49 protein-coding genes and 1 pseudogene are annotated in these 52,760 nt (G+C 72.0%); 35 read left to right on the forward strand and 15 right to left on the reverse strand.

Annotated features, from left to right (window positions below):
• Together ACWDX9_RS19315 and ACWDX9_RS19320 are read left to right on the forward strand one after the other, a co-directional pair.
• A partial coding sequence (locus tag ACWDX9_RS19315; protein ID WP_449955557.1) for a sensor histidine kinase occupies nt 1-852 on the forward strand: 852 nt, incomplete at its 5' end.
• Entirely contained in the window at nt 792-1,430 is a 639-nt protein-coding gene (locus ACWDX9_RS19320; protein ID WP_350742911.1) for a response regulator transcription factor, read from the forward strand. The genes ACWDX9_RS19315 and ACWDX9_RS19320, both read left to right, overlap by 61 nt.
• Nucleotides 1,431-1,467: 37 nt before the next feature.
• Here the strand turns inward: ACWDX9_RS19320 and ACWDX9_RS19325 are convergent, their stop codons facing one another.
• From ACWDX9_RS19325 to ACWDX9_RS19340, 4 genes are all read right to left on the reverse strand, one after another.
• The gene (locus ACWDX9_RS19325) at nt 1,468-2,451 is read right to left on the reverse strand and encodes an FkbM family methyltransferase (protein ID WP_364249057.1); all 984 of its coding nucleotides are present in this window, start codon (nt 2,449-2,451) and stop codon (nt 1,468-1,470) included.
• 51 nt (nt 2,452-2,502) lie between these two features.
• The gene (locus ACWDX9_RS19330) at nt 2,503-3,273 is read right to left on the reverse strand and encodes a DUF2267 domain-containing protein (protein ID WP_449955561.1); all 771 of its coding nucleotides are present in this window, start codon (nt 3,271-3,273) and stop codon (nt 2,503-2,505) included.
• Nucleotides 3,274-3,356: 83 nt separating this feature from the next.
• Nucleotides 3,357-3,566: a three-helix bundle dimerization domain-containing protein gene (locus ACWDX9_RS19335; RefSeq protein WP_449955564.1), complete on the reverse strand. Its 210-nt coding sequence runs from the start codon at nt 3,564-3,566 to the stop codon at nt 3,357-3,359.
• 89 nt (nt 3,567-3,655) lie between these two features.
• Nucleotides 3,656-4,015 carry a luciferase domain-containing protein gene (locus ACWDX9_RS19340; protein WP_350742907.1) on the reverse strand — a complete coding sequence of 120 codons (360 nt, stop codon included), beginning with the start codon at nt 4,013-4,015 and terminating at the stop codon, nt 3,656-3,658.
• A 224-nt stretch (nt 4,016-4,239) separates the two neighbouring features.
• Between ACWDX9_RS19340 and ACWDX9_RS19345 the strand changes: the two genes are divergently transcribed.
• From ACWDX9_RS19345 to ACWDX9_RS19405, 13 genes and pseudogenes are all read left to right on the forward strand, one after another.
• On the forward strand, nt 4,240-5,658 hold the full coding sequence (locus tag ACWDX9_RS19345) for an alkaline phosphatase PhoX (RefSeq protein WP_449955567.1): 1,419 nt from the start codon (nt 4,240-4,242) through the stop codon (nt 5,656-5,658).
• Between the two features lie 251 nt (nt 5,659-5,909).
• Nucleotides 5,910-6,332: pseudogene (locus ACWDX9_RS19350) on the forward strand (amidase family protein); the annotation flags it as partial.
• A gap of 151 nt (nt 6,333-6,483) precedes the next feature.
• Entirely contained in the window at nt 6,484-6,720 is a 237-nt protein-coding gene (locus ACWDX9_RS19355) for a hypothetical protein (protein ID WP_449955686.1), read from the forward strand.
• A gap of 34 nt (nt 6,721-6,754) precedes the next feature.
• A complete protein-coding gene (locus ACWDX9_RS19360; protein WP_449955569.1) occupies nt 6,755-7,438 on the forward strand; it encodes a hypothetical protein in 684 nt (227 codons plus the stop codon).
• A 373-nt stretch (nt 7,439-7,811) separates the two neighbouring features.
• On the forward strand, nt 7,812-9,743 hold the full coding sequence (locus ACWDX9_RS19365) for a S9 family peptidase (RefSeq protein WP_449955572.1): 1,932 nt from the start codon (nt 7,812-7,814) through the stop codon (nt 9,741-9,743).
• Complete coding sequence (locus tag ACWDX9_RS19370; protein WP_449955574.1) at nt 9,707-11,020, forward strand: serine hydrolase domain-containing protein; 1,314 nt, start codon at nt 9,707-9,709, stop codon at nt 11,018-11,020. The genes ACWDX9_RS19365 and ACWDX9_RS19370 overlap by 37 nt, the downstream gene beginning before the upstream one ends.
• 10 nt (nt 11,021-11,030) lie before the next feature.
• Nucleotides 11,031-12,344, forward strand: coding sequence for a serine hydrolase domain-containing protein (locus tag ACWDX9_RS19375; protein ID WP_449955577.1), 1,314 nt, complete (start codon nt 11,031-11,033; stop codon nt 12,342-12,344).
• Entirely contained in the window at nt 12,337-13,179 is an 843-nt protein-coding gene (locus ACWDX9_RS19380; protein WP_449955580.1) for a serine hydrolase, read from the forward strand. Before ACWDX9_RS19375 ends, ACWDX9_RS19380 begins: the two co-directional genes overlap by 8 nt.
• A gap of 29 nt (nt 13,180-13,208) precedes the next feature.
• Entirely contained in the window at nt 13,209-14,798 is a 1,590-nt protein-coding gene (locus ACWDX9_RS19385) for a PucR family transcriptional regulator (protein WP_449955583.1), read from the forward strand.
• Nucleotides 14,799-14,895: 97 nt separating this feature from the next.
• Nucleotides 14,896-16,479, forward strand: a complete 1,584-nt coding sequence (locus ACWDX9_RS19390) for an ABC transporter substrate-binding protein (protein ID WP_449955586.1) — start codon at nt 14,896-14,898, stop codon at nt 16,477-16,479.
• On the forward strand, nt 16,479-17,486 hold the full coding sequence (locus tag ACWDX9_RS19395) for an ABC transporter permease (RefSeq protein ID WP_449955589.1): 1,008 nt from the start codon (nt 16,479-16,481) through the stop codon (nt 17,484-17,486). Before ACWDX9_RS19390 ends, ACWDX9_RS19395 begins: the two co-directional genes overlap by 1 nt.
• Nucleotides 17,486-19,369 (forward strand): dipeptide/oligopeptide/nickel ABC transporter permease/ATP-binding protein, encoded by a 1,884-nt coding sequence (locus tag ACWDX9_RS19400; RefSeq protein WP_449955592.1) that lies wholly within the window; start codon nt 17,486-17,488, stop codon nt 19,367-19,369. Before ACWDX9_RS19395 ends, ACWDX9_RS19400 begins: the two co-directional genes overlap by 1 nt.
• A complete protein-coding gene (locus tag ACWDX9_RS19405) occupies nt 19,366-20,043 on the forward strand; it encodes an ABC transporter ATP-binding protein (protein WP_449955594.1) in 678 nt (225 codons plus the stop codon). The genes ACWDX9_RS19400 and ACWDX9_RS19405 overlap by 4 nt, the downstream gene beginning before the upstream one ends.
• Before the next feature lie 40 nt (nt 20,044-20,083).
• Here the strand turns inward: ACWDX9_RS19405 and ACWDX9_RS19410 are convergent, their stop codons facing one another.
• On the reverse strand, nt 20,084-20,452 hold the full coding sequence (locus ACWDX9_RS19410; protein WP_449955597.1) for a hypothetical protein: 369 nt from the start codon (nt 20,450-20,452) through the stop codon (nt 20,084-20,086).
• Between the two features lie 35 nt (nt 20,453-20,487).
• On the opposite strand from ACWDX9_RS19410, the gene ACWDX9_RS19415 reads away from it, so the two are divergent.
• A complete protein-coding gene (locus ACWDX9_RS19415) occupies nt 20,488-21,090 on the forward strand; it encodes a TetR/AcrR family transcriptional regulator (RefSeq protein ID WP_449955600.1) in 603 nt (200 codons plus the stop codon).
• Between the two features lie 24 nt (nt 21,091-21,114).
• Here ACWDX9_RS19415 and ACWDX9_RS19420 read toward each other — a convergent pair whose 3' ends face one another.
• The 3 genes from ACWDX9_RS19420 to ACWDX9_RS19430 all read right to left on the reverse strand — a co-directional run bounded on the left by ACWDX9_RS19420 (nt 21,115) and on the right by ACWDX9_RS19430 (nt 22,305).
• Nucleotides 21,115-21,588, reverse strand: coding sequence for an SRPBCC family protein (locus ACWDX9_RS19420; protein ID WP_449955603.1), 474 nt, complete (start codon nt 21,586-21,588; stop codon nt 21,115-21,117).
• Nucleotides 21,585-21,944 carry an ArsR/SmtB family transcription factor gene (locus tag ACWDX9_RS19425; RefSeq protein ID WP_449955605.1) on the reverse strand — a complete coding sequence of 120 codons (360 nt, stop codon included), beginning with the start codon at nt 21,942-21,944 and terminating at the stop codon, nt 21,585-21,587. Before ACWDX9_RS19425 ends, ACWDX9_RS19420 begins: the two co-directional genes overlap by 4 nt.
• Before the next feature lie 70 nt (nt 21,945-22,014).
• The gene (locus tag ACWDX9_RS19430) at nt 22,015-22,305 is read right to left on the reverse strand and encodes a hypothetical protein (protein ID WP_449955608.1); all 291 of its coding nucleotides are present in this window, start codon (nt 22,303-22,305) and stop codon (nt 22,015-22,017) included.
• A 4-nt stretch (nt 22,306-22,309) separates the two neighbouring features.
• On the opposite strand from ACWDX9_RS19430, the gene ACWDX9_RS19435 reads away from it, so the two are divergent.
• Nucleotides 22,310-22,720 (forward strand): CGNR zinc finger domain-containing protein, encoded by a 411-nt coding sequence (locus ACWDX9_RS19435; RefSeq protein WP_449955611.1) that lies wholly within the window; start codon nt 22,310-22,312, stop codon nt 22,718-22,720.
• A gap of 21 nt (nt 22,721-22,741) precedes the next feature.
• On the opposite strand, the gene ACWDX9_RS19440 is transcribed toward ACWDX9_RS19435, so the two are convergent.
• Nucleotides 22,742-25,534 carry an ATP-binding protein gene (locus ACWDX9_RS19440; RefSeq protein ID WP_449955614.1) on the reverse strand — a complete coding sequence of 931 codons (2,793 nt, stop codon included), beginning with the start codon at nt 25,532-25,534 and terminating at the stop codon, nt 22,742-22,744.
• Nucleotides 25,535-25,682: 148 nt separating this feature from the next.
• On the opposite strand from ACWDX9_RS19440, the gene ACWDX9_RS19445 reads away from it, so the two are divergent.
• Nucleotides 25,683-26,798: an MFS transporter gene (locus tag ACWDX9_RS19445; protein WP_449955617.1), complete on the forward strand. Its 1,116-nt coding sequence runs from the start codon at nt 25,683-25,685 to the stop codon at nt 26,796-26,798.
• Complete coding sequence (locus ACWDX9_RS19450) at nt 26,788-28,179, forward strand: M20/M25/M40 family metallo-hydrolase (RefSeq protein WP_449955619.1); 1,392 nt, start codon at nt 26,788-26,790, stop codon at nt 28,177-28,179. Before ACWDX9_RS19445 ends, ACWDX9_RS19450 begins: the two co-directional genes overlap by 11 nt.
• Here ACWDX9_RS19450 and ACWDX9_RS19455 read toward each other — a convergent pair.
• Nucleotides 28,140-31,541 (reverse strand): serine/threonine-protein kinase, encoded by a 3,402-nt coding sequence (locus tag ACWDX9_RS19455; RefSeq protein ID WP_449955622.1) that lies wholly within the window; start codon nt 31,539-31,541, stop codon nt 28,140-28,142. The genes ACWDX9_RS19450 and ACWDX9_RS19455 overlap by 40 nt on opposite strands.
• 302 nt (nt 31,542-31,843) lie before the next feature.
• Here ACWDX9_RS19455 and ACWDX9_RS19460 point away from each other — a divergent pair, with 302 nt between their 5' ends.
• Both ACWDX9_RS19460 and ACWDX9_RS19465 read left to right on the forward strand, forming a co-directional pair.
• Nucleotides 31,844-32,434 (forward strand): Chromate resistance protein ChrB, encoded by a 591-nt coding sequence (locus ACWDX9_RS19460; protein ID WP_449955625.1) that lies wholly within the window; start codon nt 31,844-31,846, stop codon nt 32,432-32,434.
• Nucleotides 32,431-32,871, forward strand: coding sequence for a YkvA family protein (locus tag ACWDX9_RS19465; RefSeq protein WP_449955628.1), 441 nt, complete (start codon nt 32,431-32,433; stop codon nt 32,869-32,871). Before ACWDX9_RS19460 ends, ACWDX9_RS19465 begins: the two co-directional genes overlap by 4 nt.
• 79 nt (nt 32,872-32,950) lie before the next feature.
• Here the strand turns inward: ACWDX9_RS19465 and ACWDX9_RS19470 are convergent, their stop codons facing one another.
• A complete protein-coding gene (locus tag ACWDX9_RS19470) occupies nt 32,951-33,325 on the reverse strand; it encodes a hypothetical protein (RefSeq protein WP_449955631.1) in 375 nt (124 codons plus the stop codon).
• Nucleotides 33,326-33,404: 79 nt separating this feature from the next.
• On the opposite strand from ACWDX9_RS19470, the gene ACWDX9_RS19475 reads away from it, so the two are divergent.
• A complete protein-coding gene (locus tag ACWDX9_RS19475; RefSeq protein ID WP_449955634.1) occupies nt 33,405-33,608 on the forward strand; it encodes a winged helix-turn-helix domain-containing protein in 204 nt (67 codons plus the stop codon).
• Nucleotides 33,609-33,630: 22 nt separating this feature from the next.
• Here ACWDX9_RS19475 and ACWDX9_RS19480 read toward each other — a convergent pair whose 3' ends face one another.
• A complete protein-coding gene (locus ACWDX9_RS19480; RefSeq protein WP_449955637.1) occupies nt 33,631-35,457 on the reverse strand; it encodes a histidine kinase in 1,827 nt (608 codons plus the stop codon).
• Nucleotides 35,458-35,571: 114 nt separating this feature from the next.
• On the opposite strand from ACWDX9_RS19480, the gene ACWDX9_RS19485 reads away from it, so the two are divergent.
• From ACWDX9_RS19485 to ACWDX9_RS19500, 4 genes are all read left to right on the forward strand, one after another.
• Nucleotides 35,572-36,177 (forward strand): response regulator transcription factor, encoded by a 606-nt coding sequence (locus ACWDX9_RS19485; protein ID WP_449955640.1) that lies wholly within the window; start codon nt 35,572-35,574, stop codon nt 36,175-36,177.
• 141 nt (nt 36,178-36,318) lie between these two features.
• Nucleotides 36,319-37,209: an alpha/beta hydrolase gene (locus tag ACWDX9_RS19490; protein WP_449955643.1), complete on the forward strand. Its 891-nt coding sequence runs from the start codon at nt 36,319-36,321 to the stop codon at nt 37,207-37,209.
• Nucleotides 37,209-38,252: an aldo/keto reductase gene (locus tag ACWDX9_RS19495; RefSeq protein ID WP_449955646.1), complete on the forward strand. Its 1,044-nt coding sequence runs from the start codon at nt 37,209-37,211 to the stop codon at nt 38,250-38,252. Before ACWDX9_RS19490 ends, ACWDX9_RS19495 begins: the two co-directional genes overlap by 1 nt.
• A gap of 27 nt (nt 38,253-38,279) precedes the next feature.
• The gene (locus tag ACWDX9_RS19500; RefSeq protein WP_449955649.1) at nt 38,280-39,542 is read left to right on the forward strand and encodes an alpha/beta fold hydrolase; all 1,263 of its coding nucleotides are present in this window, start codon (nt 38,280-38,282) and stop codon (nt 39,540-39,542) included.
• 169 nt (nt 39,543-39,711) lie between these two features.
• On the opposite strand, the gene ACWDX9_RS19505 is transcribed toward ACWDX9_RS19500, so the two are convergent.
• Nucleotides 39,712-40,674 carry an aldo/keto reductase gene (locus tag ACWDX9_RS19505; RefSeq protein WP_449955652.1) on the reverse strand — a complete coding sequence of 321 codons (963 nt, stop codon included), beginning with the start codon at nt 40,672-40,674 and terminating at the stop codon, nt 39,712-39,714.
• A gap of 107 nt (nt 40,675-40,781) precedes the next feature.
• Here ACWDX9_RS19505 and ACWDX9_RS19510 point away from each other — a divergent pair, with 107 nt between their 5' ends.
• Both ACWDX9_RS19510 and ACWDX9_RS19515 read left to right on the forward strand, forming a co-directional pair.
• Entirely contained in the window at nt 40,782-41,408 is a 627-nt protein-coding gene (locus ACWDX9_RS19510; protein WP_449955655.1) for a TetR family transcriptional regulator, read from the forward strand.
• A gap of 317 nt (nt 41,409-41,725) precedes the next feature.
• A complete protein-coding gene (locus tag ACWDX9_RS19515) occupies nt 41,726-43,015 on the forward strand; it encodes a glycoside hydrolase family 30 beta sandwich domain-containing protein (protein ID WP_449955658.1) in 1,290 nt (429 codons plus the stop codon).
• Nucleotides 43,016-43,057: 42 nt separating this feature from the next.
• Here the strand turns inward: ACWDX9_RS19515 and ACWDX9_RS19520 are convergent, their stop codons facing one another.
• Nucleotides 43,058-44,824: a helix-turn-helix domain-containing protein gene (locus ACWDX9_RS19520; protein ID WP_449955661.1), complete on the reverse strand. Its 1,767-nt coding sequence runs from the start codon at nt 44,822-44,824 to the stop codon at nt 43,058-43,060.
• 117 nt (nt 44,825-44,941) lie between these two features.
• Here ACWDX9_RS19520 and ACWDX9_RS19525 point away from each other — a divergent pair, with 117 nt between their 5' ends.
• The 7 genes from ACWDX9_RS19525 to ACWDX9_RS19555 are packed head-to-tail and all read left to right on the forward strand — an operon-like array spanning nt 44,942 to nt 51,801.
• The gene (locus tag ACWDX9_RS19525) at nt 44,942-46,405 is read left to right on the forward strand and encodes an aldehyde dehydrogenase (protein WP_449955664.1); all 1,464 of its coding nucleotides are present in this window, start codon (nt 44,942-44,944) and stop codon (nt 46,403-46,405) included.
• Between the two features lie 31 nt (nt 46,406-46,436).
• The gene (locus ACWDX9_RS19530) at nt 46,437-47,834 is read left to right on the forward strand and encodes an MFS transporter (protein ID WP_449955667.1); all 1,398 of its coding nucleotides are present in this window, start codon (nt 46,437-46,439) and stop codon (nt 47,832-47,834) included.
• Nucleotides 47,831-49,024: an FAD binding domain-containing protein gene (locus tag ACWDX9_RS19535; RefSeq protein ID WP_449955670.1), complete on the forward strand. Its 1,194-nt coding sequence runs from the start codon at nt 47,831-47,833 to the stop codon at nt 49,022-49,024. The genes ACWDX9_RS19530 and ACWDX9_RS19535 overlap by 4 nt, the downstream gene beginning before the upstream one ends.
• Before the next feature lie 24 nt (nt 49,025-49,048).
• Complete coding sequence (locus tag ACWDX9_RS19540; RefSeq protein WP_449955673.1) at nt 49,049-49,495, forward strand: hypothetical protein; 447 nt, start codon at nt 49,049-49,051, stop codon at nt 49,493-49,495.
• Nucleotides 49,492-50,463 carry an amidohydrolase family protein gene (locus tag ACWDX9_RS19545; protein ID WP_449955676.1) on the forward strand — a complete coding sequence of 324 codons (972 nt, stop codon included), beginning with the start codon at nt 49,492-49,494 and terminating at the stop codon, nt 50,461-50,463. The genes ACWDX9_RS19540 and ACWDX9_RS19545 overlap by 4 nt, the downstream gene beginning before the upstream one ends.
• On the forward strand, nt 50,460-51,530 hold the full coding sequence (locus ACWDX9_RS19550) for an NADH:flavin oxidoreductase/NADH oxidase (protein WP_449955678.1): 1,071 nt from the start codon (nt 50,460-50,462) through the stop codon (nt 51,528-51,530). The genes ACWDX9_RS19545 and ACWDX9_RS19550 overlap by 4 nt, the downstream gene beginning before the upstream one ends.
• Nucleotides 51,520-51,801 carry a hypothetical protein gene (locus tag ACWDX9_RS19555; protein WP_449955681.1) on the forward strand — a complete coding sequence of 94 codons (282 nt, stop codon included), beginning with the start codon at nt 51,520-51,522 and terminating at the stop codon, nt 51,799-51,801. The genes ACWDX9_RS19550 and ACWDX9_RS19555 overlap by 11 nt, the downstream gene beginning before the upstream one ends.
• Nucleotides 51,802-51,916: 115 nt before the next feature.
• Here ACWDX9_RS19555 and ACWDX9_RS19560 read toward each other — a convergent pair.
• Nucleotides 51,917-52,760: hypothetical protein (locus ACWDX9_RS19560; RefSeq protein WP_449955684.1), on the reverse strand; the 844-nt coding region annotated here is incomplete at its 5' end.

Here is a 52,760-nt window from a genome sequence, read left to right on the forward strand (position 1 = left end):
CGGCGGGCGGCCCCGGCCGCGTCGGCGGCGGGCCTGGCCGGGGCCGTCTGGCTGCTGCGGTTCTTCTTCCCGGTCTCGTGGCTGGAAGCGGTGGGCGCGTCCGCGTTCTGGGGCCTGGGCGCGCTCCTGGCCGCCGCCGTGGGCGGCTACCTGCGCTTCCTCGACGTACGGCAGGCGCGCGCGGCGGCCGACGCCCGGACCGAGCTGCGGCTGCGGCTGGCCCGGGACCTGCACGACTTCGTCGCCCACGACATCAGCGAGATGGTGGCGCACGCCCAGGCGGGCATGGTGGCGGGCGATCCGCTGGACGCCCTCGAACGCGTGGAGGCGGCCGGCCAGCGCGCCCTGTCGATGCTGGACCGGACCCTGGACACGCTGCACCACGACCGGCCCCTCACCCCAGCGGGAGACCTCGACGGCATCCGCGCCGCCGCCGAGCGCTTCTCCGAGGCGGGACCGGCCGAGGTCCGCCTGCGCATGGACGCGGTGCCGGCGGTGCCCGCGGACACCGGGGCCCTGGCCTACCGGATCGTGATCGAGGGGCTGACCAACGTGCGGCGGCACGCCCCGCGGGCGGCCCGGGTCGACCTCGCCGTGACCGCCGGGTCCGGCGCGCTCCAGATCACCATGACCAACGACGGCGTGGCGGGAACGCGGGGCGGCCGGCGAGGCGGCTCCGGCCTGCCGGCGCTGGCCGCGCTCGTCCGGGAACAGGGCGGTGACCTGGTGGCGCGGGCCGTACCGGACGGGTGGTCGCTGGCCGCCCGCCTGCCGCTGGCACAATCGCCGGGGTGGCCATCCGCATCCTCATCGCCGACGACCAGGAAGGCATCCGCGCCGCCTTCCGGCTGATCCTCGACGCCCAGCCCGACATGACCGTCGTGGCCGAGGCCGCCGACGGCCGGGCCGCGATCGAGACCGCCCGGGCGATCGGGCCCGACGTCGTGCTCGCCGACATCCGGATGCCCGGGGCCGACGGCATCGAGGTGGCCCGCGCGCTGGCCGGCAGCGGCATCCACGTCGTGATCGTCACCACGTTCGGGCTGGACGAGTACGTCGACGCGGCGCTGCGGCACGGCGCCTCCGGGTTCATCCTCAAGCGCTCCGGCCCCGCGCTGCTCGTCGAGGCCGTCCGGGCCGCGATGAACGGCGACATGCTCATCAGCCCCCAGCTCACCGTCCGGCTGCTCCGGCAGCGCGGCCTGCCCGAGACACCACCCGGGGCGCCGCACGTCGTCCTCACCGAGCGCGAGGACGAGATCGTGGCGATGGTGGCGCACGGCAGGACCAACGCCGAGATCGCCGCGGAGCTCTTCCTCGCGCCGGGCACGGTCAAGAACCACATCGCCGCGATCCAGCGCAAGATCGACGCCAGGAACCGGGTCGCCATCGCCGCGTGGGCCTGGGCCACCGGCAGGGCCGAGCCGTGATCCCTCAGTGACCCCTCAGTGACCCCTCAGTGATCCCTCAGGGTGAGCCGAGGCCGTGCCACTGCCGCAACGCGTCGAGGTGCTCCGGCCTGCCGACGGCGGCGAGGTTGGAGCGGTAGAGGCCGATCGCGTGCGGGTCGTCGAGCTCGGCCCGCGTGCACGGCCGCAGGACGTTTTCGAGCTCGTCGATCACGAAGACCCAGGGGTAGCGGTCGAAGACGAGGTCGAGCAGCTCGCCCGCGGCGCAGCCGCAGTTCTCCTGGAGCTCGGGATGCACCTCGAACAGCAGCGCCGGCAGCGCGGCCAGGCTCTCGGCCGCGCCCCGCAGCACGAAGCCCTCGTACCCCTCGACGTCGATCTTGATGAGGTCGGGCGGGCCGAGGCCGCCGTCGGCGAGATAGGCGTCGATCGAGGTCATGGGCATGGTGAGGGTGCCCGCGGCGGTGCCGACGTTCGCCGCGGCGGCCGAGTGCTTGCCCGTCTGCTCGCCCGACAGGTGCACGGTCAGCCGGCCCGGCGCCGCCCCCACGGCCACGGGCTCGATGGTCACGCGGGCGGCGAGGTCGTTGCGCTCCACGTTGCGCCGCAGGTAGCCGAGGTTCTCCGGCACCGGCTCGAAGGCGATCAGGCTGCCGTCCTCGGGCAGGCGCGCCGCGCCGGTGCAGGTGTAGACGCCGATGTTCGCCCCCACGTCGAGGACGGAACGGCTGATCGAGGCCAGCCGCTCGAAGACGCCGACCTCGAACTCCTCGTAGTACCCCGCCGAGACCGAAGGCATGATCGTCGCGTCCCACGCGGGGCCGGTCAGCACGACGCCCCGGTAACGCGCCTCGGCGTCGCGGTCGCCGGTGGCCACCCCCAGCCGGAACACCGTGTGGTAGAGCCGGTTGACCAGGGCGAAGCGCCGGATGCTGCGACCACGCAGGAGCCTGCGGGCCAGAGGGCTCCGGTTCGCCGCCCTGGCCGCCCGCATCACCCGGATGGCGAGCCCCTGCCGTAGCCGCTTGATCAAGGTGACCATGAAAGGCATTCTGCTCGAACAGCCGCCAAATATTCGTGTAAATAGTGATTGTCAGGGACGTGGTAGCAGGATCCGGTATTCGTCGGGCAGCCGGCTCGTCAGGTCGGCGTACTCCTCGCCGGCGATCGACTCGCGCAGCATGGTGAAGACCGCCTTGGCGTGCTCGCGAGCCCGCTCGGGGGAGACGCCCTCGCGCACGGCGATCCGGCGGACGAACTCCTCCAGCGGGGCCTCCCGGCCGGAATCCCCGCCCACCCCGCGCTTCAGCGATGCGTGCAGCTGGACGGGCAGCTGGCCGACCAGGTCCTCGACCTTGCCCGGGGCGATGCGCTCGGCGAGCGTCTCCAGCGCCGCCTCGGTGGCCCGGCGCGCGCCCGAGTAGTCGAGCCCGGCCCGTTCCGCGACCCCGGCCAGGAACTCCCCGGCCGGCACGATCTCGACGTACCCGCGTCCGGCCTCCGCGACCAGGGCCTCGAAGTCGTCCGGGAGGTCGGCCGCCATGTCGGCGAACTCCTCGGGGCTCACCGCCTGCCCCATCGCCCAGAAGACCGCGCGGGTGTGCCGACCGGCCGTCTCGACGTCGATCCCGGCGCGCTCGGCCACCCGCCGCAGGAACTCCTCGACGCCGAAGGTCTCGGGGTCCCGTTCGGTGTAGAGCCAGGGCATCGCCTCCGGGGGCAGTTCCCTGAGCAGGTCGCGGCTCTCGTCCTTGGAGAGCCGCTCGGAGAGCGTACGGAGCGTGGCCTGCACGGCGCGTTCGGCGGCCTGGGGTCCCGCCCCGGTCTGCTGCTCCACGATCTTGAGCAACTGGTCGTAGTACATCCCCGCTCCCCGCGCCGAGCCTGTCGTGTTCCGCCGGCTCAGCTACCCCGGAAAGGGAGACCGTCACCCGTCAGGCGGCCCCGTCAGCTGGTGCCGCTGCGCAGCAGCTCCTTGGAATCGTGTTCCACCAGCACCGGGATGAAATCGCGCACCGGGCTGTCGGCGAATCGGCCATAGGCCGTCCGCACTGCCGCCTCGACCTGCTCGGTCGAACGCGTTCCGGTGAATCTGGCGACCAGCCTGGTCACCACGTCCTGGATCGCCTCACGTTCGAGGCGCTCGTCGTACGCCATGATTTGGTCATAGCACGTTCCAACGCCCGCCCATAGCGCACTTTGTCGGTATAAATCAGTCACCTTGGGCGGGTGGCCCATGCCCGATATCAGGCGACCTCCGAGGCGGCGTGCGCCTTGATCGCCACGCTGGTCAGCGCCAGCAGCAGATCGAGGTCCGGCTCGGCCTCGACCCTCAGGGTCACCCACGCGTGGTCGGCGTCCACCTGGACCTGATCGCAGTCGCGCAGGTACGGCTCCAGCCGTTCGATCGCGGGCTCCGTCAGGCACAGGCGCACCTCGTCCGCGCCGGTCAGGCGCAGGATCTCGGTCCCGCGGACGGTGAAGGCCATGCCACGCCTGGTGTCGCTCAGCTCCAGGGCCGGCCAGGACAACAGCTGGGCCACCGCGCGGGCCACGTACGGCCCCCGGCGCCCGGTCGATCGCCGCCTGGCGGAAATGACTGTCACGTTTCCATGCTGATGCACCGCACCACTGACCCGCCATCGTCCGTTCTTCAACTGTTATCCGCGTCGTGAGAATTTCGAACCCCGACCCGCTCACCAGGGCGGCGGACGGAACCGGTTGTTCATCCGGCGTTCATCATGCGGACTGCGGGCGGCGCGGCGGCCGTCTCCGTGGCATCGTTGGGTCGGCTGGTGTACAAGCGCCCAGACGCTAGAGGAGATGTCCCGTGTCCTCACCTGTTCCCCCTCACTCAATTCCTCGTCGTTCCTTCCTCGGCCGCGCCGCCGCGGGGAGCCTTGGCATCGCATTAGCCGGCAGCATCGAGACCATCGCCGGTCCGGCCGCGCTCGCCGCCACCCGGCCCCCGCTCGGCTACGGCCCGCTGGTCCCCGACCCGGCCGGCATCCTGGCCCTGCCCGCCGGATTCTCGTACCGCGTCGTCGCGGAGGCGGGGGTGACGCTGCTGGAGAGCGGCGAGCCGACCCCGAGCGACGCCGACGGCACCGCGGCCTTCCCGCACGGCCGGGGTGCCACGCTGGTCAACAACCACGAGATCGGAGGCAGCGAGCCGTATCGGGTGCCGGCGCTGCCCGGCCTCACCTACGACCCCGGCGCCGGGGGCGGCACCACGAACATCGACGTCGACGCGCACGGCGAGCGGATCCGCGAATACGTCAGCCTGGCCGGCACCCACAACAACTGCGCCGGCGGCAAGACCCCGTGGAACACCTGGCTGACCTGCGAGGAGACCGAGCAGCGCGCCGGCGGGGCCTACCAGAAGGACCACGGTTACGTCTTCGAGGTCGACCCGTTCGACCGCGAGGCCAACCAGGACCCGGTGCCGCTGAAGTTCCTCGGCCGCTACTCGCACGAGGCCGTCGCCGTCGACCCGAGGACGTCGGCGATCTACCTGACCGAGGACGCCGGCGGTCCGAACGGGCTCTACTACCGGTGGACCCCGCCGAGGAAGTTCCACGGCCGCAAGGGCGCGCTGCGGGCGCTGGCGCTGTCCGAGGGCGGCGACACCGCGGGCAAGCTGGAGGCGCTGAGCTGCTACCGGGACGACACGCACATCGCCGACCTGTCGGAGGCGACCGAGCCGGGCACGCGCTTCAAGGCCCGCTGGGTGGAGGTGCCCGACCGTGACGCGAAGACCCAGTCGGTACGCCTGCAGTTCGCCAACGACCAGGTCACCCGCAGCCGCAAGCTGGAGGGCGCCTGGTGGGGCGACGGCGGCGCGTACTTCGTGGCCAGCTTCGCCCGGCACACCGACGGCAGCGTCAACGAGCACGACGGCCAGGTGTGGTTCTACGACCCGCGCACCGAGACGGTCACGCTCAAGGTCATCTTCGGCGTCAACCCCGACCCGAGCCAGGACACCAACTACGACGGACCCGACAACATCACGGTCTCCCCGTACGGCGGGGTGATCCTCGCCGAAGACGGCGAGGGCATCCAGCACCTGGTGGGCGTCAGCGCGCAGGGCAAGTCGTACCCGCTGGCGCGCAACGACCTCAACGACAGCGAGTTCACCGGCCCCACGTTCAGCGCCGACGGCCGCATCCTGTTCGCCAACATCCAGACGCCCGGCCACGTGTTCGCCATCACCGGCCCGTGGAAGCGCTCCGGGCACGCCGCCGACTGACGCCGGCCCGCCCTCCCGGCGCACGAGTCGTGCGCCGGGAGGACCCCGGTCGCGGGGAAAACCGCTCGACGGCCCTGGGCGTCACCCGCCACCATGGGTCCTGATGTACCGAGCGTAGAAGCACCTCGATCACAGCAGGCGATGGCCCCCGAGTCGCGGCCATCGCCTCTGTTCAGGCTGTCCGTCATCGGCGGCGCCCCGGGCGCCGCCCACCGCCACATGTGATCGAGGACACCAGAAAGAGGCTCTTCATGGAGCTTGACGAATACGCAAGGTACGACGCCGTCGGGATCCGCGACCTGATCAGGTCGGGCGAGGTCACCGCCAGCGAGGTAGAGGCCACCGCCAGGCGGGCCCTGGAGCGGGCGGACGCGCAGGTCAACGGCCTGGCCCTGCCGATTTTTGGGCCGGCGTTCGGACAGGCGCTGGACCACGCCGGGGACGGGCCGTTCGCCGGGGTGCCGTTCCTGATCAAGGATCACGGGCCGGTGGCCGAGGGGGTGCCGTTCACCCTCGGCAGCCGGGCCCTGCCGGGCATCGTCGCCGGGCGCGACACCGAGCTGATGGCCCGCTTCCGGGCCGCCGGCCTGGTCACGCTGGGCCTGACCACCGTCCCGGAGCTGTGCCTCAGTTTCGCCACCGAATCGCTCAGGTACGGGCCCACCCGCAACCCCTGGGACCTGCGGTGGCAACAGCGGCGGCAAGAAAAGGCGCTGGGGCCGCGGTGGGGGCAGCAGCCGCGGTGGGGGCGGAAATGGCGGGCGGGGGTACGAGGTAACGAACGACGGAAGAATTCACGGCAATCCTCCGACCAGCGCGAGGGGAATGTCGAAAGACGAGGCGGAAAAAGCGCTGAGGGAGATGGACAGGAGTATCAACACCAGGGAGAAGGAACTGAATCGGCTCGGCTCCGAGGCCGGGCACGAGGAGAGACTGAAGAGAGAAAAGGCCGCCCGCGAGGAGTTCAAGGAGAGCATGCGGCGGCAGCAGTACGACGAGTACGCCGACAACCAAATGACCCTGAGGCGCTACGATTACAACCCCGACGCTAGAAGATCTTGATGGGTGGGATCGCAAGAGGAGACGGCAACAGCCGATGCAGATGCAAATAGGCGACGATCTGATCGAGCGTATCCGCACGCACCCGGCCGACGACGACATTGTCGGCCCGGCGGCCAACGACCTGCTCGGCGAGCTCTACGCGGGGTATCCCGTCGAAAACCTCGGCAGGCTCCTCCACAGTGACAACGAGGTGGTCGTCCGGACGGGCGCCTGGCTGCTGTCGGAGGTGGTGGAGCTGGCCGCCCCGATGATGGAGGAGCTCCCGGCCCTCCTGTCCAGCCCGATCCGCAACGTCCGATACTTCGCGATCGCCGTCGCGCTGGCGAACGCCGACGAACGGCACGGGCCCATCATCGCGCAGGTCATGAACCTGAGCCTTGATCCCGACAGCGCCGTCCGCTGGAAGGTCCTGGAGTTCCTGACCGACGCCTCGGTCGAGCAGCTTGAGGCAGGGGAGTCCTGCCTGCCCGTCGGTCAGATCAAGGAGCTGGCCGAGTGGCTGATCCTCCAGGACGGCGAGGAGCCCGACCTGGCCGGCATCGTCATCCGGCTGGAAGCAGGTGACCCGAGGACCCGGCTGTTCGCCGCGGCGGCCGCCGCGAGCCTGTCCGACGAGGAGGACACGAGCCTCCTGGAGCACGCGCTGATGGTCGAGGAAGAGGAGATCCGCTCGTTCGCCCAGGAACGGCTGGAGCGACTGCGTGAGGGCGGTCCTTGAACCACGTTCGCTCGGTCCGGAGCCGGCGAAGTGGGGTGCGAGGGGGCCGGCAGCGAAGGCGCGCCGGCCCCGGCCCGCCGTGAGGATCGAGCGGTTCGGGCCGGCCTCGGCCCGAACGCCTGGGCACCATGGACCCTCTGCGGGACCTGATCCCGCGTTCGACGTGCAGAACGTTCGCGCGTGCGTCGTGGAGATGAAGGATCGCCGGGTCGACCGGGTGATGCCGGTGTGCATGACAAGAGCGGCAGAAAGCCGTCGGGGCGCCTGATTTCGCTCCGGGACGGTCCGGACGTTGGGCTCCCGCACAAGCCAGGCAGCGTCGTTCGTCGGGAGCACCGAAGATGCCCGGACGGCGGAGGCTTACGGTTCGTTCATGCCGCATCTCGCGCTCGACGACCTGTACCGCCTCGCCATCCCTGCCGATCCCCAGGTGCGTCCCGACGGGGGAGCGGTGGCGTACACACTGACGACCGCCGTCCGGGACTCCGACGAGAACCGCACCGAGATCTGGCTGGCCGCTCCCGGCGCCGAGCCCCGGCGCCTCGCCGCGGGCAGTGCCGCGCGGTGGTCGCCGGACGGCCGGACGCTGGCGTTCCTGCGGCCGGTGGACGGCAGGCCGCAGATCCACCTGATGCCGATGGACGGCGGCGAGCCCGCACCGGTGACCTCCGCGAAGCTCGGCGCCGGCATGCCCGTCTGGTCTCCGGACGGCTCCCGCATCGCGTTCGCCGCACCCGTCGGAACGGGTGAGGACGGCGGGATGCCCGACCCGAACGCCCCTGTCGTGACCGGCCGGCTCGACCACAAAGCCGACGGCGCCGGGCTGCTGCGCGGCCTGACCAGGCACCTGTTCGTCACGGACCTGGCCGGCGGCGAGACCGTCCAGGTCACCCGGGGCGACTTCCACGCGGGCGAGCCGTCGTGGTCGCCCGACGGCCTGCGCCTGGCGTTCGCCGCCGCCATGGACGCCGACCGCGACCTGGAGGCGGGCGGGGCCGCGTACGCCGTCGAAGCGGCCAAGGGTGGTGTGCCGGAGCGGCTGACGGATCCCGGCCTCATCTGCGGCGGCGTGTGGTGGCTCGGCGACCGGCTGGTCGCCGCGGGGCTGAAGGGCTCCGTGGTGGGGCACGAACGGCTGTTCGCGCTCGGCCCTGGCGGGTGGAGCGAGGTGGAGACGGCCCTCGACCGGAACGTCATGACCGGCGCCCCCGGCTACCCCGGCGGCATCCCGGCGCTGCTCGGCGAGGACCTGCTGTTCTGTGCGCGCGATGGCGGCTCGACGCATCTCTACCGTGTCTCCGACGGTGCGCCTGGCGAGCGGCTGGTGCCCGGTGAGGTCAACATCTCGGGGATCAGTACGGCGGCGGGGGCGGTCGCGTACGTGGCGGCGACGCAGCACAGCGCGGGAGACGTCTACCTGATGACCCCAAGCACGAAAAAAGTAACGTCAGGCGAAATGTCGGATATATCTGGCGCGTCAGCGCCGGATATATCCCGGCTCACCGACTACGGCCTCGACGACGTCGAGTTGTTCACCGCCCGCCGCCGCACGTTCACCGCCCCCGACGGCACCCAGGTCGAGGGTTTCGTCCTGCGCGACGAGACCGCGCGGACGCCCGGCCCCCTGCTGCTCGACGTGCACGGTGGCCCGCACAACGCCTGGTCGCCCGTCTTCGACGGCATCCACCTCTACCACCAGCTCCTCGCCGCCCGCGGCTGGACCGTCCTCACCGTCAACCCGCGCGCCAGCGACGGGTACGGCGAGGGCTTCTACACCGCCTCCCTCGGCGCCTGGGGGGTGAGCGACGCCCAGGACCTGCTCGCCCCCATCGACGCCCTGGTCGCCGACGGCGTCGCCGATCCCGACCGGCTCGCCGTCACCGGCTACAGCTACGGCGGCTACATGAGCTGCTGGCTGTCGGCCACCACCGGCAGGTTCAGGGCCGCGATCCCGGGCGGCTGCGTGAGCGACCTGACGAGCCTGAGCGGCACCTCTGATCTCGGCCACCTGATGAAGGTGCACGAGTACGCCGGTGACCTGGCCGCCCAGTCGCCGATCACGCACGTCGCGGAGGTCACCGCCCCGACGCTCATCCTGCACGGCCAGGACGACGACCGCTGTCCCGTCGGCCAGGCCGAGCAGTGGTTCACCGCCCTGCGCGAGCGCCGGGTGCCCGTCGAGCTGGTGCGCTATCCCGGCGCGAGCCATCTGTTCATCCTGAGCGGGCGCCCCTCGCACAGGTACGACTACAACGAAAGGATCATCGCGTGGCTGGAGCAATGGGTCAGCGGCTCGCCGAGCTGATCGCCGAGTACGAGGTTCCCGGCTCGGCGCTGGCGTACTGGCACCAGGGCGAGCTGCACGAGTTCGCGGCCGGCACGCTGAACGCCGACACCGGCGTCGAGGCGACCACCGACGCGCTCTACCAGATCGGCTCGGTCACCAAGGTGTGGACCGCGACTCTGATCATGCAGCAGGTCGAGCAGGGCCGCCTCACGCTGGACACGCCGGTCGTCGAGGTGCTGCCCGAGTTCAGGGTGGCCGACCCCGAGGTCACCAAGAACGTGACGATCAGGCACCTGCTCTCCCACACCAGCGGCATCGACGGCGACCAGTTCATCGACACGGGCCGCGGCGACGACTGCGTGGAGAAGTACGTGGAGGCCTGCGCGACCCTGGCACAGAACCACCCGCTCGGCGTCACCCAGTCCTACTGCAACTCCGGGTTCGTCATCGCGGGCCGGGTGCTGGAGCGACTGACCGGCAAGCGCTGGGACGACGTCCTGCGCGAGGGCATCTGCGAGCCGCTCGGCCTCACCCACACCTGGACGCTGCCGGAGGACGTGCTGCGCTTCCGCGCCGCGATGGGCCACGAGGACGGCAAGACCACCCCCGTGTGGGGCCTCATGCGGTCGATGGGCCCGGCCGGGCTGATCTGCGCCCGCCCGGCCGACGTGGTCGCCTTCGGCCGCGCCCACCTGGCGGGCGGCCTGCTGGAGAACCCGGTCGCCATGTGGGAGCCGCAGGTCGACATCCCCAACCCGTACACGCTGGGCAGGCAGTGGGGCATCGGCTGGATCATCGACGAGTGGAGCGGGCACAAGGTCATCTCCCACGGCGGCAACACCATCGGCCAGCACGCCATGCTGTGGGCCGTGCCCGGCACCGGGACCGTCGTCTGCGTGACCGCCAACGGGGGCCGCAGCGGCGAGTTCACCCGAGCCGTCGCCACCGAGTTGTTCGCCGAGCTCGACGGCCTGACCGTGCCGCCCGCGCCGTCCCTGCCGGAGACGCCGGCCGGCGTGGACGTCGCGCCGTACGCGGGCGTCTACGAGCGGGCCGGCGCCCGGATCACGGTGAGCGTGCTCGACGACGGCAAGGCCCGCCTGCGCCTGGAGGCCACCGGCGAGCTGGCCGCCCTGCAGGAGCCCGAGGAGTCCGACTTCGTCCCGGTCGACGAGAACCTGTTCCTGTTCCAGGCGCCGGGCACCCGCGACTGGATGGCGGCCGTGTTCTTCGAGCTGGCCGATGGCACTCTGTACATGCACATGGGCGCCCGCGCCACTCCCAAGGTCGGCTGAGGAGATGGACATGGACCTGCGGGATCGTCTCGCCGAGGCGGCGCGCGAGCATGGCGTGCCCGGCGCGGCCGTCGCGGTGTGGCACGACGGCGAGCTCCACGAGGCCGCCACGGGCGTGGTCAACACGGCCACCGGCGTGGAGACCACGAAGGACAGCGTGTTCCAGGTCGGCTCCACCACGAAGGTGTGGACGGCGGCGCTGGTCATGCAGCTCGTGGAGGACGGCCTGGTCGAGCTCGACCAACCGGTGGGGGAGCACCTGCCGGACTTCGCGTTCGGCGGCGTCACCGTCCGGCAGTTGCTCATGCACACGGCCGGCTTCGACGGCGACGTGTTCGAGGACACCGGGCGCGGCGACGACTGCCTGGACACGTTCCTCGACCACCTGCGCACCGCGGGGCCCGTGCACGAGCCGGGCGAGCTGTTCTCCTACTGCAACGCCGGCTACTGCGTGCTCGGCGCGCTGGTGGCCAGGCTGCGCGGCGGCACCTGGGAGCAGGTGATGCGCGAGCGCCTGCTCACCCCCTTGGGCGCCACGCACGCGGCGCTGTTCGGTGAGGAGGCCGTGCTCTTCCGCGCGTCTGCGGGGCACGTCGGGCCGGACGCCGCCGTCTACCCCCGCTGGCAGATGCCCCGCTCCAACGCTCCGGCCGGCTCCACCATGTGCCTGGCGCCGCGCGAGCTGGTCGGGTTCGGCCGGGCTCTGGCGGCCGGCGGCCTGGCGCCGAACGGCACCAGGCTGCTGTCGGAGGAGTCGGTGGCCGCGATGCTCACGCCGCAGATCCACGTGCCCGGGGTGGGCGGCGCGCTGGCCGACCGCTGGGGTCTCGGAGTGGAGCTGTTCGGCTGGGGCGCGTTCGGCCACGACGGCGGCACGCCCGGGCAGAGCACGTTCTGGCGGGTCGTTCCCGAGTCGGGCTTCGTGATCGCGATGAGCGGGAACGGCGGCTCGTTCTTCGGCCTCATGGACGACGTGGCGCGGCCGGTCATCGAGGAGGCGACCGGCCTGACGATGCCCGCGCGGCCCCTGCCGCCGCAGGCGCCGAAGCCCGTGGACGGCGCCCCGTACGCGGGCCGCTACACCGGCCCGCAGCTCGGCTACGAGGTCGCCGCCGCCGGAGACGGCCTGGACGTCACGCTCATCCCCGGCCCGCTCATGGAGAGCATGGGCTCCACCCGCACGACCACCCGGTACGTGCACCTTCACGGCGAGTCGTTCATCGCCGTCGAGGCCGAGGGCGGCCGGCACGACGTGGTCACGTTCGTGATGCGGGACGGGACGGCCGCCTACCTGCACAACGGCCGTGCGGTGGCCCGTGCCTGACCTGCGGGAGGTGTTCGACGAAGCGGGCGTGCGGGGCTTCCTGCACGCCCGAGACGTGGACGGCGACGCCGAGATCGGGATGGACCCAGACGAACCCGTCGTGCTCGCCTCGGTCTTCAAGATCGCGGTCGCGCTGGAGTACGCCCGGCAGGCCGCCGCGGGCGAGATCGCCCGCGGCGAGCGGCTCACCGTCACCGCGGCCGACAAGGACGGCGGCATCGGCACCTCCGGCTGCCTCGACGACGTTTCGCTCACCCTGCGCGACCTGGCCCACTTCATGATCACGATGTCCGACAACGCGGCGACCGACGTGCTGCTCCGCCGCGTCGGGCTCGACCGGGTCAACGGCACCCTCGCCACGCTCGGGCTGAGCCGCACACGGCTCATAGGCGGGTGCGCGGAGCTTTTCCGGCAGGTCACCGAGGACATCGGCGCGGACTGGGACGCCGCCACCGAGGACGAGCTGCGGGCCATGGCCGTACGCGACCCGGCCCGCACCACCGCCGGCACCCCGCGCGAGATCACCACGCTGCTGAGCCTCATCTGGCGCGACCAGGCCGGCCCTCCCGAGGCGTGCGCCGAGGTGCGGAAGGTCATGGGCGAGCAGATCTGGCCGCACCGGCTGGCCGCCGGCTTCCCCGACGAGGTGAAGGTGTCGGGCAAGACAGGCACCCTGTGGGGGATCCGCAACGAGTCGGGCGTCGTCGAGTACCCCGACGGCAAGCGGTACGCCGTCGCCGTGTTCGTACGAAGTGACGTCATCCGGTCCCGCCTGCCCGCCGCGGACGCCGCCATCGGCCGTGCCGCCCGCCTGGCCGTCGACCGGCTCCGCTGATGTCGGTTTTCGTGGACTATCGTGACCGTGTGAGGAACCGTCCCCGTGCCAGTCTCGGACGGATCCTGCAGGACCTCGGCACCACCGTCCTCGACGTGGCGGCCTCACCCGGTGACCTCGACGCCGAGGTCACCGGCGTGCACATCTTCGATCCGCTCGACGAGCTGATCGTCCCCCCGGGTGGGATCCTGCTCGCGGTCGGCGTGCGGGGCGCCGCGGAGATCTGCTCACTCATCGACCGCGCGCCCGCCGCCGCGGGCGTCGTCGTGAAGCTGCCCGTGGACGTCGACGAGCACGTCCGCGCCACCGTGCTGGAGACCGGCGTCGCCGTGCTCGGCCTCACCCGGGCCGCCTCCTGGGCGCAGGTCGCCGCGCTGCTGCGTTCCCTGCTGGCCGAGGCCGACCTGGCCGAGCCCGAGCAAGGGCCGCAGGGAGACCTGGTCTCGCTGGCCAACGCCGTCTGTGCGCTGCTCGACGCGCCCGTCACCATCGAGGACAGGTCGTCCCGCGTGCTCGCCTTCTCCGGCCGGCAGGACGAGGCCGACCCGGGCCGCGTGGAGACCGTCCTCGGCCGTCAGGTGCCCGAGCGCTACCTGCGGATGCTCGACGAGCGCGGCTTCTTCAAACAGCTCTACCAGAGCCGCGCGCCCGTCTACATGGAGCTCGAGGACGAGGGTGTGATCAACCGGGCCGCCGTGGCCGTGCGCAGCGGCGACGAGATCCTCGGCTCGATCTGGGTGGCCGTGCGCGAGCCGCTCAGCGAGCAGCGGCAACGCGCGCTCGCCGACGCCGCCAAGATCGTCGCGCTGCAGTTGCTGCGCGAGCGGGCCGGCGCCGACACCCAGCGGCGTCTGCGCGCCGACCTGCTGTCCACCGTGCTGGCCGGCGGCGGCGACGCGCCCGAGGCGGCAGGGCGGCTCGGCATCGCCACCGCCCGGCTCTGCGTGCTGGCCGCCCAGCTCGTCACGGACGACGCCGCCGCCGATCCCGCCCGCGGCGAGAGCGATCGGCAGCGGTTCTGCGACGCGCTGGCGCTCCACGTCGCCGCCATCCACCCCAAGGCCGCCGCCGCGCTCATCGGCTCCGTCGCGTACGCCGTGCTGCCGCTGCACTCGATCGGAGACGAGGAGGCGCGGGCCGTACGCGTGGCGGAGAGCTTCCTGGCCAGGGTCGGGCCCCGCCATGCCGCCAACATCGGCGTGGGACGCCTGGCCGCCAACCTCTCCCAGGTGGCCAGGTCGCGCGCGGACGCCGACCGGGCGCTGCGCGTGCTGGGCGCCCGCGGCACCACCGGCCAGGTCGCCGGCTACACGACCGTGCACTTCGAGTCGCTGCTGCTGCAGGTCGCCGACGTGGCCGCGGCCGAGGAGCAGACGCCCACCGGTCCCTACCAGCGGCTGCTCGACCACGACGCCGAGCACGGCACCGAGCTGGCCCCCACCCTGCGGGCCTACCTCGACGCGTTCGGCGACGTCAACGCGGCCAGTGCCCAGGTGCACGTGCACGCCAACACCTTCCGCTACCGGCTCAAGCGCCTGGTCGAGATCAGCGGCCTCGACCTGTCCGACCCCGACGCCCGGCTCACCGCGATGCTGCAGATGCGGATCTTCGGTCGCTAGCACGAGCCCTCCCGGCTTTTTCGTGTGCAGGCACATAGAACCGGATCCGCGCAGGCAGGAAGGTTGTGCACACCCCCCGTGCTCGTCTGGAGTCCTCATGACAAAACCAGCAGTCGCGGCCCTCGCCGGGCTCGCTCTGCTCACGGCCGCGTGCGGAGGCACGACGAGCGGTCCCGAGCAGCAGGGCAAGCCGGCCACTGGCGGCACCTTCACGTTCGCGCTCCCGGCCGATCCCGGCGTCCTCGACCCGGCCACGGGCGTGCTGACAGTCACCAACAACGTGCTCGCTCTGGCTTACGACACGCTCGTCTCCGCCGACGAATCAGGGAAGATCATCCCCGGGCTGGCCGAGAAGTGGGACGTCAAGCCCGAATCAGTCACCTTCACCCTGCGGAAGGGGGTCACCTGCTCGGACGGCTCCCCGGTGACCCCCTCGAACGTGGCCGACAACGTCAACCACATCGCCGACCCCGCCGCCAAGTCGCCGATCTACGGCGTGCTGGTGCCCGTGGGCATGAAGGCGAAGGCCGACGACGCCGCCGGTACCGTGACCCTGTCCATGCCCGAGCCGTTCAGCTTCATCCTGGAGAGCACGCGGACGATGTTCATCGTCTGCGGCAAGGGGGTGAAGGATCGTGCCTCGATCGCTCGGGCCACCTCCGGCAGCGGGCCTTACCAGCTCACCGAGGCCGTCCCCAGCGACCACTACACGTTCAAGGTCCGCCGCGACTACGCCTGGGGTCCCGCCGGCGCCACCGCCAAGGACCTGCCGGAGACGCTCGTGATGAAGGTCGTGCCGAACGAGCAGACCTCCGCCAACCTGCTCATCGCCGGCTCCCTCAACGGCGCCCTCTTCAACGGTGCCGACCGGTCCCGCGTCGAGGCGTCCCCGGGCGTGACCAAACAGTCGATCACGGTAGGCAACGGCCAGTTCTTCTATCACCAGGGCGAAGACCGGCCGGCCCGCGACCCGGAGGTCCGCAAGGCCCTCACGCGGGCGCTCAACCTCCAGGAGCTGGCCGGCATCGCCTCCGGCGGCACCGGCAAGCCGGCCACCGGCCTGGTCCTGGCGCCCCGTCCCTGCCCGGGCGACTCCGTAGCCGGTCACGTGCCCGGCTACGACGCCGCGGCCGCCGCGGCCGCGCTCGACGCGGCCGGGTGGAAGCTCGGCGCCGACGGTTTCCGGGCCAAGGACGGCAAGCGGCTCAGCCTGCGCTACATGTACGCCACCACCCGCGGCCCCGGCTTCCAGGCCGCCGCCGAGTACATGGCGGAGACGTGGAAGAAGCTCGGCGTCGAGGTGAAGCTGAACGGCGTGATCGACACCAAGCTGTCGGAGTCGCTCAACGCCACCCAGGACTGGGACGTCGTGTGGCTGCCGATCAGCGTCACCCTGCCCAGCCAGCTCGTCGGCTTCCTGTCGGGGCCGTCCGCCCCCAAGGGAGCCAACTTCGCCCACCTGGCCAACAAGCGCTACGAGGAGCTCGTCTCCAAGGCGAGCAAGCTCCCCGCCGCCGAGGCCTGCCCGGTGTGGCTGGAGTCGGAGTCGGCCCTGTTCGAAAGCGCCGACCTGGTGCCCGTGGTGGACAACACGGCGCTGCTGGCCGGCAAGGGCGCCACGTTCCGCACCACGGCCGGGAGCCTGGTGCCCACCTCGATCCGCCTCACGCAAGGAGACTAGTGAGCGACCCCCGGACCACGCGGCGCCCGGGCAGCAAGGCGGGAAGCACGACCGTGCGCAGGACGCTGCGTACGGCCGTGCGCCGGATCGTGCGGTTCGCCGTGTCGCTGGCGGTGCTGCTGGTGGCGCCGTTCGCGATGATCCACCTCATCCCGGGCGACCCGGTGCGCGCCTCGCTCGGGCCGGCCGCCCCGATCGAGCTGATAGCGGCCCGTACGGCCGCGCTCGGTCTCGACCGCCCCCTGCCTGAGCAGTTCATCACGTACGTCGGCCATGTCCTGACCGGTGACTTCGGCACGTCCTTCCTGACGGGGGAGGCGGTGGGCGACGTCATCGCGGCCCGCCTGCCGAACACCCTGACTCTGGCCCTCCTGGCCACCGCCGTGGCGCTGATCGTGGCGGTGCCGGTCGGCATGTGGGCCGCCGTACGCACCGAGAACGGCCGCAACCGCGGCACCGACCTGGCCTTCGGCACGGTCACCGGCACCGCCGTGGCCGTGCCCGAGTTCCTCTACTCGATCGCGCTGGTGGCCGCGCTGGCCGTCGGCCTCGGCTGGTTCCCGCCCGCGGGCAAGGCCGGGCCGCTGACGTACGTGCTGCCCGTCGCAGCCCTGTCGGCCGGGCCGATCGCCATGATCGCCCGGATCACCCGCGTCGAGACCCTGCGAGAGCTGGGCACCGACTACGTGCGCCTGGCCCGCGCCAAGCGGCTGCCCGCGGCCCGGCTCCACCTGCGGCACGTGCTGCCCAACACGCTCACGGCCACCCTGACCGTCGGCGGCCTGCTGCTGACCTCACTGATCGCGGGCAGCGTCCTGGTCGAGTACGTCTTCGCCTGGCCCGGACTCGGCCTGAAGATCGTCGAGTCGATCACGCAGAAGGACTACCCGGTCGCGCAGGCCGTGATCCTCGTGTACGGCGCCATCGTGCTGGTCGTGAACCTCGTCGTGGACCTGGTGCTCGGCGCGCTCGATCCCACCTCGGAGATCAAGGAGGTCTCGGCCTGATGTGGGCCAGGACGGCACCGGACGGCCCCCGGGCCGTGGACGGCCACGCGAAGAGGGGGCCGAGGTCCCGGGGCGGCCCGTGGCGCAGCGCTCCGGCGCTGATCGGCGGCGTGCTGGTGCTCCTCATGGCGGTGCTGGCCGTGGCCGGGCCCATCATCTGGGGCGAGGCCGCGGAACGCATCGACGCCGGCGCCATCCTCCAGGGCGCCTCCGCCGAACACCCGCTCGGCACCGACAACCTGGGCCGCGACCTGCTCGCCCGGGTCCTGGTGGCGGGCCGTTACTCGCTGGCCCTGGCGCTGGCGGCCACGCTCATCGGCGCCGTCGGGGGCATCCTGCTCGGCGCGCTCCCGTCCGTACTGCCGCGCCGGGCCGCCCGGATGGTCACCGGCACGGTCAACGCGCTGGTGGCCTTCCCCGGCCTGCTGCTGGCCATGTTCACGGCGGTGGTCAGCGGGCTCGGCGCGCGTGGCGCGGTGCTCGGGATCGGCGTGGCCATCGCGCCCGGCTTCGCGCGGCTCACCCAGACCCTGGCCGCCTCGGTCGCCGGCGCCGACTACGTGGCCGCGGCCCGCATGCTCGGCGTGCCCCGCCGCCGCCTACTCGCCCGGCACATTCTGCCCAACATCGCCGAACCGCTCATCCTCAACCTCGCCCAGTCGCTCGGCGGCGCGCTGCTCGGCCTGGCCGGCATGTCGTTCCTGGGCCTCGGCGTGCAGCCACCGGAGTTCGACTGGGGGCGCCTGCTGTTCGACGGGTTCGCGCGGATCTACGTCACGCCCGTGGTCGCGGTCGGTCCGGCGGCGGCCGTCGCGCTGGCCGGCATCGGCTTCAACCTGCTGGGCGACACCCTGGCCAGGGCCGCCGCCCGATCGTCGGCCGGGCAGCGCGACAGCGTCCGCCCTGAGCCACCGGAACCGGCCGGGCAGCCGGACCCGGACGCCGTCCTCGAGGTCCGCGACCTGACCGTCTCGTTCCCGGGCGGTTCGACCCCCGTACGAGAGCTGTCTCTGACCGTGACGCCGGGGGAGATCGTCGGCCTGGTGGGAGAGTCCGGCAGCGGCAAGAGCCTGACCGCCGCCGCCATCGGCGGCCTCGTTCCCTATCCCGGATCAGTGACGTACGGCCGGCTGGTCCTCGGCGGCGCCGACGTCGCCACCATGTCCGGCAAGGAGCTGGGCACCGCGCTCGCCATGGTGTTCCAGGACCCGATGGCCTCGCTCAACCCCGCGCTGAAAGTCGGCGGCCAGCTCGCCGAGGTGGCCGTCGTCCACCAGGGCGCGAGCCGCGCGGACGCCCGCCGCCGCGCCGTCGACCGGCTGCGCCACGTCCAGCTGCCCGACCCCGCCAAGCACGCCGTCCAGCATCCGCACGAGCTGTCCGGCGGCATGCGCCAGCGCGCGGTCATCGCCATGGGCCTCATGGGCACGCCACGCCTGATCATCGCCGACGAGCCCACGACCGCCCTCGACGTGACCGTGCAGCGGCAGATCCTGCGGCTGCTGCGCGAGGTCGTCGAGGAGACGGGCGCGGCCCTGCTGTTCATCTCCCACGACATCGCCGTCGTCGGCGAGCTGTGCGACCGCGTCGTCGTCATGTACGCGGGGCGGGTGGTCGAGGAACTGCCCGCCGACCGGCTCGCCGGCGGTGCCGCGCACCCCTACACCAAGGCGCTCATCGCGTCCCTGCCCGACCTCGACACCGACCGGAGCCGCCCGTTGGCCGGCATCCCCGGCACCCAGCCGGCCCCGGCGCAGGTCGGCGCGGGCTGCGCGTTCGCCGACCGGTGCTCGCTCGCCACCGAACAATGCCGGAAGGAACGTCCCGAACTCGTGGTCCATGGCCCGCGGCAGCGGGTCGCCTGCTGGGAGGTCACCTCGTGAGGATCGAAGGGCTGACCGTGCGCTACGGCGGCTTCACCGCGGTCGACGACGTCACCCTGGAGATCCCCGACGGCCACGTCGTCGGCCTCGTCGGCGAGTCGGGCTCGGGCAAGTCGTCGCTGGCCAGGGCCGTGAGCGGGCTCGTGCCCTACATGGGCGGGATCGAGGGAGCGCCGCGGATCCAGATGGTGTTCCAGGATCCGTACGCGTCGCTGGACCCGCGCATGACGATCGGCGAGACGGTCGGGGAGGGCATCGAGAGGCGCCGCCGTGCCACGGAGGTGCCGCGGCTGCTCGGTCTCGTCCAACTGCCCGCCGAGCTGGCCGGGCGTTACCCGCGCGAGCTGTCGGGCGGTCAGCGGCAGCGGGTGGCGATCGCCCGTGCCCTGGGCGGCGACCCCGCCCTGCTGGTCGCCGACGAGATCACCGGCTCGCTCGACGTGTCGGTCCAAGGGGCCGTGCTCAACCTGGTCCGCGGGCTGCGCGACGAGCTCGGACTGTCGATGCTGTTCATCTCGCACAACCTGGCTGTCGTCAGGTACGTCGCCGACACGATAGCCGTCATGCACCACGGCCGGATCGTCGAGCACGGGCCCGCCGAGCAGGTCGTCGGCGAGCCGGCACATGACTACACGCGCGCGCTGCTGGCGGCGGTGCCGCGGCTCAGAGGGTGATCCACGCGGTGGAGGCGGTCACCTCGGCTCCTGGCCCGCCTCACGTCTCGGGGCCGAGCGCCGTCCTGGCCGGGACCGTGCTCGCCGCTTCCTTGAGCTCGACGAAGATCGCGTATGTCTCGGTGTCGCCGATGTTCTGCCCGGCGTGCTCTTGTGCGCTCAGCCACCGCACCTGCCCCGCCTCCAGCGCGAGCTCGACCTGATGCCCGCCCGAGGAGAGGCGGCGGGTGAAGGCCGACAAGGTGACCATCACGCTGTCGGGATGCCCGTGCGGGGAGGTCGCGTCCCCCGGCCGGTCCCGGTAGCGGAGCACCCTGACCCGCTCGTTCTCGAAGACCACCGTGTACAGATCCGGGTTCGTCACCGCGGGATCGGCGCTCATGAACACCTCGCAGAGGCTTCGGCTCATCAACGACTACATGGGACGACGGTACCATGATGGGCATGTCAGTACCATATGAGCTGACCGGCCGCCGACAGCAGAAGGCCCGCACCCGCCGATCCCTGGTCGAGGCCGCCCGCCACCTGCTGGCCGAAGGCGCCGACCCCACCGTCGAAGACGCCGCCGCCGCGGCCGGGATCTCCCGCACCACCGCCTACCGGTACTTCCCCAACCAGCACGCCCTGCTGGCCGCCGCCCACCCCCAGATCGAGCAGGCATCCCTGCTGCCCCCAGATCCGCCTGCCGGCCCGGTGGCCCGGCTGGACCTGGTGATGACCGCTTTCACCCAGCTCACCCTCGACTGGGAACCGCAATTGCGTGCCTCGCTGCGCCTGTCCCTGCAACCCGAGACCGGCCAGCCGGCGCTGCGCGGTGGGCGGGCCATCGGCTGGATCGAAGACGCTCTGTCCCCGCTCCGCGACACCCACCCCGGCCTGGACGTCCGCCGGCTGGCCGTGACCATCCGCTCGGCCACCGGCATCGAATCGCTCATCTGGCTCACCGACATCGCCGGACTCACCCGGCAGCAGGCGGCGGACACCATGCGGTGGTCAGCTCATGCACTGCTCACCACAGCCCTCGACGAACACCGTCCCCGTTCCTGAACCCGCCCGGGCCGGCGTTCTGCGTCAGGACGGCTGTCCCGCGCGGCGCAGGTACGCATCGATCCGGTCGAGCGCTCCCACCCAGACCTCCTTGACGAAGAAGTCGCGGATCTCGGGCGCCGGGAAGCCGCTCTGCACGACCGTGAGCAGGGTGCCGCCCTCGTGCTCCTCGAAGGTGACCTCGACGGTGGTGGTCATGGTCATGCCGTCTGGGGTGCTGCCGGTGGACTCGGTGAGCAGGCGGTGCGGGCGGTCGATCTCCAGGAAGGTCTGCGTCTCACGGAACAGGTTGTCGGCGTCCGGCCCCCAGACCGCGGTCTGCCGGCCCCCGACGCGCAGGTCTACCTCGATCTCGACGATGCCGGGCTCCTCGTCGAGGATGCTGAACCAGATCTTCTGCTTCTCGGCGTCGGTGTAGGCGTCGAAGACCTCCTCGGGGGTCGCGGGCAGCACGCGGGTCTTGCGCAACTGGATGGCCTCGGTGTCGTTCCGCGTCATCGCTCGGTGTCCTTCCCGGTGTTCGCCTCAGGGGCGTTCTTGAGGGTGAAGTAGGCGTCGAGGCCGTCGAGCCGGCGCTCCCACAGGCGCTGGTAGAACGTGATCCACGACATGGCGTCCTCCAGGCGCTCGGCTCCCAGCCGGCACTGCCGCGATCGGCCGACTTTCTCCGTCGTGACCAGCCCGGCGTTCTCCAGGACGTGCACGTGCTTCTTCATGCCGGTGAGCGACATGCCGAAGGGTTCGGCCAGCTGGCCGATCGTGGCGGGACCCTGGCCGAGCCGGATGAGTATCTGCCGCCGGGTCCCGTCCGCGAGGGCGGCGAACGTGCGATCGAGGACCTCTTGCTGAACCATATGGTTTACTTTACGACACTGAACCGATTAGTGCAATAAGCGCGCCGGGGCGGCGATCCGGAAGGCGTGCTTACGTGGCGGCGGCCCGTACGCCGAGGATGACGAGCGCCACCGCTGTCACCTTGCCGAGCGCCCGCTTGAAGCGGGCCTTGCGCACGAGGTGCGCCCCTTGGTGGATGAGGGTCGTCCAGGTCAGCAGCCACACCGCCATCAGCAGGGCGTGGCCGGTAGCCAGGGTGAGGATCTGCCCGTCGAGGGTGGTGTGCATCCAGGCGAGGGTTCCGGGGTCCAGGCGGCCCTCGTCATGGCCGGGGATGGTGGAGTCGCACATCAGGATGGCGGTGCCGGCGATGTGGTGCACCTGGTTGACGGGGACGGGGCCGGGTGGCCCGGCGCCGCCCAGCCGGGCCGACGCCCGTCGGCTGATGCCCGCCGAGCAGGCGCTGACGCACCTCAACGCGGCGGCCGCCCGTGAGGCGATCGTCCCGCGACTTGGCCGGCCCGAGGGCGGGACACCTCGTACGCGAGTGTTGTCGGGCGAGCGCGACGCCGGCGTGCGGCTGATCGCCGGCCTGGCGCGGGCCGCCATCGATTTCCTGAGCGGTCCGCAGCGGGAGCAGTTGCGGTCCTGCAACGCGCCGCGCTGCGTGCGCTACTTCGTCAAGAGCCACGGGCGGCAGGAGTGGTGCAAGCCGTCCTGCGGCAACCGCGCCCGGGCGGCACGCCACTACCAGCGCCACAGCGCCACGGCCGCCCGAGACCTGCCCGGGACCTGACCGCCTACGCCTTCAGAAGAACTAGATCAACTCGTGCCGGTGGGCGGCCGTGGCGGCTTGGACGCGGCTGCGTACGCCGAGCTTGGCGAGGATGTTGCTCACGTGCGCGCCCGCCGTCTTGACCGAGATGAACAGCTCCTCGGCGATCTGCCGATTGGTACGGCCGTCGGCGACCAGGCGCAGCACGTCCCGCTCGCGCGGCGTGAGGCCGAACTCGCGCTCCTCGGCCGGCTCGGCCTCGACCTGCACGGCGAGGGGGATCCGGGCCAGGCGCGCCAGCCGTTCGATCCGGGCACTCAACGGCTCTGCCCGCAGGCGGCCCGCCTCCCGGGAGGCGTCGGTCAGATGGGAGGAGGCCGCGGAGCGGTCTCCCGTCTCCGCGGCGTGTTCCGCGGCCCGCAGCAGGGCCAGAGCCTGGGGGTATGGCTGGCGAAGAGCTCTCCACGCGGCCGCGACGCGGGCCCAAAGGTCCGGCTGTCCGGTCGCGGCGGCGCAGGCGAGGCGGTGGGCCTCCTGGACGGGCCCGATCGCCGGCAACGCGGCCGCGGTCCCGGCCAGGCCGGGTACGGGCAGGGACGCGCCCGCCTCGATCACCGGCCACAGGTAGCGCGGGCTCGTTCTTCCGCTGCTCAGCGCCTCCTCCACGAGTCGCGCGGCGTCGGCCGTGCGCCCCTGCGCTCTGCGCAGATCCACTTCCAGGCGCACCAGCAGGAGGTGGTCCTGGGCGTAGGACGTGCCTCTGGTGAAGACCTCGCGGGCGTGGGTCGCGGCGTGCTCGGCGCCCGCGAGGTCGCCGCTGGCCAGCGCGATCGTGCCGGTCAGCACCATCAGGTACGCGCGAAGGCTGGGTGTCGGGGTGACCCGCAGGGCGTGTTCGACGATCTCGGCGGCCTCGTCCCACCGGCCCAGCGCGATCAGCGCCTCCGCGAGGTTGCCCGCGTGGATCGGGCCCGCTGTGCGGGCGAGACCCGCCCGCGTGGCGGCGGCGAGTCCCTGGCGGGCCGCCTCGGCCGCCTCCGCGTACCTGCCGGCGCCCTGCAGGACGTCCGCCTCACAACGACAGGCATGCAGAAGCGCGCCCTCGTCACCGATGCGGCGGGCCGTCGCCTGGGCGTCGATCAGGTGAGGCAGTTGGGCGTCGAGGTCGCCGGCGCGGGCCCGCGCGTACGTCAGGTTGATGGTGGCCATGACCTCGGCCCTGGCATCGCCCGCGGCCCGCGCCGCTTCCAGCGCCTCGCGGGCGGCGACGCGGCCTTCTTCTTCCAGCGGGACCGTGAGGAGGCGATTGGCGAGCAGGTTGAGTACGGTCGCGCGTGCCGGATGCGCGCCCGGTGTCAGACGGGCGGCTTCGCGTAGATCGTCCAGGTCGCCTGGCAGGCCGAGGAGGTGGCGCAGCTCGCCGCGGTGGGCGAGCAGCCAGCCGGCCCGCGCGGGCTCGGCATCGGCCGGGAGCGCTGTCTCGACCAGCTGGACGGCGGTCGAGTTCTCGCCGGCGGCGATGGCGGCGCGTATCGCCTCGTCGAGCACGCCGGCCTTGGAGGTGGCCGGATCGGGCGCCTGCTCCCACAGCTCCAGCACGCGAAGCAGCATGTGCAGGTGTTCCGCGTGCGCCAGGGACGCCGCGGCCTCGGCGGCGGCGCGGCGGGCGGCCGCCAGTGTCCTGGCCGGATGGCGCTTGGCGGCGTGCCAGTGCAGGGCGGACTCGTACGCCGCCCGGCCCAGCGGGGCGAGCTCCGGGTCCGTCTCCAGGGCTTCGGCACAGCGTACGTGAAGGTGCCCGCGCTCCCCGGGAAGCACGTCGTCGTAGAGCACCTCCTGGATCAGCGTGTGACGGAACGCGTACACCTCCTCCTCGATCACCAGGAGGTTCGCGCTCACCGCGGGGCGCAGCGCGTCGGTGAGGCCGGCGTCGTCCAGCCCCGTGACGGCGCGCAGCAGCGCGTGGCCGATCCGGGCGCCGCCGACGGCCGCGGCGTGGACCACCCGGCGGGTTTCCCGGGGCAGCCCGTCGAGCGGCGTGATCAGCAGGTCGCGAATGGACGCGGGCACCGGCGCGCCCGCCCGGGCCGACAGCGCCTCGACGAACAGCGGGTTGCCCTCGCTGCGCCGGACGACGTCCTCGATGACCGCGGGGGCCGGCTCGCCGCCGAGCAGGCCCCGAAGCTGCCCGACCACCTCGCCCCTGCTGAGCCGGCCGAGCTCCATCCGGGTCGTCCACGGCCGGCGGTCCCATTCGGCCAGCACGGGGCGGAGCGGATGCGTCCGGTGCAGGTGGTCGCTCCGGTAGGTCACGACCAGGAGGAACGCCGCCGCCTGCTGGTTCCTGATGAGGAAGTCGAGCAGCTCCCGGCTGGAGCGATCGCTCCAGTGCGCGTCCTCGGCGACGATCACCAAGGGCCGGTCCTCGGCGAGGTTCTCGAACAGGGTGAGGAACTCTTCGAAGAGCCGTGCCTGCGTCAGGGCGGGATCGCCGTCACCTGCGGGCCGGCCCAGGAGCGGCAGCAGCCTGCCCAGCTCACCGGGCTCGCCACGGGGCAGGAGGCGGAGGAGGCCGTCCGCGCCGATCTCGCGCAGCAGGCGGCGCAGCATGGCGGTGAACGGCGCGAACGCCAGGCCGTTCTCGCCCACCTGGGGGCAGTCTCCCGAGAGCAGCCACGCCTCTCCTGCCAGCGGCGCCGCGAACTCGGCGATCAGCCGGGTCTTGCCCACGCCGGCTTCGCCGCCGAGCAGCACGGTGGCGGGAGAGCCTTCCCGGGCATGCGCGTAGGCCGTGCCCAGAGCGGTCAGCTCCGCGTCCCTGCCTACGAAGACCATGGGACACAGGCTCTCAGATCGGGATGAAACCTAGGGACGCCGGATAGGGCATTCGCCCGATGTGTCCGGCGGCCGTTCTGGCGAGGCTGGCCCGGTGATCCCAACCGGTGCGCAACCGCTGCTCAGCCGTCCGATGGTCATCCTGTCGATGACCTCGGTCGCTGCGATGACGAGCTTCTACCTGCTTGTTCCGATCGTTCCGCTGTACACGGCGTCAGGTGGTTCGGGGGATATGGGCGCCGGGTTGTCCACCGGCGTCACCATGCTGGCGACGGTGCTCATGGAGCTGGCCATGCCGGCGTTGCTGGCCCGGTACGGCTACCGCGTCGGCATGGCGCTGGGCGTCCTCCTCCTCGGCGTTCCCCCGGCCCTGCTGGTCCTGTCCTCCGCGTTGCCGATGGTGCTGGCCACGAGCCTGGCGCGCGGGGCCGGCCTGGCCATCGTGGTCGTGGTGGGCCCCGCCATGATGGCCGAGCTGGCCCCGGCCGAACGCCGGGGGGAGGCGCTGGGCGCGTACGGCGTGGCCGTCGGGATCCCCGCGATCCTGGGGCTGCCGACCGGTTTGTGGCTGGTTCCGCTCGTCGGCTACGGTCCGGTCTTCCTCGCGGGGACGGGGCTGGCGCTGCTCGCGCTCATCGGGATTCCCGGGCTGCCCGCGAGGGCGGCGCCGGTCGAGCAGCACGGGGGCGTCCTTCGCGCTCTGCGCCACCCCGGTCTCGCCCGGCCCGTCATCGTCTTCGCGACGATCACGCCGGCGGCCGGTGTGCTGCTGACGTTCCTGCCGCTGGCCGTCCCCGCCGGCTCAGCGGGGACGGCCGCGACGGCGCTGCTCGCACACTCGTGCGCGATGCCGCTCGCACGGTGGGCGGCCGGCCGATACGGCGACCGCCACGGCCAGTCCGTCCTGCTGATACCGGTCGTGCTCGCCGCGGTCGTCGGGATGGCCGGGCTCGTCTGGCTCGACAATCCCTACGCGGTGATCGCGGGGGCGGCGCTCTTCGGCGCCGGGTTCGGCGCCGCCCAGAACGTCACCCTGGTGCTGATGCTCGCGCGGTCCTCCTCCTCCGCGTTCGGCCGGGTGAGCGCGCTGTGGAACCTCGCCTACGACGGCGGGATGGGGATCGGCGCCGCCGGGTTCGGCCTCGTGGCCGGACCCGCGGGATATCCGGCGGGGTTCGCGCTGATCGTCGCGGTGCTGGCTCTCGCCGTTCTCCCCTCCTGGCTCGACACCCGATCGGAAAGGAAGCTCGTCAATGAGCGATGACCTGCGGCGCGCCGTGCAGAAGGTGCTGCCCGGCATACGGGCCGACCTCGAAGCCCTCATCCGCATCCCCTCGGTGAGCGCCGACCCGGCCGCGGCCGAGGACCTGCGCCGCTGCGCGGAGCTGACGGCACAGCTCTTCCGCGCGGGCGCCGCGCAGGAGGTGGAGATCCTGGACGACGTCCCCGGCGGCCGGCCGGTGGTCCTCGCCCGTTGTCCCGCACCACCCGGCCGTCCCACCGTGCTGCTGTACGCCCACTACGACGTGCAGCCCGCCGGCGATCCGGCCCTGTGGTCGAGCAGGCCGTTCGAGCCGCGCGAAAGCGGCGGGCGCCTGTACGGCCGCGGATCCGCCGACGACAAGGCGGGAATCGCCACCCACCTGGCCGCGTTGCGCGCGCACGGCGGGCGTCCGCCGGTCGGGGTCGTCGTCATCGTCGAAGGGGAGGAGGAGATCGGCTCCCCGACGCTCGGCGCCTTCCTCGACCGGCACCGTGACAGGCTCGCCGCCGACGTGATCGTGCTCGCCGACTCGGAGAACATCGACGTCGGCGTCCCTTCGTTCACCACCACGTTGCGCGGCATGGTCAACTGCGTCGTCGAGGTGCGGACGCTGGCGGAGAGCGTGCATTCCGGCACGTACGGCGGGGCCGCTCCCGACGCGCTCACCACGCTGTGCCGCCTGCTCGCCACCCTCCACGACGAGGACGGCCACGTCATGGTGGACGGCCTGGTCACCGGCCGCCCGCCGCGGACGGGCTACCCCGCGGAACGATTCCGGGCCGAGGCGGGCGTGCTCGACGGCGTCAGGCTGCTCGGCTCGGGCGGCATCCCCGAACGGGTCTGGACCGGACCCGCGGCGACCGTCCTGGCCATCGACGCGCCCGCCGTATCCGGAGCCGCCAACGCCCTCACCGCATCCGCCCGGGCCAAGGTGAGCCTGCGCATCGCGCCGGGCGACGACGCGGTACGGGCCCGCGCCGCCCTGGCCGGGCACCTTCGCGACCACGCACCCTGGGGCGCGCGGGTCGAGGTCACCGAGGCGGAGATCGCGCAGCCGTACGCGGTCGACACCCGAGGTCCGGCCTTCGACGCGGCACGCCGCGCCTATCGGCGGGCCTTCGACGCCGACGTGGTCGATCTCGGAGGCGGCGGCGCCATCCCCTTCGTCGCGGAATTCGCCGCCGCGTACCCGGAAGCCGCCGTCCTCATCACGAGCCCCGGAGGCGATCCGGCCGCCCGCGCCCACAGCACCGACGAGAACCTGCACGTGGCCGACTTCGAACGCGCCTGCCTCGCCGAGGCACTCCTGCTCACCGAACTCGCGGACTGGAGCTCCCGCGCTCAGGAGCAGCTGTCGCGGTACGGAAGATCCGGGACGTAGGCCCTCCATTCAGCGGTGGTGAGGGAGCCGCCCGCCCGCCGGCAGATCGCCCGGATGACGCCGGCGGGCTCGACGACGTGCGTCCGCGCCACCCCGTTCAGATCAAGGGTGACGACGCCGGCCCCGTCGGCCGTGAAGGCGATCGACTGGAGCTGCCCCATCTCCGGATCCTGACCTCCCCCGAAGTCACGCAGCGTGCCGAGGCTCGTTCCCGTGACCGGATCGAACAACCGCACCCTGCCGTCCGTCGCGCCGACCGCGACGACGTCGTCACGCGGGGAGTAGGCGGCGATCGACAGATCGCCGGACTTGTCGCGGACGACCGGCCCGAGGCGCTTGCCGGCGGTGTCCCACAAGGTCAGGCGGCCTCGGGAGTCCAGGACCACCACGCCGTCGCCCTTGTGGAGGAAGAAGATCCGGCGGCCGACGGTGTCCTTTCCGCCGGCGCTGAAGGGCCCGGTCACCGGCCGTCCGGTGGCGGCGTCGAGCAGGCGCTGGCCGGCGCCGGCGAACGCCAGCCGCTTGCCGTCGGGGGAGAAGGCCACGTCGTTCGTCTCCGGGAGCGCCGTGCTCCAGAGCTTCCGCTTGGCCTTCCAGTCCCATACCTGGGCGGCGTACTTGAGCACGGCGCGGCCGTCGTCCGGGCTGCGCAGCACGAGCGCGAGGCGGGTGCCGTCCGGGCTGAAGCTCACCACGTGGGGCTCCAGATCTCCCGGGTCGATCTGGCCCAGGGCGGCTCGCGTGGCGACGTCCACGATCTTCACCGTGCCCTGGTCCACCGCGGCCAGCAGCCTGCCGTCCTTGCCGAAGTATGCCTCCTCCATGGCGGGCAGGGCGCCCACCGCTTTGCCGCTGCGCACGTCGCGTAGCTGGGTCCGGTCGCCGGTCTGGGTCACCGAGAGCTGCCCGTCCGGGCTCAGCCTGCCGAAGTTGGTCGAAGAGTCCGCCGGGGTGACGGAGAGGTCGGAGACGTCGACGGAGAAGACCCGGTCCTCGACGAGGTAGCGGAATGTCCGGCCGTCGAAGGCACTCTGGGGCTGCTCGCCGTCAGTGTCCGTGTCGCCCAGCAGCGGTACCGCGGTGAGAAGCTGGGCATCGGCCATCCGCCAGAACTGGACCTCCTTGCCGGTGATCGAGGCGAGCAGCTTCCCGTCCCCGCTGACCGTCACCGCGCCGCGGTTCCAGGTTCCCTGGGTGCCGGCGCCGTCCTTGACGCCGATGTCCACGACGGACCTGTCCTCGACATCGGTCAGGCGCACCGACTTCGCCCGCGGCGTCGCCTGCCACCTGCCGTCCGCGCTCGCCGTCGCGCCGACGGTGGAAAGCCGCGTGCGCTCGCCGGTCCGCGGATTCCACTGCTGGTACTTGTCGGGATCACGGATCACCACCGTCCGGTCGTCCGCGCGGACGATCTCCGCCCAGCCGTTCACGAGGTCGAGCGGGCGATCGAAGACCCAGGTCCCGATGACCGTCCCGCTGGACAACTCCCAGGCCCGGATCCGCTTGTCCGTCAGGACGACGAGCGTACGGCCCGAAGGGGCCAGGGCCGCCGCGGTCACCTGGTCTCCGGCCAGCCCCAGCCGGTTGATCCCACCGATCCGCTTCCCGGTGCGCACGTCCCACACCTGGGCCGTGTCCTGGCTGACGTCGGCCAAGGCACGCCCGTCGGCACCGAGGGCCCGGACCGTGTCGCCGGCGCTCACCCGATCCGTGAACGTCGCCGACTCGCGCTGCGCGAGCGCCGTCATCAGCCCTGCCCTGGTGAGCGGCGTACGGTCCAGGCTCCACGCCGCCACGCTCAGCCGCATCGCCAGCATCGGATCCGTGACGCGTACCTGCTGCACGAGCCCGGCCAGCCGGGTCGCCTCCGACCTGCCGAGCGACGCGGTGACCTCCTCGGCGCGCCGATCGGCGACCAAGCCCTGCTGGACGGCCAGCCCTCCGGCCACCAGCGAGATCACCAGCAGCCCGCCGAGGGCTAGCGACACCAGCCGGGCACGCTTGGCGCCGCGTCTGGACAGGTCCGCACTCGCCTGGAGGAAACCTCGCTCCACCGGGGCCAGCGTGATGTCGCGCCGCGAGTTGGCCGCCCACTGCAGGGCGTTGTCCAGACTGCTGCCGCGGAACAGGTCGCCGTCCCGCCGGCCGGCCCCGTCCCACCGGCGCGCCGCCGTGAGGATCTCCCGGTGGACCGCCAGCCCGTCGCGGTTGTTGTCGATCCAGTGCCTGTACCTGGGCCAGGCGTGCGGCAGGGCCGGCCGCGCCAGCCAGATCTCCTCGCCGCCCGTGGTCAGGAGGTACGTGAACACCTCCAGAATCCGGTTGATCGCCGCCGTCTCGTGCTGTCCTCTTCCCTGGAGGAGCTCGGCCCGGGCCGCCCGCCGTCCGGTCAGCTCCCCATGCTCGTCCACGGTGACCAGCCGCAGGAAGACCTCGGCCACCAGCTCGCGCTCGGCGGGCCCGAGCATCGCGTACGCCTCCTCCGCCAGCGTGCCCAGCGCGGGATCGTCGGCCGTCACCGCGATCCGGGTGGCCTCGCGGCCGCCCACGGCGAGCAGCCCGGCGACATCCAGCTGCCCGCCGCCGCTGACCAGGCCGAGCAGCAGCTCCCGGGAGGTCGGACGGTCGAGCGGATCCTTGGCCAGGGCGGCGGCCACCAGCGGGTGCAGCGACTCCGGCAGCACGCTGAGATCCGGGCTGGCGGACAACACGCGGTGCATGACCCCGCCCAGGCTCTCGGCCTGGAACGGGTCCTCGCCGGTGGCGGCGAACATCACGATGCCGGCCCAGGCGAACACGTCCGCCGGCGCCCCCGCCCGGTGCCCGGTGAACACCTCCGGGGCCATGTACGTGGGCGTTCCCGCGACCAGGCCGGTCTCGGTGAGCGACATCTCCATCGTCCGGGAGATGCCGAAGTCGATCACTCGCGGGCCGTCCGGCCCGAGCAGCACGTTGTCCGGCTTCAGATCACGGTGGATCACGCCCGCCTCATGGACGGCGGTCAGGGCGGTGGCGATGGCGGTGGCCAGCCGGTGCAGGTCCCCGCCCACGAACCGGCGGCCGTCGAGGACGACCTGACGCAGGCTCTGCCCTTCGACGTACTCACTGACGATGTACGGGCGCGTCCCCTCCAACTGGGCGTCGAGCACGCGCGCGGTGCAGAACGAGGCCACCCGCTGCGCGGCCGTCATCTCCCTGCCCAGCTGGGCGGCCTGGTCGCTGTGCAGGACTTTGATCGCGACGCGGCGGGCGTCCTCCGTGTAGGCCTCATAGACGACCCCCTGGCCGCCCGCGCCCAGCCGCCCCGCCAGCCAGTACTGCCCCAGCCGCTGCGGATCCCCATCCAGCAGTTTCGTTGCCATGCATCATCCCCGTTTGTCAGTGACTATGCGGGATTCGATGCGTTCGGCCCGGACAAAGTTCGATCACGACAGCTCGCTCGCCCACTGCCATGCCGGTGACCTGCGGCTTCCTGCGGTCGCGACCCTCTGCGGGGTCCGGTCGATCGCTGCGGTGCCGGCGACCTTGGTCGTCTCGAAGCCACCCGCCAAGCGCGATGTCGAGGCACTCGGCCGCACCGCCGGCCCCCGGCGACGGCGCGGGTGCGCATCCGCTGCGATGTACACCTCTTGCTGTCATTTGTTACGGATGTAACATTTGCGGCGTGACGGATCATACGGACGAGTCGGGATGGTTGCTGGTCAGCGTGTCCACGGCCGGGGCCGCGCCGGCGCTTCGTGTGCAGGTGTGGCGCAAGCTGCGTTCGCTGGGTGCGTTGTATCTGCAGCAGTCGGTATGTCTGCTGCCCGAGCGGGAGCAGACGTTGCGGCAGGTGCGGCGGTTGCTGGATCGGGTGCGCCAGCAGGGCGGCACGGGCCGCATGCTGCGCCTGACTCTGACCGACGCGGCGGAGGAGCGGCAGGTCATCGGCGAGTTCAACGCCGCCCGCGACGCCGAGTACGCCGAGGTGCTGGAGCGCCTGCCCGCCTTCCGCGACGAGCTGGCCACGGAGCGGGAGCGGGGCCGGGCCACCTACGCCGAGGTCGAGGAGTCGGAGGCGGATCTGGAACGGTTCCGCTCCTGGATGGCCAAGATCGCCGCTCGGGACTACTTCGCCGCCCCGAGTGGCGCGGCGGCTCGGGCGGCGGTCGAGGAGGCGTCCGCCGACCTGGCCGCCTTCGAGCAGGCGGCGCTGGCGGCCGAGGCCCCGATCGGTGTCGGGCCATCTGATGTGCGTGAGGGTGATGAGGCATGACCGGTTCGTGGGGCTGGGACCTGTTGATCGGGATCGCGGTGGCGCTGCTGGTGGCCTGGGTGGTGCTGATCGGCGCGCTGGTGATCGTCCGGCCCCGTGGCGGCCTGTTGCGTGAGGCGTTGCGGCTGCTGCCGGATGTGCTGCGGCTGGTGCGCCGCCTGGCGGCCGACCCCGACCTGCCGCGCGGGGTGCGCGTTCGGCTGGCGCTGCTGCTGGCGTACCTGGCCCTTCCCATCGACCTGGTGCCCGACTTCATCCCCCTGCTCGGCTACGCCGATGACGCCATCATCGTCACCGCCGTCCTGCGCTCTGTCGTACGCCGCGCCGGGCTGCCCGCCGTACGCAGGCACTGGCCCGGCACCGACGACGGCTTCGCCGTTCTGGCTCGACTTACCGGGCTGGACAGAGCATCCACCGGCCCTCAAGAAGCGGAATGACGGCGCGATCGTGGGCGGGTTGCTGTCGTTCCCGCTCGCGGTGGTGCAGCGGCGGCCTGGTCCTCTCGACTCCCCGGCGTTACGGGATGACCTCGGGGTCCTTGACGTTCGCCTGCCAGCGGGCGGCCCACCGGTCGCGTAGTGCGGCGAAGTCGCCGTCGTCCAGGCCGTAGGTGCTGACGATGGCGTTGACCTGGGCAGGTTGGGGATCGGCGGGGTCGGCGCCGACCGAGACGAGGTGGCCCTCGTCGGTCACGATACCGGCCTCGTGCCAGCGGGTGCCCGGGCCGACGATCTCGATCACCTGCGCCCCGGTGGCCTGGCCTGCCAGGTAGATGGTACGGCGGCGCCCCGACGGAGCTCTGTCCAAGGAGAAGCGCCGGCCGCCGCGGCCAGGCTCGACCTCACCCCGTACGACGTGGTGGTCCTGGATCGGGACCTGCCCGGCCTGCACGGTGACACGGTGTGCCAGATGATCACCGACCGGGCGGCCCGGCCGATGGTGCTGATGCTGACCGCAACTGGACCTCTCGGTGAAGGAGTTCGCCGTGCTGGAGGCGCTGCCGCGGACGAGCCCCGGCTTCCTGAGCGCCGAAACCCTGCTCGACCAGGTGCGGGACGAGAACGCCGACCGGTTCACGAACACCGTCGCAGTGACGATGGGCCGGCTGCGGCGCAAACTCGGCGACCCGCCGGTCATCGCGACAACGCCCGGAGTCGGCTACCACATCGCCTAGCCGGTGCACACTCCTCCCGGCCCTAAGGGCCTGTGGCGAATTCGGCGACCAGTTCGAAGCGGCCGCCCCTTTGTGATCCGGCGGTGAGCCGGCCTCCGGTGCGTTCGGCCAGGCCGGTCAGCCCTGATCCGCCCGGGCCCGGTCGCGGAGCTGAGGGCGGGGCTTCGGCGGCTCCGTCGTTGACGACGCGCAGCCGGACCGCGTGGCCCACGGAGACGATGGTGATGGTGCAGGTTCGGGCGGCGCTGTGCCGTACGACGTTGGTGACCGCCTCGCGCAATGCCGCGGCCATCGCCGTGTCCACCTCGGGTGGCAGTGGTTCGGCCTCGACGGTGGCGACGGTCCGTATCCCGGCGGTCTCCAGGACGGTGTGCGCCGCGGCCAGTTCCTGGTCAAGGCTCAGCCCCACGGTCGCGTGGGCCACTGATTCCAGTTCGGCCCGTGCGCGCTCGACCAGTTCGGGCAGCGTGGCCAGTTCGGCGCGGGCGCGTACCGGGTCGATGTCCAGCAGCCGCTCGCACAGCTCTCCCTTGAGCGCCACCGCCGACAGGCTGAAGGACAGCAGGTCGTGCAGGTCGCGGGCGACCCTGGTGCGCTCCTGGATGAGGGCTTCGCGGATCAGGTCCCGCTCGGCCTGGTGCAGCAGGACCACCAGATTCGACAGCCGGATCAGACCATAGGAGACCCAGGTGAGGATGGTCAGGGATATCAGGTTCGCCGCCATCCCCGCCAGGTTGGGTACCGGCGGCGGGTAGAAGAGGAGTGCGATGTACAGCGCCACCGCCACACCGGTGAGGACCAGGGAGCGCGGCGGCCGCATGCGGGTGAGCACCAGCCCGAGGAAGAAAGGCCACAGGCAGGCGAGGAAGATGAGCTCCCAGAGCAGGTAGCCGAACGGTATGACGGGGACACCCAGCAGCAGCCCGAGAAGGATCATCTGCTTGCGTGACGGCTTCATCAGCAGCTGGACCGCTCCGGCCGCGGCCATCAACGGCACCGTCAGGAGCAGGGTCCACGGCCGGTGGTAGGTCATGACGGAGACGACCGCGTGAAGCGTGGCCTGGCAGGTGATCAGCGCGGCCAGCATGAGGCGCGCCACCTTCGGCGACTCGATCGGCGGCGGCAGAGGGGGCGAGACGCGGTAGCCGGCGGCCGTCGCGCGGATGTCGGCCAGCGCCTGCCGGGCGGTGCCGACGGCCACGTGGAGCCGGTCGCGTGCGACCTCCGGTTCGGCGTCGACGGCTTGCGCGAGCCGCTCCGAGACCGCTCGCAGGTGCTGGCCGACGACCGCGCCCAGTTCGCCGCCGAGCCGTCGCCGTTCCCGCTGCAGCTCCAATCGCGCCAGATCCCCGCGCGCCGCGTCGAGCCTGGCCGCCATCACCGTCAGGGCGTACAGGCCGAAGACGATCAGACCGTTGGTGGCGGTCTTCAGCGTTCTCATGATCGTCGTCAGCACGTCGTCGCCGGCCCACAATCCGGCCACGCCCGTGGCGACCAGGAGGAGCCCGAACAGCGGCCAGGCCACCCGCCCCCGGAACGAGCACAGCACCGCGACCGCCAGCGGCCACGGCAGCCACTCCCAGTGCGTGCCCGCGACGGCGAACGGCACGGCGTACAGGATCACCAGTGCCGCCAGCAGGCCGTTGCGGACCCGGAGGCGATGTGGCCCGGTCAGCAACGCCACCAGCGGCGGGTAGGGAGCCGTCGTGACGAGCACGACCGGCCACGACAGCCCTTCCTCCAAGGCCACCATCAGCCGGAAGGTCATGATCAGGCCGAGGGCGGCCCACATCATCGCGCGAACCAACCGCAGCCGCGTATCCCGGGTGTCGTCCAACTCGTCGTCCACCGGGTCGTCCTTCACTGCCGCGTCGGGAAAATGGAGATTGGTGGGACCAATCATCCAGTACCACCTGCTTGACACCACACCCGGCTGCCGGAAGGCCCGGTGATACTGTTCGGCGTGATCAGGATTCTGCTCGCCGAGGACGTGGAGCTGCTGCGTTCGGCGCTGGTGGGACTGCTGTCCTTGGAAGACGACCTCCAGGTGGTGGCGGAGCTCGCCTCTGGCGCGCTCATCGTGCCGACCGCGCTGGAGGCCCGGCCCGACGTGGCCGTGCTCGACATCGACCTGCCCGAGGTGGACGGCCTGACCGCCGCCGAACGGCTCCGCGAGCTGCTGCCCGGGTGCCGGGTGCTGATCCTGACCGGTCTGAACCGGCCGGGCCAGCTCCGCCGGGCGCTCGCCGCTCAGGTGGCGGGGTTCCTGCCCAAGGATGTCCGGCACGCCGAGCTGACCGGTGCGATCAGGACCGTGGCCTCGGGCGGCCGGGTGCTGGACCCGGCGCTCACGGCGGCGGCGCTGGAGGCGTCGGCAAGCCCCATGTCGCAGCGGGAGACGATGGTGCTCCGCCTGTCGGCCACGGGCGCCTCCCCTGGGGAGATCGCCGAACAGCTCTTCCTCACCCCCGGGACCGTCCGCAACTACCTCACGTCCGCGGCGGCGAAACTGGACGCTCGCAATCGCGTCGACGCCATCAGAATCGCCACCGAGGCGGGCTGGATCTGAGGCCGCCCGTCGCTATGAAAAATTCACATCTCAACAGGTGACGGACACGCTATCGAGCGACCCGCCAGATTTGAAAATCTCCTCTCCGGCAAGCGCCGTACTCCGCAGGTGACGCCTGCGTGAGAGCGAAGGAGATTCCTGATGTCGATGGAAAAGGTGGAGTTCGGCAGCGACGGGTACCGGCTGACCGGCGACCTTCACCTGCCGGAGCCCGGGACCGGCCGCGGCGCGGTGGTGCTGACCGGGCCGTTCTCCGGAGTGAGGGACCAGGTCACGGGTTACTACGCGGAGCGGTTCGCGCAGCGTGGATATGTGGCACTGGCCTTCGACCACCGCAACTGGGGTGACAGCGAGGGCGAACCGCGTCAGCACGAGGACGCCTCAGCGAAGGTCTCGGACCTGCGCAACGCGGTCAGCTTCCTGGCCACCCGGCCGGAGGTCGACCCCGACAAGATCGCGCTGTGCGGGGTGTGCCTGGGCGGGCTCTACTCGGTGCAGCTCGCCGCGTTCGACCCCCGGGTCAAGGCCGTCGCGTTGATCGCGGCCGCCTACAACAACCCCGGGCTGATCCGTGACCGGTTCGGCGCGGAGAACTTCGCGGCGCTGATGGCCCAGTTCACGCAGATAGCGCAGCGGCAGTCCGACACCGGCGAGATCGAGTACTGGCCCGCCGTCAACCCCGAAGGCATGCCCGCGGGGAACCCCGGCCCGGAACCGTTCGAGTACTACGGGACGGAGCGAGGAGCCCGGCCCGGCTGGGAGAACCGCTGCACCGCGCTGTCGGTGCTGCAAGAGCTGGCGCTGGACGTCGACTCCTACCTGCCGCTGGTCTCCGCTCCTCTGCTGATCGTGCACGGCACTGGCGACCAGGCCATTCCCGTGGCCGACGCGCAGGCCGCCTTCGCGGCGGCGCCCGAGCCCAAGGAACTCTTCCTGCTCGACACCGGCAACCACATCGAGTTGTACGACGACGACCGTTACGTAATCCCTGCCATTGACTGGACTGTCTCGTTCTTCGACAGGAGCATGTGATGCGTTACCGACTGCTTGGCCGCACCGGTCTGCGGGTGTCGGACATGTTCCTGGGAACGATGACCTTCGGACAAGAGTGGGGATGGGGCGCCTCCGTCGAGGAGTGCCGCAAGATGTTCACCGCCTACGCCGAGGCGGGCGGGAACGTGATCGACACCGCCAACCGGTACACCGAGGGCAGCAGCGAGCGGATCGTCGGAGAGCTGCTCGGCTCCGACCGCGACCGCTTCGTGCTGGCCACGAAGTACACCCTGACCATGGACGGCACCGACCCCAACGCCAGTGGCAACCACCGGAAGAACCTGGTCCGTTCGGTCGAGGCCAGCCTGCAGCGGCTGGGCACCGACTACCTCGACCTGTTGTGGGTGCACATCTGGGATCCCAACACGCCCGTCGAGGAGACCATGCGGGCCCTCGACGATCTCGTACGGGCGGGCAAGGTGTTGTACGTCGGGATCTCCGACGCGCCCGCCTGGCTGATCGCCCAGGCGAACACCATCGCCGAGTTCCGCGGGTGGACCCCGTTCGCCGGCCTCCAATTGCCCTACAGCCTCGTCAAACGCGACATCGAGCGGGAACTGCTGCCCATGGCCGCCGCCTTGGAGCTGTCGGTGGCCGCGTGGTCGCCGCTGGCCGGAGGCGTCCTGTCGGGCAAGTTCACCAGGAGCGGCGCCGAGGGCCCCTCCCGGGTCGAGCGGGCCACCGTCTCCGAGCGCGACCTGGCCGTCGCCCGTACGGTGGACGCCGTGGCCGACGAACTCGGCGTGTCCTCGTCGCAGGTCGCCATCGCCTGGACGCGAGCGCACCGGCCCTGGATCCACCCGATCCTCGGCGCCCGCACCCTGGACCAGCTGACCGACAACCTCGCCGCGATCGACCTGGACCTGCCCGAAGAGGCGGTGAACCGGCTGGAGGAGGCCGCCGCGATCGAGCTGGGCTTCCCGATGGAGTTCATCCTGGACACCACGGCCGACTTCGTCTACGGACCCAGCGGAAAGCAGGTCGACGGCCGCCACGCGGCAGGTTCCGTTCGTTCCCGCTGACCGATCCCCAACGAAGAGGAGCCTCCCATGAGGTCTGTTCGTCATGCCCTGCTGACCGGCGTCCGCCGGTTCTCCCTGGCCGCCGTGGTGGGTGCCGTTCTGACCACCGTGCCTGCCACCGTGCCTGCCACCGGCGCGAACGCCGACGATTGCGACCAGGCCTGCCAGATCGACTGGGCCTGGGCCGCCCAGCGGCAGAACGCCCTGCCTCGCACCGCCTTCTACGATGCGCCCGACCCGCTGCCGTGGGCACCGGGCGGGACCCTGATCCGCGCGGAGACCACCTCCGACTACGTGGTGGAGGACAGGCCGGTCGAAGCCGTCCGCGTGCTGTACCACTCCCGCACCTCCCGGGGCCGGGACGTGGCGGCCTCCGGCGTCGTGCTGGTGCCGCAGGACCGCCCGCGTCCGGCCGGTGGCTGGAAGGTGGTCGTGGACGCGCACGGTGCCAGCGGCATCGCGGCGGGCTGCGCGCCGTCGCTGATGCGGGACCTCTACCACGGCAACCAGATGGTCCGGTTCCTGGAGCAGGGGTACGCGGTGGTCGCCCCGGACTACGCGGGCCTGGGCACGACCGGCCGTCCGGAACTGCTGAACAAGGCCGCCGCGGCGGACGACATCGCCGGTGCGGTCCGGTCCGCGCGCCAGGCGGTGCCAGGCCTGTCGGGCGAGTGGGTGCTGTGGGGCCACTCGCAGGGCGGCGGCGCCGCACTCGGCTTCGCCGAACGCCAGCTGACCCGCCCGGTGCCGGGCTACCGGGGCGTGGTCGTCACCTCGCCCGCCGCCGACCTGCCCACCCTGGCCGCCCACGTCGCCACGACCGTCCCGTACGGCGGATTCGCCCCGCTGCTGGCCCAGGGCGCCGCGTACAGCGACCCGACGATCGACGTCGGACGCCTGCTGACCCCCGTCGCCGTGGCCCGCATGGACGGCGCCCGGAACGGCTGCCTGGGCGTGGCCACCGCGGTCTACGCAGATCTGACCGGGCCGGCGCTGATCAAGCCGGGCTACTCCAGCGACCCGCGCTTCACCCGATACCTGCGCGACAACAGCGTCGGCCGGAAGCGCGTCGCAGGACCGGTGCTGTTCCTGCAGGGCGGCGCGGACACCGTCACCCCCGAATCGGTCAACGCCAAGGTCGCCGCCGAACTCCGCGGCACTGGCTCGCAGGTCACCTACCGCGTCTACGACGGCCTGGAGCACGACACCTACGGTGCCGCGACCGGGATCGACGACGGCGCGATGGCCGACATCCTCGCCTGGGTAGGGTCCCGCTTCGCCGCCCGCTGAAGCCCTCCGAGTGCCCGCGGGCGGCACACATCCAGGAGTGGCGGCCCACCTGACGGCCGGTGCGGAGGCGACCGTCACCGGCGGGTTCGGTGGCCGTTGGCCACCTCGGGGCGCCGCCGGCTCGGCTCGCTGGCCGTGCGGCCCCCGGGTGGCTGCGGATGGCCGGGGTTCAGACCCAGGTGGGGAGGGAGGCCTCGGCGTAGCGGCCGCCGAAGCCGCCGGTGGGCAGGATCGCCGCGATGGCGTCCAGGTCGGCGGGGGTGAGGACGAGGTCGGCGGCGGCGGTGTTCTCCTCCACTCGCTCGGGGGTGCGGGTGCCCGGGATCGGCACGATGTCCTCGCCCTGGGCGAGGATCCACGCCAGCGCGAGCTGGGCGACGGTGGCGCCCTTGCCGGCGGCGAGCTCCGACAGCTGCCGTACGGCCTCGACGTTCTTCTCGAAGTTGCCCGGCTGCCAGCGCAGGTCGCGGTTGCGCATGTCGCCCTGCTCGTAGGACCCGGCGGGCTGGGCGGTGCCGGTCAGGAAGCCGCGGCCCAGAGGGGAGTAGGCGACGAACCCGATCCCCAGCTCCCGCAGCGTCGGGAACAGCTGCTCCACGTCCCGCTCGAACAGCGAGTACTCGGTCTGCAGGACCGACACCGGCTGCACGGCGTGGGCCTTGCGGATCGTCTCCGGCCCCGCCTCGGACAGGCCGAGGTACTTCACCTTCCCGGCCTCGATCAGCTCCCCTACGGCCCCGGCGACGTCCTCGATCGGCACCTTCGGGTCGACCCGGTGCTGGTAGAGCACGTCCACGTGGTCCACGCCGAGGTGGCGCAGGCTGTTGTCGAGCACCTCGCGGATGTGCTCGGGACGTGAGTCGGTGCCGTACTCGCGGGTGAACCCGAACTTGGTGGCGATGGTGATCTCGTCCCGGAACGCCGCGACGGTCTTGCCGACCAGCTTCTCGTTCTCGCCCCACCCGTAGAGCTCCGCGGTGTCGAAGTGGGTGACGCCCAGCTCGTGGGCCCGTTGGATCGCGGCCGCCCCACCGGCCTCGTCGGCGGGCCCGTAGGCGAAGGAGATGCCCATCGACCCGAAACCGATGGCTGAGGCGGCCAGACCCTGACGGCCAAGAGTGCGCTCCTGCACAGCGATCCCTCCAAAATCAAACCAAACCGTTTGGTATGAACGTTTCTCACACTACTCGCCGGATCGGCGAGGTCAAACCGAACGGTTCGGTTGACTACGCTTGGGGCATGGCCAGCACCGATTCCACCCACGACCGGATCATCGCCGCCGCCCGCGCGGAGTTCGCCCAGCACGGGATCGCCGGCGCCCGCGTCGACCGGATCGCCAAGGCCGCCAGCACCAGCAAGGAACGCGTCTACGCCTACTTCCGCAGCAAGGAAGGGCTCTACGAGCACGTCGCCTCCGCCGAACTCGTCGCCGCCGCCGACGCCGCCCACCTGGACCCCGCCGACCTGCCCTCCTATGCCGGCCAGCTGTTCGACTACTTCACCGCCAACCCCGACCGGCACCGGTTCATCCTCTGGGGCCGCCTGGAACGGGCCGCCGCACCCAGTGAGGTTCCCGCCGCCTACACCGGCGCCGTCCTGCGCACGCTCCCCGCCAAGATCGAGAAAATCCGGGCCGCCCAGGCCGACGGCGATCTCGATCCCGCCTGGGATCCCATCGACATCCTGGCGCTGGTCGTCCAGATCGCCATGACCTGGATCGACCAGACCGAACTCGGCGCCGTCGCCCCCCGTGCCGCCGCCGACCCCAGCCCGGCCGCCCGCCGCGCCGCCGTCATCCGCGCCGTCGCCACGCTCTTCCCGCCCGCCACCCCGCGCGAACGGACAGAGATCCCGACGGCCGGCTGACGTGCCTGCCGGCGGCTGTTGTTGTCGGAATGCCTGCGTGAAAGTTTCACAGAAGTCACCAGTCGGAAACTGCGTAATTTGCGGCGAATAAGGAGTTAATTTGCCGCCTCCAGGAAGGACCGTGCCGCCGCGCCGGTTGACGGGTCGCAGTAAGGGCTTTACGTTCCTGCAGAGATGTTAGCGCGAACAATCAGCGCAGGCCGTACGCGGGAAATCAGCGACTCTGGACACTCTTGCTGCCGATGCTAGGCCGAGGCGCATTCCGAAAGTGGGAGCGCTCCCAAAGGACTCGGCGCCAACAGCCACGAGGAGGAGACATGACGCAAGGTCGGAACGAGCCCGCCGGCGGCGAGCGGCGATCGCTGAGCCGGAGAACCGTCCTGGTGACGATGGGGGCCCTGCCGGTCCTCACGGCCGCGACACCGGCCGCGACGGCTGCCGCCGCTGCGGTCATCGACGCGTCGGCGCAGCGTCAGACGATACGGGGCTTCGGCGGCATGACCCACACGGCCTGGATCGGCGACCTGACGGCTGCCCAGCGGGACACGGCGTTCGGCACCGGCGAGGGCCGGCTGGGGTTCTCCGTGCTGAGGATCCCCGTCCCCGAGAACCAGGCGGACTGGGGCCGTGATCTGGCGACGGCCAGGCGCGCGAGCGAGCTCGGGGCGGCCGTCATCGCGTCGCCGTGGAATCCGCCCGCCCGCATGGTCGAGACCTTCGTCCGCGGCAGTCAGACCAACGCCAGACGCCTCAGATACGACATGTACGGCGCCTATGCCCAGCACCTGAACGACTTCACCACCTACCTGCGGAACAACGGGGTGAACCTGTACGGCATATCGGTGCAGAACGAGCCCGATTACGCGCATGACTGGACGTGGTGGACTCCCGCCGAAATGGTGCGGTTCCTGCGGGAGAACGCCGGCTCGATCGGCACCAGGGTCATCGCGCCCGAATCCTTCCAGTACCTGAAGAACATGTCGGACCCGATCCTCAACGACTCCACGGCGCTCGCCAACGTGGACATCATCGGGGCTCACCTCTACGGCACATCGTTCGCGAACTTCCCCTATCCCCTCTTCAAGCAGAAGGGCGCGGGCAAGGAACTCTGGATGACCGAGGTCTACTACCCCAACAGCTCCGATTCGGCGGACCTGTGGCCGCAGGCGCTCGACGTGGGGGAGCACCTCCACCGCGCCATGGTGGAGGCGGAGTTCCAGGCGTACATCTGGTGGTACATCCGGCGCGGCTACGGCCCCATGCGTGAGGACGGCCAGATCAGCAAGCGCGGCGCCAACATGGCACACTTCGCCAGGTTCGTCCGCCCCGGATACGTGCGGATCGAGGCGACGGCGAGCCCGGCGTCGAACCTCTACGTGTCGGCGTACCGGGGTGGCAGCTCCACGATCGTCGTGGTCGCCATCAACAAGGGGACCTCCGCGGTGAGCCAGCAGTTCACCCTGAGGAACAGCACCGCGTCCAGGGTCTCGTCCTGGCTGACGGACGCGGGCAGGAACGTCGCACCCCAGGGCACCACCAGCGTGTCGAACGGTTCCTTCACCGTCACGCTTCCCGCTCGAAGCGTGATGACCTTCGTGACCGCGTGACCCGGACTCCCGGCGGGACCGACGCCAAGCCGGGAGACAGGCTCACACCCGGTCATGCGCGGCGTCGGTTCCTTCCGCCACGTCGAGCACGATGAGGGCGGCACGGGCGTCGACCACTGCCTGGGACGAGCGGAGGTCGAGGCCGGTGAGGGCTTCGATGCGGCGAAGGCGCTGGCTCACGGTGTTCGGGTGCAGGGTGAGGGCGCGGGCCGTCAGGTGGCGGTCCACGCCCGAGTCGAGGTAGGTGCGGAGGGTCCGCAGCAGCGCGGCTCCGTGGTCATGGTCGTACGTGAGCAGGGCGCCGAGCGTACGGTCGGCGTACGCCCGCAGCCGCACGGGATCGCCGAGTTGCAGGAGAAGCCCCGCGACGCCGAGATCGTCGAGGGTGATCGTGCCGCCGCTCCGCCCGGCATGGCCGGCGACGGTGAGTGCGCCGCGTGCCGTGCGGTAGGCGTTCAGGGGGTCGCGCTGGGCCGGGTCGGACACGGCGACGGTGGCGTCGTCGACCCCGCGGGCAGAACGCACGCTCCGCCGGAGCGCGTCGGCGGCGGGTCTGCCCGCGGCGGGGCCGGTTGCGACGACGGGCCACAGGGCGACGATGACGTCGCGGTAAACCGCGACGAGCGGTCGGGGACGCACACCGGACGCGAGCGCGACGGCCTCGGTCAGCGCGCGCTGGACGGCGCCCGCCGGAGCCGGGCCCCCGCCCGTGGTCACCTGGGCGACCAGGGTGAGATGGTCTCGGACGAGATCGTGGCCGAGCAGGCCGGCGCGATCACGTACGGAGGGCGACATGGGGTCGGCGCCGGCGAGGAGGTCGGCGAGGAGGTCGCCGCGCAGGTTCTGCTCGACCTCGAGGGCGGTGCGCCGGCGCAGGAGTTCGAGGGACAGCACGATGGAGGCGTGCTCGAGGGCCCGGCGGTCCAGAGGTGCGAGCGCGCCGGCCCGGCCGGGAACCCAGACCCGGGCGGCCACCTCCCCTTCGAGGACGACGTCGGCGACGACGTGCGGGCCCTGCTCGCGGACGAGCCCGGCGTCCGGAGCGCGCCGGCCGGCTCCGGCCTTGAGGAGGTCCTCCGGAGTGGGCGGACCTCCGGCCTGGGCGAGGACCTCGCCGCGTACGCCCTGGACCAGCACGGGAGCGCCGAGAAGATCGTGCAGGGCGCCGGCGATGCCCTCGACCCCGCCCGCGCGTACGGCGACGCGCAGCAGGCGTTCGTGGATCTTCTCCGAGCGCATCACGAGGTCGCGCTGGTCGCGCAGATCGTCCAGCACCCGTGCCGAGGTGATGGCGAGGGCCGCGTGCTCGGCGAGCAACTGCAGCCGGTCGATCTCCTCGGGGCCGAACTCGTGCACGGCCGAGCGATAGCTGTTCAACGTGCCGATCACGCCGGAGGCGGTGACCAGGGGGACCGACAGCATGGACCGGTAGCCCTGCTCGCGGGCGACGCCGCCCCAGATGAAGTCGGGCTCGAGGGAGATGTCGGCGACCGCGCACGGCCGGCCCGACCGGTACGCCCGGCTGGACGGGGCGCCGCCGGACGCGTCGGCCTCCAGCCGGACCGGCCGGTCGGAGTTGACCCGGGCGACGTACTCCTCGGTGAGCCCGCTCCAGCCGGCGATCACGAGGTTCCGTTCCGCGGGGTCCGGCACGAGCACGCCGCAGAAGTCGAGCCCGAGCAGCTCCCGGGCGGTCGCGGCGACGAGGTCGAGGACGTCCCGCAGCCCCCTGCCGGCATTGACGGCCGCCGTCAGGGCGCTGACCGCCGCGAGCCAGCTGCGCAGCTCCGTCGCATCTCCGCCGTCCATGTCGTGAATGTACAGCACCACATCAGATACCGGAAACAGTGTCATTTCGAATATGGTCCTGGCGACACTTCGCCGTAACACTGAGTTCATCGAAGTCGCATCACCGGAGGTCATGGCATGTCGAACTCCCCCGAGGAACCCAGGGACCGGCCGATCATCGATCCGGCCACCGGCGCTGTGATCCGTACGGTGCCGGACAGCACTCCCGGCGAGGTCGACGCGGCGATCCGCCGGGCGCGGGCGGCGTTCCTGGACGGGCCGTGGCCGGCGCTGACCCGGACCCAGCGGGGCCGGCTGCTGCTCCGCGCGGCCGACGTGATCGAGGAAGCCGCGGAGTCGCTGTACCGGCTGGAGACCCGCAACAACGGCCGGCCGGTCACCGAGACGCGCGCCCAGCTCTCCCGGGTTCCCGAGTGGTTCCGCTACAACGCCGGCCTGCTCGCCGCACAGCGCGACGCGGTGCTGCCGTCCGACGGCCCCTATCTCACCTACCAGCGCAGGGCGCCGCTGGGCGTCTGCGGCATCATCACGCCCTTCAACCACCCGCTGCTCATCCTGGCGCGCAGCCTCTCCGCCGCCCTGGCCACGGGCAACACGGTCGTGGTGAAGCCGTCCGAACTGACCCCTCTGTCCACGCTCGAACTGGTCGGCCTCCTGCACAAGGCGGGCCTGCCGGAGGACGTGGTCACCGTCGTGACCGGCGGTCGCGAGGTCGGCGAGCGGCTCACCGGACACCCGGACATCGCCAAGATCACGTTGACCGGCGGCACCGAGGCCGGGCGCGCCGCCGCCGTGGCGACCGCGGCGCGGTTCGCGCGCGTCACCGCCGAGCTCGGCGGCAAGACGCCGATCGTGGTCTTCGACGACGTCGATCCCGAGGTGGCCGCGGAGGGCGCGGCGTTCGCGGCCTTCGTCGCGGCAGGCCAGTCCTGCGTGGCCGGATCCCGGTTCCTCGTGCAGCGGAGCGTCTACGACCGCTTCGTCTCGGCGCTGGCCCGCCGTGCCGAGGCGATCCGGATCGGCGCCCCGTCCGACGCCCGCACCCAGCTCGGCCCGATGGTGAGCGCCGCGCAACGGGACAAGGTCCTGCGGATGATCGCCGTGGGCGTGGAGGAGGGCGCGCGGCTCGTCGCGGGCGGCGGCGTCCCCGATCTGCCCGAGCCGCTGAGCGGCGGCTTCTTCGTCCGCCCCACCGTCCTGGCCGGCGCCTCGAACGACATGCGGGTGGCGCAGGAGGAGATCTTCGGCCCGGTCGCCGTCGTCGTGCCGTTCGAGGACGAGGCCGACGCCGTCGCGAAGGCCAACGACAACCGGTACGGCCTCGGCGCCGGCGTCTGGACCCGCGACCTCGCCCGCGGACACCGCGTCGCGGACCGGATCGCGGCCGGGATGGTCTGGGTCAACGACCACCACCGCCTGGAGCCCTCGCTGCCCTGGGGCGGGATCAAGGAGTCCGGCACCGGCCGCGACGCGGGCGCCGAGTCCTTCGACGACTTCACCTGGATCAAGACCGTCGTGGCCCGCACCGCGCCCGACGACGTCGACTGGTACGGCACGGACACGCCCGGCCGCCTCAACTGACCTCCGCACCCCCCGGCCAAGGAGAACGTCCATGTCGAAAGAATCGTACGAATCGCCGCCCGGCCACTGGCGCGCCGAGATCACCCGCACGCAGTGGCTGGTCCTGGCAGGCACGACGATGGGCTGGGCCCTCGACGGGTTCGCGGCCAGCCTGTACGGGCTGGTCCTGGGCCCGGCGATGATCGAACTGCTGCCGCACAGCGATATCGCCGCGGACGCCGGAAGCATCGGCCTCTACGGCGGCCTCACCGTCGCGCTGTTCCTGCTGGGATGGGGCACGGGCGGCATCCTGTTCGGGATGCTGGCCGACCACTTCGGACGCGTCAAAGTGCTGTCGGCCGGCATCATCACGTACGCCGTGTTCACCGCGCTGGCCGCGTTCGCCGACACCTGGTGGCAGCTCGGCGTCTTCCGGTTCATCGCCGGCCTCGGGTCCGGCGTGGAAGCTCCGGTCGGCACCGCGCTGGTCGCCGAGGCCTGGCGCAACCGCCACCGGGCCCGGGCATCCGGCGTGATGATGTCCGGCTACGCCATGGGGTTCTTCATCGCCGCGCTGGCCTACGCCGTCCTCGGCGGGCACGGCTGGCGGTTGATGATGGGCATCGCCGTCATCCCCGCGCTGCTGGTGTACTTCATCCGCCGGCACGTCCCCGAGCCGCCGGAGATCAGCGGCAGCATCGCCGCACGCCGGCAACGGAAGGCCCGCGGGCACCGCACAGCGCAGGACCGGTTCGTGCTTCGGCGGCTGCTGACCCGCCCGTTGCTGAGCCACACGCTGATCGGAACAGGGCTGGCCACCGGCTCCCTGGTCGCCTTCTGGAGCGTCTCGACCTGGTACCCGCAGGTGATCCGGCAGGCGGCCGCGGCGGCGGACCTGCCCGCCGCCGTTGCCAACGAGCGCGTCGCGGTCGCGTCGATGCTGTTCAACGCGGGCGGCATCCTCGGCTACGCCACCTGGGGCTTCCTCGCCGACGCGATCGGGCGCCGCAGGGCCTTCGCCACCAGCTTCGCGATCTCCGGCGCGAGCGTGGCGTTCCTGTTCCCCTTCTCCCACACCCACACCACGTTCCTGCTGGTCATCCCGATCGTCGGGTTCGGGCTGTACGGAGCCCTGTCGGGGATCCTCGTCTACGGACCCGAGCTCTTCCCGCCGAGCGTGCGGGCGACCGGCATCGCGCTTTACAACGGGATCGGACGCTACATCACCGCGAGCGGCCCGCTGGTCGCCGGCGTCGTCGCCGCCTCCTGGTTCGGCGGGGACCTCGGGCTCGCCACGACCTGCGTCGTCGCCGTCGGGATGCTGGGCTCGCTCGCCCTGTTCGCCGCACCCGAGACCCGCGGCGCCCCGCTCCCGGACGACCCCGTACCGGCCGCCCCGTCCAGCCATCCCGACCGCGACGCGGTCAGCGCCGGAGAGGAGACCCGGTGACGTCCCGCTACGAAGGTGCCCGCGCCGCCGTCATCGGCGGATCCATCGGCGGGCTGACCACCGCCCTGCTGCTGCGCGACCTCGGGTTCTCGGTCGAGGTGTTCGAGCGCACCCCCAACCCGCTGGACGGGCGGGGCGGCGGGATCGTCCTGCAGCCCGACACCGTACGGTGGTTCACCGAGCGCAGTACACAGAGCCTCGACGCCCTGAGCACCGCGACGGAGTACGTCCAGTACCTCGACCGCGACAACGGGATCGTGCACCGCGATCGGCGCCGCTGGACCCATACCTCCTGGGGCACCTTCTACCGGGGCCTGCTCGCGGACTTCGGCACCGACCACTACCACCTCGGGGAGTTCGCCTGCGGCGTCGCGCAGGAGGCCGAGCACGCCACCGTCCGGTTCGTCAGCGGCCGCCGTGCCGAGGCCGAGCTGGTCGTCTTCGCCGACGGCATCACCTCGACCGGCCGTCCCCTGCTCGATCCCGGCGCCCGGCTCGAATACTCCGGCTACATCGGCTGGCGGGGCACCGTACCGGAGCACGAGCTGAGCGGGACGACCCGCGCCCTGCTCGGTGACGCCATCTCCTACAGCGTGGTGCCGCACTCGCACATCACGCTCTACCCGATCCCCGGCGAGCGCGGCACCGGCCCGCGGGACCGGCTGATGAACTACGTCTGGTACCGCAACGTGCCGGCAGGCCGACAACTCGCGGAGATGCTCATCGACAAGCGCGGCTTCACCGGCACCGTGTCCCTGCACCCGGGCCAGGTCCAGGACCGCTACGTCGAGGACATGCGCGAGGCGGCCTCCCGGTCGCTCGCGCCCGCCGCGGCCGAGGTCATCGCGGCCACCGAACACCCCTTCATCCAGGTGGTCTCCGACATCCGCTCCACGCGGATGGCCGAGGGCAGGGTGGCCCTGGTAGGCGACGCGGCCGCGGCGGCACGCCCACACGCCGCCGCGGGCACCGCCAAGGCGGCCGCGGACGCCTGGGCGCTCGCCGAAGCCCTCGCCGCCGCCGACGGCGACATCCCCGCCGCCCTGCGCAAATGGGAGCCCGGGCAGCTCGAACTCAGCGCCAGGCTGCTGGAGCGCGTGGTGGCGATGGGGGAACGCTCACAGGTCCACAACACCTGGACGCCCGGAGACCCCAGCCTGCGCTTCGGGCTCTACGGCCCCGGCCGCTGACACACAACCAGATGAGGAGATGAGATGTCCGACACCGCTTCCCTGCCCGACCTGCCGCTGGCCGGCGACCTGGTGGCCACCGGCTTCGACGGCTGGTCCGACGACCTGCGCGCCGAGTTCGACGCGCACGCCCACGACGGCGAGGTGGGCTCGAGGCTGCTCAGCGGGACCGACCGGGTCCGGGTCTGGGAGATCAGGCTCGCGCCCGGCGAGCGCTGGCACGCCCACCGGCACGTCCTGGACTACTTCTGGACCGCGGTGAACGCCGGCCGCAGTCGCCAGCACACCAGTGACGGGACCACGCGCGAGGTCTCCTACTCCGCCGGCGAGACACGGCACTTCGTCTTCGGGGCGGGGCAGTACCTGTTGCACGACATCGAGAACATCGGCGACACCGACCTCGTCTTCACCACCGTGGAGCACCTCGACAGCGCGAACGCGCCGCTCCCGCTGCCCGGGGCCGTTCGATGATCGGTCCCCTCGCGGACGGCCCGATCGACGTCCACGCGCACTGGCTGCCGCCCGAGTTGTTCGACCTCCCGCCGGGGGCGCCGTACGGCCCGTTGCACGACCGCGACGGTGAACTCCACCTCGGCGACGTCCCGCTGTCCATCCCGACCCGGGCGATGAGCGACGTGCCCGCGATCCTGGACGACATGGCCGCCGCCGGGATCGGGGTCCGGGTGCTCTCGGCTCCTCCGTTCGCCTTCCCGGTCGCCGGCCCCGCCGCACCGTACGTGGACGCCTTCAACGACGCGCTGGCCCAGGTCGTGGGCGGCTCGGGCGGGGCCCTGGCCGGGCTGGGCCTGGTGTCCCTCGACGACGCGGAAACGGCGACGGCGCAGCTCAAGCGGCTCGCCGCGCTGCCCGGGGTCGCCGGGGTGGCCGTCCCGCCCGTGCTCGCCGGCGCTTCGCTCGACCGCGGCGTACTGCGGCACGTCCTCGGCGTCGCCGCCGCGGAGGGGCTGTCCGTGCTGGTGCACCCCATGCAGCTCCCGCGCCCGGAGTGGCGCGACCACTACCTCGCGAACCTGGTCGGCAACCCGGTCGAGACGGCCACCGCGGTCGCGGCGCTGTTGCTCGGCGGGGTCGTCGAGCAACTGCCGGACCTGCGGATCTGCTTCGTGCACGGCGGCGGATGCGCGCTCGGCCTGCTCGGCCGCTGGGACCACGGGTGGCGGACCCGCGCGGACGTGCGGCGCGACTCGGCCCGGCCGCCGGGCGAGACCGTGCGCTCGTTGTGGTTCGACACCGTCACCCACGATCGCGCGCTGCTCGGCCTGCTCACCGCGAAGGCAGGGAAGCACGCCGTGGTGTGCGGCAGCGACCATCCCTTCGACATGGCGCAGCGCGACCCCGTCGGTTTCGCCGAGGCGGGTGGCCTCGACGTGGCCACGCTCGCCGCCAACGCGCGCGCGTTCCTGGGGGTGCCGGCATGAGCACGCTCTTGAGCCCGCTGACGCTGCGCGAGCTCACCCTGCCGAACCGGGCGTGGCTGTCGCCGATGTGCCAGTACAGCGCCGGCCCCGACGGCGTACCGACGGACTGGCACCTCGTCCATCTCGGCGCCCGGGTGACAGGTGGCTTCGGACTGGTGCTCACCGAGTCCACCGCGGTCTCGCCGGAGGGGCGGATCAGCCCGCGGGACACCGGCTTGTGGTCGGACGAGCAGGTCGCGGGCTGGCGGCGGATCACGACGTTCGCGCATGCGCACAGCACACCGATCGGCGTGCAACTCGGCCACGCCGGACGCAAGGCGTCGACGTTTCCGCCCGGGCTCGGGAGCGGCTCGATCCCGGCGGCGGAAGGCGGCTGGACCGCGCTCGGGCCGTCGCCGCTCGCCTACCGCGGCTATGCCACACCCGCACAGGCGAGTGTCGCCGACCTTGACCGGATCGTGGCGGACTTCGCCGCCGCGACCCGGCGCGCGGCCGCGGCCGGCTTCGACGTCGTCGAGATCCATGCCGGGCACGGGTACCTGTTGCACCAGTTCCTCTCGCCGCGCGCCAACCGGCGGACGGACCGCTACGGTGGCAGCTTCGACAACCGGGTCCGGCTGCTGCTGGAGGTGGTCGATGCCGTGCGCGGGGCATGGCCGGCCGAGCGCCCCCTGCTCGTCCGGGTCTCGGCCACCGACTGGGTGGAGGGCGGCTGGACGCCGGAGGAGACGGTCGATCTGGCCCGGCTCCTGCACGACCGCGGAGTGGACCTGCTCGACGTCAGCACCGGCGGGCTGGACCCGGACCAGCGGATCCCGGTCGGCCCCGGCTACCAGGTCCCGTTCGCCCGGCAGGTGCGGGACAAGGCGATGCTGCCGGTCGGCGCGGTCGGCCTGATCACCGACCCGGACCAGGCCGAGACCGTGCTCGGCGAGGGCTCCGCCGACGTCGTCCTCCTGGGACGGGAGGCACTGCGAGATCCGTCGTGGCCGCTGCGCGCGGCCGCGCGCCTCGAACCGGCCACCCTCCGGGACCGCTATCCGCGGCAGTACCTGCGTGCCGTCTGAAGCGACGGCGGAGCGCCAGCTCTACGCCATGTACCGGCCGTCGGCGGACTCGACGCTGGCGCGTGATCTGGCCAAGGTGACCCCCCGCGTCACGGTCGCCTCCGAGGAGGGCTACCGCAACATGCCCGACCCCGGCCCCGGCCTGTGGGGCTGGCTCGGCGGCGCGCTCGTCCTCGTCGTCGGCGGCACGCCGGCCGCCACCCGCCTGGCAACGGCGCCGGAGATCCCGCCACGATCGCGATACCGTGGCCGTTTCTCGTCGCCGTGGTGATCGGGCTGCCCCTTCTGGCGAGCGCGGCGGCGCTGATCACCCGGACCAGGCTGCCCCTCGCCCGCCGGCTCCTGTGACACCGACCTCCTGTGACACCGACCGGCTGGGCGATCGCTCAGCCTTCGGCCAAAGGTGCGCCTCGGTAGGCGCGCCAGAGGGCGAGGTCGTAGCCGAGGCCCAGGACCGCGCCGAGCAGCAGCGGAGCACCCAGCGCGGCCAGGGTGCCGGTCAGCAGCGTGGTGGCGGCGATGGGAGCGGCCGAGACGGCGATGCTGCGGGCCATGCTGGTCATGCTGGCGGCGGCCGTGCGGTGCGCGGTGGGAACGACCGCGGCCGTGAAGGCCTGCCGCGCCGGAACGTCGATCTTGGAGACCGTCTGGCGGAGCAGCAGCAGGGTGACGGCGGTGGCGAGGTTCTGGGCGAACGGGATGCAGGCCAGCAGCAGGTTGGCCACCGTGTGCGGAAGGAGCATGGTGGCCAGCAGGCCGCGCCGGGCGGCCAGCAGCGGCGCGGTGAGCTGGGCCAGGGCCGGCAGCAGGTTGGCGGCGAAGAACACCAGGCCCAGTTGCGTGGTGGTGGCGCCGTAGCGGTGGGCGAACCACCAGGCCAGCACGGCCTGGACGGCCAGCCCGCCGGACAGGGCGTCCAGGGCGGACAGCCCGGCCAGCAGGCGGACCTGGCCCGGCACCCGCACGCGGTGCCCGCTCCGGTCGGGTCGTGCGGTCTCGGGGGCTTCGGCCTGCGGCGACAGGTGCCAGAACAGTGTCACGGTGCCGGCCGCCAGGGCCGCGTACAGGGCGAAGGCGGCGTCCGGGGCCGATGTCCACGTCTGGAGCCCGAGGGCGGCGGCGGCCAGCCCGCCCAGCGCGCCGGATGCCATGGCGGTGACGTTGTAGCAGGTGAAGATGGCCGTATGGCGGGCCGGGGGGCAGTTCTGGGCGAGGATCGCCTGCTCCACC

Source organism: Nonomuraea sp. NPDC003201, from assembly GCF_053590415.1.

Bases quoted from the DNA above. Each gene is read 5' to 3' on its own strand.
- ACWDX9_RS19325 (WP_364249057.1), bottom strand. From the start codon at position 2,451: ATGGTCACCTTGATCAAGCGGCTACGGCAGGGGCTCGCCATCCGGGTG.
- ACWDX9_RS19330 (WP_449955561.1), bottom strand. From the start codon at position 3,273: ATGTACTACGACCAGTTGCTCAAGATCGTGGAGCAGCAGACCGGGGCG.
- ACWDX9_RS19335 (WP_449955564.1), bottom strand. From the start codon at position 3,566: ATGGCGTACGACGAGCGCCTCGAACGTGAGGCGATCCAGGACGTGGTG.
- ACWDX9_RS19355 (WP_449955686.1), top strand. From the start codon at position 6,484: ATGTCGAAAGACGAGGCGGAAAAAGCGCTGAGGGAGATGGACAGGAGT.
- ACWDX9_RS19360 (WP_449955569.1), top strand. From the start codon at position 6,755: ATGCAGATGCAAATAGGCGACGATCTGATCGAGCGTATCCGCACGCAC.
- ACWDX9_RS19365 (WP_449955572.1), top strand. From the start codon at position 7,812: ATGCCGCATCTCGCGCTCGACGACCTGTACCGCCTCGCCATCCCTGCC.
- ACWDX9_RS19375 (WP_449955577.1), top strand. From the start codon at position 11,031: ATGGACCTGCGGGATCGTCTCGCCGAGGCGGCGCGCGAGCATGGCGTG.
- ACWDX9_RS19390 (WP_449955586.1), top strand. From the start codon at position 14,896: ATGACAAAACCAGCAGTCGCGGCCCTCGCCGGGCTCGCTCTGCTCACG.
- ACWDX9_RS19400 (WP_449955592.1), top strand. From the start codon at position 17,486: ATGTGGGCCAGGACGGCACCGGACGGCCCCCGGGCCGTGGACGGCCAC.
- ACWDX9_RS19410 (WP_449955597.1), bottom strand. From the start codon at position 20,452: ATGAGCCGAAGCCTCTGCGAGGTGTTCATGAGCGCCGATCCCGCGGTG.
- ACWDX9_RS19415 (WP_449955600.1), top strand. From the start codon at position 20,488: ATGTCAGTACCATATGAGCTGACCGGCCGCCGACAGCAGAAGGCCCGC.
- ACWDX9_RS19420 (WP_449955603.1), bottom strand. From the start codon at position 21,588: ATGACGCGGAACGACACCGAGGCCATCCAGTTGCGCAAGACCCGCGTG.
- ACWDX9_RS19425 (WP_449955605.1), bottom strand. From the start codon at position 21,944: ATGGTTCAGCAAGAGGTCCTCGATCGCACGTTCGCCGCCCTCGCGGAC.
- ACWDX9_RS19440 (WP_449955614.1), bottom strand. From the start codon at position 25,534: ATGGTCTTCGTAGGCAGGGACGCGGAGCTGACCGCTCTGGGCACGGCC.
- ACWDX9_RS19445 (WP_449955617.1), top strand. From the start codon at position 25,683: ATGACCTCGGTCGCTGCGATGACGAGCTTCTACCTGCTTGTTCCGATC.
- ACWDX9_RS19450 (WP_449955619.1), top strand. From the start codon at position 26,788: ATGAGCGATGACCTGCGGCGCGCCGTGCAGAAGGTGCTGCCCGGCATA.
- ACWDX9_RS19455 (WP_449955622.1), bottom strand. From the start codon at position 31,541: ATGGCAACGAAACTGCTGGATGGGGATCCGCAGCGGCTGGGGCAGTAC.
- ACWDX9_RS19465 (WP_449955628.1), top strand. From the start codon at position 32,431: ATGACCGGTTCGTGGGGCTGGGACCTGTTGATCGGGATCGCGGTGGCG.
- ACWDX9_RS19490 (WP_449955643.1), top strand. From the start codon at position 36,319: ATGTCGATGGAAAAGGTGGAGTTCGGCAGCGACGGGTACCGGCTGACC.
- ACWDX9_RS19495 (WP_449955646.1), top strand. From the start codon at position 37,209: ATGCGTTACCGACTGCTTGGCCGCACCGGTCTGCGGGTGTCGGACATG.
- ACWDX9_RS19500 (WP_449955649.1), top strand. From the start codon at position 38,280: ATGAGGTCTGTTCGTCATGCCCTGCTGACCGGCGTCCGCCGGTTCTCC.
- ACWDX9_RS19510 (WP_449955655.1), top strand. From the start codon at position 40,782: ATGGCCAGCACCGATTCCACCCACGACCGGATCATCGCCGCCGCCCGC.
- ACWDX9_RS19515 (WP_449955658.1), top strand. From the start codon at position 41,726: ATGACGCAAGGTCGGAACGAGCCCGCCGGCGGCGAGCGGCGATCGCTG.
- ACWDX9_RS19520 (WP_449955661.1), bottom strand. From the start codon at position 44,824: ATGGACGGCGGAGATGCGACGGAGCTGCGCAGCTGGCTCGCGGCGGTC.
- ACWDX9_RS19525 (WP_449955664.1), top strand. From the start codon at position 44,942: ATGTCGAACTCCCCCGAGGAACCCAGGGACCGGCCGATCATCGATCCG.
- ACWDX9_RS19530 (WP_449955667.1), top strand. From the start codon at position 46,437: ATGTCGAAAGAATCGTACGAATCGCCGCCCGGCCACTGGCGCGCCGAG.
- ACWDX9_RS19540 (WP_449955673.1), top strand. From the start codon at position 49,049: ATGTCCGACACCGCTTCCCTGCCCGACCTGCCGCTGGCCGGCGACCTG.
- ACWDX9_RS19545 (WP_449955676.1), top strand. From the start codon at position 49,492: ATGATCGGTCCCCTCGCGGACGGCCCGATCGACGTCCACGCGCACTGG.
- ACWDX9_RS19550 (WP_449955678.1), top strand. From the start codon at position 50,460: ATGAGCACGCTCTTGAGCCCGCTGACGCTGCGCGAGCTCACCCTGCCG.